At 66.5% G+C, this 56,998-nt stretch carries 52 protein-coding genes (2 of these 52 running past the window's edge); 22 read left to right on the plus strand and 30 right to left on the minus strand.

All coding sequences use genetic code 11. The annotated features are described in order from the left end of the window. The 10 genes from G481_RS0103320 to G481_RS0103365 form a co-directional block, all read left to right on the plus strand. A protein-coding gene (locus tag G481_RS0103320; RefSeq protein WP_028028747.1) for a peroxidase-related enzyme crosses the window boundary here: on the plus strand, positions 1–311 show its 3' portion. It extends 271 nt beyond the left edge of the window; 311 of the gene's 582 nt are visible here — the last part of the coding sequence; the start codon falls outside the window, past its left edge; it ends in the stop codon at positions 309–311. A gap of 20 nt (positions 312–331) precedes the next feature. Further along, positions 332–1,294: a LysR family transcriptional regulator gene (locus tag G481_RS22705; RefSeq protein WP_035025026.1), complete on the plus strand. Its 963-nt coding sequence runs from the start codon at positions 332–334 to the stop codon at positions 1,292–1,294. Continuing rightward, complete coding sequence (locus tag G481_RS0103330; RefSeq protein WP_028028748.1) at positions 1,291–2,736, plus strand: FAD-dependent oxidoreductase; 1,446 nt, start codon at positions 1,291–1,293, stop codon at positions 2,734–2,736. Before G481_RS22705 ends, G481_RS0103330 begins: the two co-directional genes overlap by 4 nt. Next, positions 2,733–3,716: an ABC transporter permease gene (locus tag G481_RS0103335; RefSeq protein WP_028028749.1), complete on the plus strand. Its 984-nt coding sequence runs from the start codon at positions 2,733–2,735 to the stop codon at positions 3,714–3,716. Before G481_RS0103330 ends, G481_RS0103335 begins: the two co-directional genes overlap by 4 nt. Then, positions 3,713–4,615, plus strand: coding sequence for an ABC transporter permease (locus G481_RS22710; RefSeq protein ID WP_035025028.1), 903 nt, complete (start codon positions 3,713–3,715; stop codon positions 4,613–4,615). The genes G481_RS0103335 and G481_RS22710 overlap by 4 nt, the downstream gene beginning before the upstream one ends. Then, positions 4,612–5,607, plus strand: coding sequence for an ABC transporter ATP-binding protein (locus tag G481_RS0103345; protein WP_028028750.1), 996 nt, complete (start codon positions 4,612–4,614; stop codon positions 5,605–5,607). The genes G481_RS22710 and G481_RS0103345 overlap by 4 nt, the downstream gene beginning before the upstream one ends. Beyond that, a complete protein-coding gene (locus G481_RS22715) occupies positions 5,604–6,617 on the plus strand; it encodes an ABC transporter ATP-binding protein (RefSeq protein ID WP_035025030.1) in 1,014 nt (337 codons plus the stop codon). The genes G481_RS0103345 and G481_RS22715 overlap by 4 nt, the downstream gene beginning before the upstream one ends. After that, positions 6,617–8,176 carry an ABC transporter substrate-binding protein gene (locus tag G481_RS0103355; protein ID WP_028028751.1) on the plus strand — a complete coding sequence of 520 codons (1,560 nt, stop codon included), beginning with the start codon at positions 6,617–6,619 and terminating at the stop codon, positions 8,174–8,176. Before G481_RS22715 ends, G481_RS0103355 begins: the two co-directional genes overlap by 1 nt. Positions 8,177–8,183: 7 nt before the next feature. Next, positions 8,184–9,476, plus strand: coding sequence for an acyl-CoA thioesterase/bile acid-CoA:amino acid N-acyltransferase family protein (locus G481_RS0103360; protein WP_028028752.1), 1,293 nt, complete (start codon positions 8,184–8,186; stop codon positions 9,474–9,476). A gap of 92 nt (positions 9,477–9,568) precedes the next feature. Next, positions 9,569–10,441: a DMT family transporter gene (locus G481_RS0103365; protein ID WP_028028753.1), complete on the plus strand. Its 873-nt coding sequence runs from the start codon at positions 9,569–9,571 to the stop codon at positions 10,439–10,441. A gap of 134 nt (positions 10,442–10,575) precedes the next feature. Here the strand turns inward: G481_RS0103365 and aptA are convergent, their stop codons facing one another. Continuing rightward, a complete protein-coding gene (gene aptA / locus G481_RS0103370; RefSeq protein WP_028028754.1) occupies positions 10,576–11,904 on the minus strand; it encodes an omega-aminotransferase AptA in 1,329 nt (442 codons plus the stop codon). A 325-nt stretch (positions 11,905–12,229) separates the two neighbouring features. Beyond that, positions 12,230–13,534 carry a histidinol dehydrogenase gene (gene hisD / locus G481_RS0103375; RefSeq protein ID WP_028028755.1) on the minus strand — a complete coding sequence of 435 codons (1,305 nt, stop codon included), beginning with the start codon at positions 13,532–13,534 and terminating at the stop codon, positions 12,230–12,232. Positions 13,535–13,706: 172 nt separating this feature from the next. Here hisD and G481_RS22720 point away from each other — a divergent pair, with 172 nt between their 5' ends. Beyond that, entirely contained in the window at positions 13,707–14,519 is an 813-nt protein-coding gene (locus G481_RS22720; RefSeq protein WP_051294277.1) for a GntR family transcriptional regulator, read from the plus strand. 51 nt (positions 14,520–14,570) lie between these two features. Here G481_RS22720 and G481_RS0103385 read toward each other — a convergent pair whose 3' ends face one another. From G481_RS0103385 to G481_RS0103400, 4 genes are read right to left on the minus strand one after another with little or no spacing between them, the layout of a single operon-like run. Beyond that, entirely contained in the window at positions 14,571–16,169 is a 1,599-nt protein-coding gene (locus G481_RS0103385) for a GMC family oxidoreductase (RefSeq protein ID WP_028028756.1), read from the minus strand. Further along, positions 16,166–16,534 (minus strand): hypothetical protein, encoded by a 369-nt coding sequence (locus tag G481_RS0103390; RefSeq protein WP_028028757.1) that lies wholly within the window; start codon positions 16,532–16,534, stop codon positions 16,166–16,168. Before G481_RS0103390 ends, G481_RS0103385 begins: the two co-directional genes overlap by 4 nt. Continuing rightward, a complete protein-coding gene (locus tag G481_RS0103395; protein WP_028028758.1) occupies positions 16,534–17,055 on the minus strand; it encodes a hypothetical protein in 522 nt (173 codons plus the stop codon). Before G481_RS0103395 ends, G481_RS0103390 begins: the two co-directional genes overlap by 1 nt. Positions 17,056–17,066: 11 nt before the next feature. Then, on the minus strand, positions 17,067–17,804 hold the full coding sequence (locus G481_RS0103400) for an SDR family NAD(P)-dependent oxidoreductase (protein ID WP_051294278.1): 738 nt from the start codon (positions 17,802–17,804) through the stop codon (positions 17,067–17,069). A 109-nt stretch (positions 17,805–17,913) separates the two neighbouring features. Between G481_RS0103400 and G481_RS0103405 the strand changes: the two genes are divergently transcribed. Together G481_RS0103405 and G481_RS0103410 are read left to right on the plus strand one after the other, a co-directional pair. Next, entirely contained in the window at positions 17,914–18,639 is a 726-nt protein-coding gene (locus G481_RS0103405) for a carboxymuconolactone decarboxylase family protein (protein ID WP_028028760.1), read from the plus strand. Next, positions 18,636–19,259: a carboxymuconolactone decarboxylase family protein gene (locus tag G481_RS0103410; RefSeq protein WP_028028761.1), complete on the plus strand. Its 624-nt coding sequence runs from the start codon at positions 18,636–18,638 to the stop codon at positions 19,257–19,259. Before G481_RS0103405 ends, G481_RS0103410 begins: the two co-directional genes overlap by 4 nt. A gap of 206 nt (positions 19,260–19,465) precedes the next feature. Here G481_RS0103410 and G481_RS24975 read toward each other — a convergent pair whose 3' ends face one another. The 11 genes from G481_RS24975 to G481_RS22730 form a co-directional block, all read right to left on the minus strand. Further along, positions 19,466–19,927, minus strand: coding sequence for a heme-binding protein (locus G481_RS24975; RefSeq protein ID WP_051294279.1), 462 nt, complete (start codon positions 19,925–19,927; stop codon positions 19,466–19,468). Positions 19,928–19,937: 10 nt separating this feature from the next. Then, complete coding sequence (locus tag G481_RS0103420; protein ID WP_028028762.1) at positions 19,938–20,660, minus strand: SDR family NAD(P)-dependent oxidoreductase; 723 nt, start codon at positions 20,658–20,660, stop codon at positions 19,938–19,940. A 63-nt stretch (positions 20,661–20,723) separates the two neighbouring features. Next, positions 20,724–21,794, minus strand: coding sequence for an LLM class flavin-dependent oxidoreductase (locus tag G481_RS0103425; protein ID WP_035025033.1), 1,071 nt, complete (start codon positions 21,792–21,794; stop codon positions 20,724–20,726). A gap of 27 nt (positions 21,795–21,821) precedes the next feature. After that, positions 21,822–22,445, minus strand: a complete 624-nt coding sequence (locus G481_RS0103430; protein ID WP_028028764.1) for a cysteine hydrolase family protein — start codon at positions 22,443–22,445, stop codon at positions 21,822–21,824. A 3-nt stretch (positions 22,446–22,448) separates the two neighbouring features. Continuing rightward, positions 22,449–24,488, minus strand: a complete 2,040-nt coding sequence (locus G481_RS0103435) for a hydantoinase/oxoprolinase family protein (protein WP_028028765.1) — start codon at positions 24,486–24,488, stop codon at positions 22,449–22,451. Continuing rightward, a complete protein-coding gene (locus G481_RS0103440; RefSeq protein WP_028028766.1) occupies positions 24,485–26,152 on the minus strand; it encodes a hydantoinase B/oxoprolinase family protein in 1,668 nt (555 codons plus the stop codon). Before G481_RS0103440 ends, G481_RS0103435 begins: the two co-directional genes overlap by 4 nt. Next, entirely contained in the window at positions 26,149–27,060 is a 912-nt protein-coding gene (locus G481_RS0103445) for an isocitrate lyase/PEP mutase family protein (protein ID WP_028028767.1), read from the minus strand. Before G481_RS0103445 ends, G481_RS0103440 begins: the two co-directional genes overlap by 4 nt. Further along, the gene (locus G481_RS0103450; protein WP_028028768.1) at positions 27,053–27,553 is read right to left on the minus strand and encodes a LeuD/DmdB family oxidoreductase small subunit; all 501 of its coding nucleotides are present in this window, start codon (positions 27,551–27,553) and stop codon (positions 27,053–27,055) included. Before G481_RS0103450 ends, G481_RS0103445 begins: the two co-directional genes overlap by 8 nt. Continuing rightward, positions 27,550–28,836: a 3-isopropylmalate dehydratase large subunit gene (locus tag G481_RS0103455; RefSeq protein ID WP_028028769.1), complete on the minus strand. Its 1,287-nt coding sequence runs from the start codon at positions 28,834–28,836 to the stop codon at positions 27,550–27,552. The genes G481_RS0103450 and G481_RS0103455 overlap by 4 nt, the downstream gene beginning before the upstream one ends. Further along, a complete protein-coding gene (locus G481_RS0103460) occupies positions 28,833–29,450 on the minus strand; it encodes a hypothetical protein (RefSeq protein WP_028028770.1) in 618 nt (205 codons plus the stop codon). The genes G481_RS0103455 and G481_RS0103460 overlap by 4 nt, the downstream gene beginning before the upstream one ends. Further along, entirely contained in the window at positions 29,450–30,322 is an 873-nt protein-coding gene (locus G481_RS22730) for an alpha/beta fold hydrolase (protein WP_051294280.1), read from the minus strand. Before G481_RS22730 ends, G481_RS0103460 begins: the two co-directional genes overlap by 1 nt. A 217-nt stretch (positions 30,323–30,539) precedes the next feature. On the opposite strand from G481_RS22730, the gene G481_RS0103470 reads away from it, so the two are divergent. Genes G481_RS0103470 through G481_RS0103480 form a run of 3 tightly spaced genes read left to right on the plus strand, consistent with a single transcriptional unit; the run spans position 30,540 to position 33,397 of the window. Continuing rightward, entirely contained in the window at positions 30,540–31,043 is a 504-nt protein-coding gene (locus tag G481_RS0103470; RefSeq protein ID WP_028028771.1) for a TRAP transporter small permease, read from the plus strand. A 45-nt stretch (positions 31,044–31,088) separates the two neighbouring features. Further along, positions 31,089–32,390, plus strand: a complete 1,302-nt coding sequence (locus G481_RS0103475; protein WP_028028772.1) for a TRAP transporter large permease — start codon at positions 31,089–31,091, stop codon at positions 32,388–32,390. Between the two features lie 11 nt (positions 32,391–32,401). Next, entirely contained in the window at positions 32,402–33,397 is a 996-nt protein-coding gene (locus G481_RS0103480; protein WP_028028773.1) for a TRAP transporter substrate-binding protein, read from the plus strand. Positions 33,398–33,437: 40 nt separating this feature from the next. On the opposite strand, the gene pepN is transcribed toward G481_RS0103480, so the two are convergent. Further along, positions 33,438–35,993 carry an aminopeptidase N gene (gene pepN / locus G481_RS0103485; protein WP_028028774.1) on the minus strand — a complete coding sequence of 852 codons (2,556 nt, stop codon included), beginning with the start codon at positions 35,991–35,993 and terminating at the stop codon, positions 33,438–33,440. A 63-nt stretch (positions 35,994–36,056) separates the two neighbouring features. Next, the gene (locus G481_RS0103490) at positions 36,057–36,344 is read right to left on the minus strand and encodes a hypothetical protein (RefSeq protein ID WP_028028775.1); all 288 of its coding nucleotides are present in this window, start codon (positions 36,342–36,344) and stop codon (positions 36,057–36,059) included. 70 nt (positions 36,345–36,414) lie between these two features. On the opposite strand from G481_RS0103490, the gene G481_RS0103495 reads away from it, so the two are divergent. Next, positions 36,415–36,786, plus strand: coding sequence for a hypothetical protein (locus G481_RS0103495; protein WP_028028776.1), 372 nt, complete (start codon positions 36,415–36,417; stop codon positions 36,784–36,786). 93 nt (positions 36,787–36,879) lie between these two features. Here G481_RS0103495 and G481_RS0103500 read toward each other — a convergent pair whose 3' ends face one another. Beyond that, a complete protein-coding gene (locus G481_RS0103500) occupies positions 36,880–37,572 on the minus strand; it encodes a class I SAM-dependent methyltransferase (protein WP_028028777.1) in 693 nt (230 codons plus the stop codon). A gap of 74 nt (positions 37,573–37,646) precedes the next feature. Next, complete coding sequence (gene glyA, locus G481_RS0103505) at positions 37,647–38,936, minus strand: serine hydroxymethyltransferase (RefSeq protein ID WP_028028778.1); 1,290 nt, start codon at positions 38,934–38,936, stop codon at positions 37,647–37,649. Between the two features lie 166 nt (positions 38,937–39,102). Here glyA and G481_RS0103510 point away from each other — a divergent pair, with 166 nt between their 5' ends. Next, positions 39,103–39,864 carry an NAD kinase gene (locus tag G481_RS0103510; RefSeq protein ID WP_028028779.1) on the plus strand — a complete coding sequence of 254 codons (762 nt, stop codon included), beginning with the start codon at positions 39,103–39,105 and terminating at the stop codon, positions 39,862–39,864. Here G481_RS0103510 and G481_RS0103515 read toward each other — a convergent pair. From G481_RS0103515 to cysQ, 6 genes are all read right to left on the minus strand, one after another. After that, on the minus strand, positions 39,857–41,284 hold the full coding sequence (locus G481_RS0103515; RefSeq protein WP_028028780.1) for a nodulation protein NodH: 1,428 nt from the start codon (positions 41,282–41,284) through the stop codon (positions 39,857–39,859). The two genes, G481_RS0103510 and G481_RS0103515, sit on opposite strands and share 8 nt — an antisense overlap. A 3-nt stretch (positions 41,285–41,287) precedes the next feature. Beyond that, the gene (locus G481_RS0103520) at positions 41,288–42,985 is read right to left on the minus strand and encodes a DUF5927 domain-containing protein (RefSeq protein WP_028028781.1); all 1,698 of its coding nucleotides are present in this window, start codon (positions 42,983–42,985) and stop codon (positions 41,288–41,290) included. Next, positions 42,982–43,992, minus strand: coding sequence for a glycosyltransferase family 2 protein (locus G481_RS0103525; protein WP_028028782.1), 1,011 nt, complete (start codon positions 43,990–43,992; stop codon positions 42,982–42,984). The genes G481_RS0103520 and G481_RS0103525 overlap by 4 nt, the downstream gene beginning before the upstream one ends. A 69-nt stretch (positions 43,993–44,061) precedes the next feature. Further along, on the minus strand, positions 44,062–45,090 hold the full coding sequence (locus G481_RS0103530; RefSeq protein WP_035025037.1) for a glycosyltransferase family 2 protein: 1,029 nt from the start codon (positions 45,088–45,090) through the stop codon (positions 44,062–44,064). Between the two features lie 46 nt (positions 45,091–45,136). Further along, on the minus strand, positions 45,137–46,027 hold the full coding sequence (gene galU / locus G481_RS0103535; protein ID WP_028028784.1) for a UTP--glucose-1-phosphate uridylyltransferase GalU: 891 nt from the start codon (positions 46,025–46,027) through the stop codon (positions 45,137–45,139). A 209-nt stretch (positions 46,028–46,236) separates the two neighbouring features. Continuing rightward, on the minus strand, positions 46,237–47,028 hold the full coding sequence (gene cysQ, locus G481_RS0103540; protein WP_028028785.1) for a 3'(2'),5'-bisphosphate nucleotidase CysQ: 792 nt from the start codon (positions 47,026–47,028) through the stop codon (positions 46,237–46,239). Positions 47,029–47,160: 132 nt separating this feature from the next. Here cysQ and G481_RS0103545 point away from each other — a divergent pair, with 132 nt between their 5' ends. The 4 genes from G481_RS0103545 to radC all read left to right on the plus strand — a co-directional run bounded on the left by G481_RS0103545 (position 47,161) and on the right by radC (position 52,178). Continuing rightward, a complete protein-coding gene (locus G481_RS0103545; RefSeq protein ID WP_028028786.1) occupies positions 47,161–47,982 on the plus strand; it encodes an ABC transporter permease in 822 nt (273 codons plus the stop codon). Between the two features lie 164 nt (positions 47,983–48,146). Beyond that, positions 48,147–50,054: a molecular chaperone DnaK gene (dnaK, locus tag G481_RS0103550; protein WP_028028787.1), complete on the plus strand. Its 1,908-nt coding sequence runs from the start codon at positions 48,147–48,149 to the stop codon at positions 50,052–50,054. Positions 50,055–50,124: 70 nt separating this feature from the next. After that, positions 50,125–51,270, plus strand: coding sequence for a molecular chaperone DnaJ (gene dnaJ / locus G481_RS0103555; protein WP_028028788.1), 1,146 nt, complete (start codon positions 50,125–50,127; stop codon positions 51,268–51,270). 137 nt (positions 51,271–51,407) lie between these two features. Beyond that, complete coding sequence (gene radC, locus G481_RS0103560; protein WP_028028789.1) at positions 51,408–52,178, plus strand: RadC family protein; 771 nt, start codon at positions 51,408–51,410, stop codon at positions 52,176–52,178. Positions 52,179–52,213: 35 nt separating this feature from the next. Here the strand turns inward: radC and G481_RS22735 are convergent, their stop codons facing one another. The 3 genes from G481_RS22735 to secA form a co-directional block, all read right to left on the minus strand. Next, positions 52,214–53,668, minus strand: a complete 1,455-nt coding sequence (locus tag G481_RS22735; protein ID WP_035025038.1) for an OmpA family protein — start codon at positions 53,666–53,668, stop codon at positions 52,214–52,216. A gap of 18 nt (positions 53,669–53,686) precedes the next feature. Then, positions 53,687–54,589, minus strand: coding sequence for a hypothetical protein (locus tag G481_RS0103570; RefSeq protein WP_028028790.1), 903 nt, complete (start codon positions 54,587–54,589; stop codon positions 53,687–53,689). Between the two features lie 89 nt (positions 54,590–54,678). Further along, a protein-coding gene (gene secA, locus G481_RS0103575; RefSeq protein ID WP_028028791.1) for a preprotein translocase subunit SecA crosses the window boundary here: on the minus strand, positions 54,679–56,998 show its 3' portion. It continues 374 nt past the right edge of the window; only the last 2,320 of its 2,694 coding nucleotides appear in the window; its start codon lies off the right edge, out of view; it ends in the stop codon at positions 54,679–54,681.

The following is a 56,998-nucleotide window of genomic DNA, read 5'->3' on the forward strand; positions in this document are numbered from 1 at the left end:
ACCGCTGCGTCTATTGCGCCGCCGTCCACGCACAGCGCCATGCCCAGCTGAGCAAGGCGCCCGAGGTCACTGACGAGATTTTCCGCGCAGGGCCCGCGGCCAGACTGGGCGCGCGCGATCAGGCGATGTTCGACTTTGCCGTCAAACTGTCGCAGACCCCGCCTGCGGTGGGGGCCGATGACATTGCCGCGCTGCGGGCGGCCGGGCTGGACGATCTGGAAATTGCCGATCTGGTGCTGGCCAGCGCGATGTTCGGCTGGGCCAACCGGCTGATGCATGTGCTGGGCGATCCGGTCCGGGTGGAGGACTGAATGGCAGCGGGGCAGGCGACATGCGCAATCTGAAGGCGCTCGAGGCCTATCTGGTGGTGGCCACCCTGGGCAGCGTGACGGCGGCGGCGCGGCATCTGAACACCTCGCAGCCCTCGGTCAGCCGGCTGATCCAGGAGGTCGAGCGCGAACTGGGCCAGCCTTTGTTCGAAAGGGTGGGCCAGCGGCTGGTGCTGACCCGCGTCGGCATGTTGCTGCGCGATGATGTGGAACGCGCGCTGGCCTCGGTCTCGGATGTGATGGTGCGGGCGCGGGCGCTGGCGGAATCGCCGCAAAAGCCGATCCGGGTGGCGGCAGTGTCCTCGCTGGCCTTTGGTCTGTTGCCCCATGCCTGGCAGCGGCTGGACGGCGCGACCCGGGGCGAGATGGTGATCGAGACGACCAGCCCCGAACGGGTGCGCAGCCAGGTGCGCGAGGGCGCCGTGGACATTGGCGCCAGCAGCCTGCCGCTGGAACATCGTGACCTGACGATCCGCTGGATGGGGTCGGCGCCGTGCATGCTGGCAGTGCGCGAGGATGATCCGCTGGCGCGGGGCACCGGCCCCGTGGCCCTTGCGGCGCTGCGCGAGCGGGTGATGGTCGGCCTTGGCAATCCCAGCGGCTTGCCGAACCGGGTGCGCCGCGCGCTGCGCGAGGCGGGGGTGGCCCCCGCGACGATCACCACCAATTCCACCATGAACGTGCTGGCCTTTGTGCGCGCCGGCTGCGGGATCAGCGTGATCGAGCCGGTGTCGACCTCGGGCACGCCGGTGCCCGATGTGCGGCTTCTGCCGCTGGAAACCGCCATTCCCTATTTCGTCGGGGTCGTGACCCCGAACCCCGGCCAACCCTGCGAGCGCAGCACCCGGCTGATCGAGGCGCTGCGCGACGAGGCGCTGGCCCGTGTGCCCGGCTTTGCCCTTAGCCCGCCCGAGACACATCAGGACATTGTCGCCCGCATGGCCCTATCGGAGGATCCCGCATGACCGCCTCTCCTGCAAACCTGGCCGAGCTGAACGCCTGTGTGGCGCGCGATCTGAGCTATCTGACGCTGCCCGCCAACCGCTGGCTGCCCGACATTGAAAAGGCGGGCGAGGTCTTGCTGGATACGGCTGTCATCGGGGGCGGCATGGCCGGGCTGACCGTCACGGCCGCACTGGGGCATATGGGGCTGCGCGTCACCGCCTTTGACGAACGCCCGCAGGGGTTCGAGGGGCCATGGGCCACCACCGCCCGGATGGAGACGCTGCGATCCCCCAAAACCCTGACCGGCCCGGCGCTGGGCATTCCCTCGCTGACCTTTCGCGCCTGGTTCGAGGCGCAGTTCGGCCCAGAGGACTGGGCCCGGCTGGACAAGATCCCGCGCCTGCAATGGATGGACTATCTGCGCTGGTACCGGCAGGTTCTGGGGCTGGATATCCGCAACGGCCAGCGCGTCAGCGACATCCGCCCGATGGGCGATCATGTGGAATTGCAGATCGAAGGGCCGGATGGCACGCAGGTTCGCCGCGCGCGCCGCGTCGTGCTGGCGACCGGGCGCGATGGGCTGGGCGGGCCGTCGCTGCCGCCGCTGGTGGACGGGTTGCCGCGCCATCTGTGGGCGCATTCGTCGGACCGCAACGACTATGCCGCGCTTGCCGGCAAGCGCGTCGCGGTGATCGGCGCCGGGGCCTCGGCAATGGACAGTGCCGGCACGGCGCTGGAAGCCGGGGCTGCGCGGGTCGATCTGCTGATCCGGCGCGCCGACATTCCGCGCGTCAATCGCGGCATGGCGATGGGCAATCCGGGCTCGGTCTACGGGATGCGCGATCTCTCCGATGACTGGAAATGGCGCATCCAGACCTCGCTGGCCGAGGCGCAGGTGCCCCCGCCCCGCGCCAGCGTGCTGCGTGTTTCGCGCCATGCCAATGCGCAGTTCCATCTGGGCTGTGCCCTCGTCTCGGCCCGCGCCGAAGGCGAAGAGGTGGTGCTCGAAACCTCCAAGGGCGCCTATCGCGTGGATTTCGTGATCTTTGCCACCGGCTTCAAGGTGGACTGGGCGGCGCGTCCCTTTCTGGCCCGCATCGCCCGCGATGCCCGCACCTGGGCCGAGCGGATCGAGCCCCGGAACGCCCGCGATCATGCCGGCCTTCTGGGGCTGCCCGACCTTGGCCCCGCCTTTGAATTCCTGCCGCGCGCGGGCGCCCCGGATGCAGGGATCAGCCGCGTCCATTGCTTCTGCTATCCGGCGGTCATGTCGCAAGGCAACATCTCGGGCGACATTCCGGCGATTTCCGATGGCGCGCGGCGGCTGGCCCGCGGCATTGCCGGCGCGCTGTGGCGCGAGGATATCGACCATCACTACCAGCGCATGATGACCCACAACATCCCCGAGGTCTTTGGCGACGAATGGACCGCGGCGCCCCATCCGCAAGGGGTGCTGGCATGACCACGGGTGTCTGGCTGCTGCGCCGGATCCTTCAGGCCGTTCTGGTCGTGCTGGCGATGTCGGTCATCGTCTTTGTCGGGATGCATTTCGTCGGCAGCCCGGTCGATGTGCTGCTCTCGCAGGAAAGCACGCTGGAAGACCGCGAGCGGCTGATCCGGGACCTTGGTCTCGATCAGCCGATCTGGATCCAGTATGTCAACTTCCTGGTCAGCGCCCTGCACGGCGAGATGGGGCGCAGCTTCGTCTACAACACCCCGGCAGTGACGCTGATCCTGCAACGCCTGCCGGCCACGCTGGAACTGGCCTTTGCCGCGCTGATCCTCGCGGTGGTGATCGGCGTGCCGCTGGGCCTGTTCGCGGGGCTGAAGCCGAACAACCCGCTGGCCCGGCTGATCACCACGGGATCCATCCTTGGCTTTTCGCTGCCGACCTTCTGGGTGGGGCTTTTGCTGATCATGGTGTTCAGCGTGCAGATGGGCCTGCTGCCGGCCAGCGGGCGGGGGGAAACCGTGCGCTTTCTGGGGGCGGAATGGTCGTTTCCCACGCTGGACGGGCTGCGGCACCTGATCTTGCCTGCGATCAACCTGTCGCTGTTCAAGGTGTCGATGGTCATCCGGCTGACCCGGTCAGGCGTGCGCGAGGTGGTGGCGCTGGATTATGTGAAATTCGCCCGCGCCAAGGGGCTGTCGCCCTTGCGCATCGTGCGCATGCACATCCTGCGCAACACGATGATCCCGCTGGTGACCGTGCTGGGGCTGGAGCTTGGATCCACCATCGCCTTTGCCGTCGTGACCGAAAGCATCTTTGCCTGGCCAGGGGCGGGCAAGCTGATCCTGGACAGCATCAACGCGCTCGACCGGCCGGTTGTCGTGGCCTATCTGCTTGTCGTTGTTACGCTTTTTGTGACCATCAACCTGATCGTCGATATCCTTTACCGGATCCTCGACCCACGGGTTCGCATCGGAGGGGGCGCGCGATGAGCGTGATCGCACCCGAGGCCCCGCCGCAATCCCCGCTGGTGGACAAGCTGCGCGCCTTCTTCCGCTCGCCGCTGGCCGTGCTGGGGCTGGTCATGGCGCTGGGCTTTGGGCTGGTGGCGGTGCTGGCGCCATGGATCGCGCCGCAAAACCCCTATGACCTGATGCAGATCGACGTGATGGACGCCCGCCTGCCGCCGGGGGCGGAAAATTTCGCGGGCGACATGGTCTATGCGATGGGCACCGACGGGCAGGGGCGCGATCTGCTGTCGGCGATCATGTATGGCCTGCGCACCAGCCTGACGGTGGGGATCGGATCGGCGCTGATCGCCGGGGCGGTCGGCACGCTTCTGGGGCTGATCGCCGCCTATGCCGGCGGGTCGGTCGATGCGCTGCTGATGCGGCTGGTCGATCTGATCATGGCGCTGCCCTCTATCCTGGTGGCGCTGCTGATGCTGGCGGCCTTTGGCCGCGGGGTGGGCAATGTGGTGCTGGTGCTGGTGCTGATGGAATGGGCCTATTACGCCCGATCCGCGCGCGGCCAGGCGCTGGTCGAAAGCCAGCGTGACTATGTCGAGGCCGCGCGCGGCCTTGGCCTTGGATCGGCGCGCATCCTGATCCGGCATATCCTGCCCAACTGCCTGCCGCCGCTGATCGTGATCGGCACGCTGCAGATCGCCCGCGCGATCACCCTTGAGGCGACGCTGAGCTTTCTGGGCCTGGGCGTGCCGGTCACGCAGCCCTCGCTGGGTCTGCTGGTGTCGAACGGGTTTCAATACATGCTGTCGGGCGATTACTGGATCAGCTTCTTTCCTGGCCTGACGCTGCTGTGCGCCATCGTTTCCATCAACCTCATCGCCGACCGTCTGCGCGAGGTGTTCGACCCGAGGGCCCTGACATGAGCGCGCCGCTGCTGGAAGTCCGCAACCTGTGCACCCGGTTCCGTCAGGGCGGGCGCGAATTGCGCGCGGTCGAGGATGTGTCCTTTACCCTGTCGGCCGGCAAGACGCTGGGGCTGGTCGGGGAATCGGGGTCGGGCAAGTCCGTCACGGGCTTTTCCATCATGGGCCTGATCGACCCGCCGGGGCGCATCCATGCCGGGCAGATCCTGTATCGGGGGCAGGATCTGGCGCGCATGTCGCGCCGCCAGATGCGCCAGTTGCAGGGCAACCGGATCGCCATGGTGTTCCAGGATCCGATGATGACGCTGAACCCGGTGCTGCGCATCGGTGTGCAGATGATCGAGGCGATCCAGGCGCATGAGCGGGTCGATACCGCGACCGCCCGCGCCCGCGCCCGCGATGCGCTGGCCGCGACCGGCATTCCCAGCCCCGAAAGCCGGCTGGACGCCTTTCCGCATCAGCTCTCGGGCGGGATGCGTCAGCGGGTGGCGATTGCCATCGCCATGCTGAACCGCCCCGACATCATCATTGCCGACGAACCGACAACCGCGCTGGATGTGTCGATCCAGGCGCAGATCCTTGTCGAGGTGCAAGAGCTGGTGCGCCAGACCGGCATGGCGCTGGTCTGGATCACCCACGATCTCTCGGTCGTCGCCGGCATCGCCGACGAGATCGCGGTGATGTATGCCGGGCGCATCGTCGAGCTGGGCCCGGTCGATCCGGTGCTGGATGCGCCGCGCCACCCCTATACTGCGGGTCTGATCGCCAGCCTGCCGGGGCAGGCGGCCCATGGCGCGCGGCTCCAGCAGATCCCCGGCACCGCACCCAACATGTATGCCCCGCCGCCCGGCTGCGCCTTTGCCCCGCGCTGTGCCCATGCCTCGCAGGCGTGCCTGCGCCAGCCCGCGCTTGGCCCCGGTGCGCCGCAGCGGGTGCGCTGCTTTCATCCGCTGTCCGGCCCCGTGTCAGCCATCGAGGAGGTCACGGCATGAGCGCCGCGGAACACCCGGTTCTGGACCTGCGCGGGATTTCCAAGCGGTTCGGGGAACAGAAACGCTCGGTCGCGGTGCGGCTGGGCCTCGTGCCGCAAAAGCCGGTGGTCCATGCGCTGGACGGGGTGGACCTGACCATCGCGCCGGGCGAATTCGTCGGGCTGGTGGGCGAGTCGGGATCGGGCAAATCCACCCTTGGCCGCATCGCCGCCGGTCTGATGCGCCCCAGCGATGGCAGCGCCCGCGTCTATGGCCGCGATGCCGCGCGCGACAAGGCAGTCCACCGCGACGTGCAGATGATCTTTCAGGATCCGCAAGCCAGCCTGAACCCGCGCCTGCGCGTCGATCAGGCGGTGGGCGAGGCGCCGCTGGTTCATGGCATGACCGACAAGGCGGGGTTTGACGCCTATGTCAGCGATCAGCTGGCGCGGGTGGGGCTGGATCCGGCGGTGCGGTCACGCTTTCCGCACCAGTTTTCCGGCGGGCAGCGCCAGCGCATCAACATTGCCCGCGCGCTGGCGCTTAGGCCGCGGTTTCTGGTGTGCGACGAATCCATCGCGGCGCTGGACGTGTCGATCCAGGCGCAGATCCTCAATCTGTTCATGGACCTGCGCGCCCAGCTGAACCTGACCTATCTGTTCATCAGCCACGATCTGCGGGCGGTGCAACATGTCTGCGACCGGGTGGTCATCATGTATCTGGGCCGCATCGTCGAGGATATTCCCGCGACCCGCTTCGCCACCGGCGCGAACCACCCCTATACCCGCGCCCTGCTGGCCGAGCTGCCCGATCTGAAACAGCGCCGCAAGACCTGGGTGGCGATGAAGGGCGAAATCCCCAGCCCGATCGACCCGCCCAAAGGGTGCCATTTCCACCCGCGCTGCCCGCTGGCCTTCGATCGCTGCCGCATCGAACGCCCGGCGCTGAGGCAGGTGGGCGCCGCGCATCGCAGCGCCTGCCATCTGAACGACACCAACGACCAACCAACCAGCCGACAAGGGAGCCTTTGATGAAACATCTTGCCATCTCGACGGCGCTGGCCGCCTCGCTGATCGCCACGGCGGTCGCGGCGCAGGATCTGCGCTTTGGCTATACGGATCCGATCTCGTCGCTTGATCCGCAGCTGAACAACCACGCAGGCGATCACAATGCCGGACAGATGTTCTGGGCCGCCCTGACGCCCAAGGACACCAAGGGCCCGGTTCCGTGGCTGGCCGAAAGCTGGACGCTGATCGACCCAACGACGTGGGAGTTCAAGATCCGCGACAATGCCAACTGGTCCGACGGCACCCCCGTCACGGCCGATGACATCGCTTTCAGCTATGCCCGTGTGCGCGATGTGCCCGGATCGGTCGCCAGCTTCCGCGGTTTCGTGCGCACCATTGCCTCGGTCGAGGCGAAGGACCCCAAGACGGTCATCATCAAGACCAATGTGCCGAACCCGCTGCTGCCGACCAACCTGTCCACCGTCTATGTCGTCAGCAAGCATGTCGGCGAGACGGCCACGACCGAGGATTACAACAGCGGCAAGGCCTTGATCACCCAGGGCCCCTACAAGCTGGAAAGCTATGTGCCGGGCGATCGCGTGGTGATGACCCGGAACGAGGAGTTCTGGGGCACCAGGCCCGAATGGAAGACCGTGACCTTCCGCTATATCGCCAACCCGGCCGCCCGCACCGCCGCGCTGCTGGCGGGCGATGTGGATGTGATCGACAAGGTGTCGCTGTCTGACCTGCAATCGCTGCGCGAGAATGACAAGGTGACGGTGCATGACTATCCGGGGCTGCGGGTGCTGCTGTTGCAACCCAGCTTCAACCCGGCGCCGAACCCGTTCATCACCGACAAGGCCGGCAAGCCGCTGGACAAGAACCCGCTGCTGGACCAGCGCGTGCGCGAGGCGCTGAACATCGCGATCAACCGCGATCTGATCGCCGACCGCGTGCTGCGCGGCGGTGCGACGGTGGCCAGCCAGTGGATGCCCGAAGGCACCTTCGGCTATGACCCGGAAACCGGCCCCATCGCCTTTGACGTCGACCGCGCCAAGGCGCTGCTGGCCGAGGCAGGCTATCCCGACGGCTTCAAGCTGACCATGCATGTCCCCGGCGAGCGTTATCCGATGGCGCCCGAGGCCGCGCAGGCCATCGCCCAGTTCTGGACCCGGATCGGCGTGGAAACCCAGGTCGAGGTCGTGCCCTTCTCGGTCTATTCGGGCAAGGCAAATGCCAACGAATATGCCATGGCCACCATCGCCTGGGGCAATGGCACGGGCGAAGGCACCTATGCCATGACCACGATCCTTGGCACGGTCAGCAAGGAAAAGGGTCTCGGCGCCTCGAACTGGGGCCGCTACAGCTCGGCCGAACATGACCGCCTGCTGGAAGCCGCGACCTCGGAATTCGACGATGCCAAACGCGAGGCGATCATCCGCGATGCGGTCAAGGTCGTGTCCAAGGATGTCGGCGTGATCCCGCTGTTCCACTACAAGAACATCTGGGCCTCGCGCAAAGGGCTGAAGGTGACGCCCTGGACCTCGGACCGGTCGGTCCCGATGCAGGTCACGTCGGAGTAAGCGGGCCATGACCGGGCTTTCGCTGACTGTCGAACCCGTCGATGCGCTGATCGACGTGCCGCGCCGGATCACCGTATCCGGCGCGCAGCCCGGGGCCTTGGTGACGATCGGGGCGGAAACGCCCCGCTCGGGCCACCCGTGGCTGAGCCGCGCGGTGTTTCGCGCCGATGCGGCGGGCTGCGTCGATCTGACCCGCGATGCGCCGGTCGGCGGGGATTATGCGGGCGTCTCGGCCATGGGGCCGATCTGGTCGCAGATCTGCCCCAGTGGCGGTGCCAAGGACCACGCGCAATTCAACGCCTCGACCGCCGAGCCGCTGGAGACGCGGCTGACCGCCAGTTGCGGCGCCGCACGCGCCGAGGCGCTTATGGTCCAGCGCCTGCTGGCCCCCGGCGTCACCCGGCACGAGATTGCCCGAGATGGCGTCGTCGGTGTGCTTTACAGCCCCGCAGGTGACGGCCCGTTCCCGGCGGTGATGTTCCTCAACGGCTCGAACGGCGGGGTCAATGAACCGCGCGCGGCGCTGATGGCGGCCAAGGGCTATCATGCGCTGACGCTGGCCTATTTCGGCTATCCGGGGGTGCAGAAACACATCTCCAACACCGCGCTGGAATATTTCGCCCATGCGCTGGACTGGCTGCGCGCGCGCGTCCGGCCCAAGGGGGATTTCGTCGCCGTCAGCGGTCAGTCGCGCGGCGGGGAACTGGCGCTGCTGCTGGGGGCGACCTTCCCCGACAAGGTGTCTGCGGTGGCCGGCTGGGTGCCAAGCGCCTTTGTCCATGGCGGGCAGGCGGCCGCGGACCCCGCGCTTGGCCGCGATGGCCCGTCCTGGCTGCTGGACGGCAAGCCGCTGGTGCATATCTGGGATGGCAACCGCGCGGCCAGCTGGACGCCCTATGACGAAGGCCTGCCGCCCCGGCGCAACAGCAAGGCCATGGTGACGGCGCTTGGCGATCCGGTCGCCTGCGCCCGGGCCCGTATCCCGGTCGAGCGGATCCGCGGCCCGGTCCTTCTGATCTCGGGCGGCGACGATGGCGCCTGGCCCTCGGATCTTTATGCGCTGATGGTGGCGAACAGCCTGGCAGCGGCCGGCCACAAGCCCCCGGTGGTCTGGGAGAACTGGCCCGAGGCCGGCCATTCCATCCTGTTCCCCTATGTGCCGACAACGCGCATTGCCTCGGTTCATCCGGTGTCAGGCGTGCTGACCACCAACGGCGGCACCGCGGCGGCCAATGCCGATGCCAATGTCGGCGCCTGGGTTGCCATGCAGGACTGGCTGGCCCAGGCCACAGGCGGCTGAGCGCCGGGTCTGGCCCCTGCCGCTTGAACAGGCTAACGGTGGCGCAGGCAGATGCTGCGCCACCGGCGCGCCAGACCGCGAAGGGGGCCAGCTTGGACATCCGCGCAATCCTGATGGGGCTGGTCTTTGCCCTGATGTGGTCCTCGGCCTTTACCTCGGCCCGGATGATCGTGGTCGATGCCCCGCCCCTGACGGCGCTGGCGCTGCGCTTCCTGCTGTCGGGGGCGCTGGGGGTCTGGCTGGCGCTGATGCTGGGCCAGACCTGGCGGCTGAGCCGCGGGCAGTGGCGATCCACCATCATCTTCGGGCTGATGCAGAACGCGGCTTATCTGGGGCTGAACTTCATGGCCATGCAGCGCGTCGGCGCCTCGGTCGCGGCGATCATCGCCTCGACCATGCCGCTGATGGTGGCGCTGGCCGGCTGGGCAGTGTTCCGCGACCGGCTGCGCCCGCTGGCGGTGCTGGGGCTGATCGCAGGTTTCGGCGGGGTGCTGCTGATCATGGGCGCGCGGCTTCAGGGCGGGGTGGACCCGGTGGGCCTTGCGCTGTGCATCGGCGGGGCCATCGCGCTGACCATCGCGACGCTGTCGGTGCGGGGGGCGTCCGGGGGGGCGGGCAACCTGCTGATGGTGGTGGGCCTGCAAATGCTGGTCGGCGCCGCCGCCACGGGCGTTGCCGCGCTGATGTTCGAGCCCTGGCACGTCACCTGGTCGCCGCGCCTTGTCGGGGCCTTTCTTTATACCACGCTGGTGCCGGGGCTGCTGGCCACCTGGGTCTGGTTCGCCCTGGTCGCCCGGATCGGCGCGATCAAGGCGGCAACCTTTCACTTCCTCAACCCGTTCTTCGGCGTCGTGATCGCCTGGGGGCTGCTGGGAGAACGGATCGGGCTTTACGATGTGCTGGGCGTTGCCATCATCGCCGCCGGCATCCTTGCCGTGCAACTATCCCGCCAGACACCGCGCTAGGCTTCATCTGCCCCGAAATATCCTCTGGAATTTTCAAGGGGGGCGAGCCCCCCTTGACGCCGGGGATGGCCGGGTCAGGAAACCGTCCGGTGGACAGCTTCCCTGGCGAACGGGGCGGCGGCCCCCGTTCCCCCTTAGTTCAGCGCCTTCAGCACCCCGGCCAGCGTGCCGATCAGCTCGTCGATCTGCGCCTTCGAGATGATCAGCGGCGGCGACATGGCGATGATGTCGCCCGTCGTGCGGATCAGGATCCCCTTGTCATAGGCATTGAGGAACGCCGAGAACGCCCGCTTGGTCGGCTCGCCCGCGATCGGCTCCAGCTCCACCGCGCCGATCAGGCCCGAGTTGCGGATGTCGATCACATGCGGCAGCCCCTTGAGCGAATGCAGCGCATCTTCCCAATAGGGCGCCAGCTCGGCCGCGCGCTCGAACAGGCCCTCTTCCTTGTAGGTCTCCAGCGTCGCGATCCCGGCAGCCGAGGCGATCGGATTGCCCGAATAGGTATAGCCGTGGAACAGCTCGATCATGTGCTCGGGGCCGGTCATGAAGGCGTCATGCACCTCGCCGGTGGTCAGCACCGCGCCCATCGGGATCACGCCATTGGTCAGGCCCTTGGCGGTGGTCATCATGTCGGGCAGCACGTCATAGTATTGCGCCGCAAAGGGCGCGCCCAGACGGCCGAACCCGGTGATCACCTCATCAAAGATCAGCAGGATGCCATGCTTTTTCGTGATCGCCCGCAGCTTTTCCAGATAGCCCTTGGGCGGCATCAGAACGCCGGTCGACCCGGCCATCGGCTCGACGATCACCGCCGCAATGGTCTCGGGGCCATGCAGCGCAACGATCCGCTCCAGATCGTCGGCAAGATTGGCGCCATGCTCGGGCTGGCCACGGGTAAAGGCGTTCTGCGCCGGCAGATGCGTGTGGGGCAGGTGGTCCACCCCGGCCAGCAGGGTGCCAAAGAACTTCCGGTTGTTGACGATCCCGCCCACCGAGATCCCGCCGAAGTTCACCCCGTGATAGCCGCGCTCGCGCCCGATCAGCCGGGTGCGGGTGCCTTCGCCGCGGGCACGGTGATAGGCAATGGCGATCTTCAGTGCGGTCTCCACCGACTCGGATCCCGAGTTGGTATAGAACACATGCTCGATCCCCTTGGGCGCGATCTCGATGATGCGGTTGGCCAGCTCAAAGGCCGCCGGATGGCCCATCTGGAACGCCGGGGCATAGTCCAGCTCGGCCGCCTGCTTCTGGATCGCCTCGGTGATCTTCGGGCGGCAATGGCCGGCGTTGCAGCACCAAAGGCCGGCCGTGCCGTCCAGCACCTGCCGCCCGTCGGCTGTGGTATAGTGCATGTCCTTGGCCGCCACGAACATGCGCGGCGATTTCTTGAACTGCCGGTTCGCGGTGAACGGCATCCAGAACGCATCAAGATCATTCGGGGTCTGCTTGCGGTCGAGCGCCATGGGGGTCCTCCGTCGGTCTCGCGGGACGCGCCCGGCCCGAGCCGTTGTGAAATCTGACCATACGGTCAACCCGAGCCTAGCAGAGCAATATTCACCTCTCAAGCGGGGTCAGTTGCGCCTGATGCAAACCGGCTATGGGTATTTGGGGCAAGATGATGCCACAGGATGCGCGCAGACCGGCGTCGGGGGCTCGTCAGCGCGCCCCTGGTCCTTTCACCTTGCTTCAAATACCCCCGCCGGAGGCACGCCGCGCGGAACGCGCGGCGCCCGGCCCAAAGCCTTGTTCCGGGCCTCTGGCCCGGTGCAAGGGTGCGGGAGCGCCGGGTCAGCTCCGGTTCAGCCGGTCCAGCCGCGCGCGCACCGACAGCCCGTGCGCGGACAGCGATTCCGAGATCGCCAGCCGCTCGGCTGCCGGTCCGATGGCTGCCAGCGCCTGCGGTGTCATCCGCGCCAGCGTGGTGCGTTTGAGGAAGTCCAGCACCGAAAGCCCGCTGGAAAACCGCGCCGACCGGGCGGTGGGCAGAACGTGGTTCGGCCCGCCGACGTAATCGCCGATCGCCTCGGGCGTCCAGGCGCCCAGGAAGATCGCCCCGGCATGGGCGATCTGCGGCACCAGCGCCTCGGGATCGGCCACGCACAGTTCCAGATGCTCGGGGGCGAAGCGGTTCGAGACCTCGGCGGCCTCGGCCAGATCGCGGGTGGTGATGACAATGCCGTAATCGCGCCAGCTGGTCCCGGCGATGGCGGCGCGGGGCAGGGTTTCCAGCCGCTTTTCGACCGCCGCGATCACCTTTTGCGCGAAGCCGGCATCGGGCGTGACCAGAATGGCCTGGGCGCTTTCATCGTGTTCGGCCTGGCTGAGCATATCAAGCGCGATCCAGTCCGGATCGTTGTCGCCGTCGGCAATCACCAGAATTTCCGATGGCCCCGCGATCATGTCGATCCCGACCTTGCCGAACACCCGCCGCTTGGCCGCCGCGACAAAGGCATTGCCCGGCCCGGTGATCTTGTCGACCGGGGCGATGGTCGCCGTGCCATGGGCCAGCGCGGCAATCGCCTGGGCGCCGCCGATCCGGTAGACGGCATCCACCCCGGCCAGCCGCGCCGCCAGCAGCACCAGCGGATTGACCGCGCCATCGGGGGTCGGGCAGGCAACGACCAGCCGCTTGACCCCTGCCACCTTTGCCGGGATGGCATTCATCAGCACCGAGGACGGATAGGACGCCAGCCCCCCCGGCACATAGAGGCCCGCGGCCGATACCGGGGTCCAGCGCCAGCCCAGCATGGCGCCGGCCTCGTCGGTCCATTGCGCGTCTTCAGGCAGCTGGCGGGCATGGTAGGCGCGGATGCGATCTGCCGCCAGTTCCAGGGCCGCGCGATCCTCGGGCGAGACGGCGGCGCAGGCGGCGTCGATCTCGGCTTCCGAAAAGGCCAGCGTCTCGGGCGTCAGCTCCAGCCGGTCAAAGCGCGCGGTCAGCTCGATCACCGCCGCATCGCCTCGCTTGCGCACATCGTCGATGATCGCGGCGACGGTGGCATCGACATCAGGCGAATCCTCGCGCTTCATCGACAGAAGCGCGGCAAGGCGGGTCTGGAAATCCGGGTCGGTGGTGGTCAGGACATGCGGCATCGACGATCTCCGTTTGCCATGGCGGGATAGCGGCGGGGGGGCTGTTTCGCAAGGGGCAGGGCGCGCGGCGGCCATCGGGGGGTCCGCGACGTTCGCCTGCCGGTCCGCCGTGCCCGGCTTGATCTGCATTTGTATTCATGCCATGACTTTATGAATATTCCGAGGTCATCCGATGGTCGCATTGAACCGAAGTGTCACCGACGCTGCCGTGACGCCGCTGCATCACACGATCTATCTTGTGCTGCGCCAGCAGATCCTGAGCGGCCAGTTCCCGACCGACCGGCCCATGCCGTCCGAGATCGAGCTGGGACAGCAGTTCGATGTCTCGCGCATCACCATCCGGCGCGCGCTGGAGCGGTTGCAGTCCGAGGGGCTGATCTTGCGCGGCCGGGGGCGGGGCACCTTTGCCCAGCCGCCGCAACAGCAGGCCCAGCCGGCCAAGCGCGACGTGCGCGGCATCTTCGACAATCTGATGGCGATGGGTTTTTCGACCCAGGTGCAGCTGATCGAATGCATCGCGGTGATCCCGCCGCCCGAGGCCGTGGCAGCGCTTGCCTTGCCGCCCGAGGCGATGGCGCAGCGCGCCGTGCGGGTACGCAGCCTGAAGGGGCGGCCGTTTTCCTATCTGACGACCCATGTGCCGATGGATATTGCCAGCGGGATTGAGCCCAAGGATCTGGAAACCACCCCGCTTCTGGCCCTGATCGAGGCGCAGGGGCGCCGTGTTGCCTCGGCGCGGCAAACGCTGTCGGCGCGGCTGGCCGATCCGATCGTTGCGGGGCATCTGCAAATGGAAACCGGCGCGCCGGTGATCGCCATGCAGCGCACGGTCTATGATACCGACGAGCGGCCTGTCGAATTCCTGCAGGCGCTCTATCACCCTGACATCTACGAATTCAGCTTTGACATGGCCCGTGTCGGGTCGGACGAGATTGTCCGCTGGCAGCCGATGCTGGCGACCGAAAGCGGGGCGCCTTCGGTCTGAGTGACGGGCCTGGCGCGGCGGAGTGACCCCGCGACGCCCGCTCGATGTCGTTTAGCCGTCCTGCCGGATGAAATCGGCGCAGCGGGCGGCGATCATCACGGTGGGCGCATTGGTGTTGTTCGAGGTGATGCGCGGCATCACCGAGGCATCGGCGACGCGCAGCCCCGCAACCCCCTTCACCCGCAGGCGCGCATCGGTCACCGTGCCCATGCAGCAGCCGCCCGTCGGGTGGAACACCGTATCGGCGGTCTGAGAGATCCAGGCGTCCAGCGCCTCGTCGCTGGTGCGCTCCTCGCCTGGCGACAGCTCGCGCCCGCGCCAGCCGTCGAACGGCTCTTGCGCGAAGATGCGGCGCACGACGCCCACGGCATCACGCAGAACCTTGCGATCACCGGGCGCCGACAGATAGCGCGGGTCGATGACCGGATGGGCGGCAGGATCGGGGCTGACGATGCGGATCTCGCCCCGGCTTTCGGGCCGCATCTGGAAGACGTTGATGAAGAAGCCGTCCTGTGCGGGCATGCCCTTTGGGGCATGGAACGGGTTCACCCGCAGCGTGGCGCTGGACAGGGCGGGCATGAAATGCGTCTGGATGTCGGGCGCGTTCAGCCCTGGTGCCGATCGCAGATACCCCCCCGTCAGCAGCGGAAAGCACGAGGCCGGGCCGGTGCCGAACAGCAGCGCCTGCGCCATGGCCAGCGCCGCACGGTCGATCCGCAGCAGCCGGTGCAGTGCGCCGGGCCGCAGGGCGGCATGTTCCACCCGCACCAGCAGGTGATCCTGAATGCCCTGTCCGACTTCCGGGCTGTTGACCAGTGGCGTGACCCCGGCCGCGCGCAGCACCACGCCGGCGCCGATACCCGAATGCATCAGGATATGCGGCGATCCGATGGTGCCGGCACACAGCACCACCTCTTTGCGGGCGCGGATCAGCATGTCCTGCCCGTTCTGGCGCACGACAACGCCGGTGGCGCGGCCCTCGGTGATCTCGACCCGCTGGGTCGAGCAGCCGGTAAAGGCGCGTAGGCGCCCGGCCCGCACCGCCTGGGCCAGCAGCGCGCCAGTATGCGCCCGCCGCCCGCCCCGGATGTTGAAGCGATAGCGCCCGACCCCTTCGGCCCCTGGCGCGTTGAAATCCTCGGCCAGCGCATGGCCGGCGGACTGGCCGGCGGCCAGGTAGCGGTCGTAAAGTTCGGTCCACCAGCTCGGGCGTTCGATCCCCAGCGCCTTGCCGCCATGGTCGGCAGGCAGGGCCTCGATCTTCTCGAACCAGGGGCGCACGTCGTCCCAGCCCCAGCCGGTCAGGCCCGCGCCTTCCCAGCCGGCGTAATCCATCGGCAGGCCGCGCACCCAGACCATGCCGTTGATCGCACCCGACCCGCCCAGCACCCGCCCGCGCGGCCAGTTCAGCTGTCGCCCGGCAAGGCCGGCCTGCGGCGCGGTGCGGAACGGCCAGGTGTAGCGGTCCGAGCGCAACAGAACGCCCGTCATCAGCGGCACGCGCAGCAGCGGGTTGCGCCCCGCGCCGCCCGCCTCGATCACGCAGACCGACAGCTTGCCATCCTGCGCCAGATCCTGCGCCAGCCACGACCCTGCGGACCCGGCGCCGACGATCACCACATCGGCCTCGTGAAGGACGGGCAGGGTCATGCTGGCGCGCCTTCGATCCGCTCGACCGTCTGGCCGCTGATCCGGTCGCGCAGCGACAGCGCGACATAGACCTTGCCGGTGCCGCCATGGTCGATGCCGGTGTCGAAACAGTCGAAATGCCGGAACGAGGGCGAGATGGGTGCCAGCCCCTCGGCCAGCCGGTCCTGCGCCATCAGGATCGCCGGATGCAGCTTGGAGATCATGCCGATGCAGAAATTCGCGGTGGACTGGTCGGGCAGCAGCCGCCCTTCAAGGTCAAAGACGAATTCCTCGCCCGCATTGATGTGGTTGGCGCAGAAGAAGGCACGCGTGACGCGGGCGACGATGGCATAGCGCGCGACCAGCGCAGGATCGAACCGGCCCATCAATTCGCCCCCTCGGGCTTCGGCAGGTGGCGTTGATAGACCACCTCCTTGGTCTTGCGATCACGCAGGAAGGCGCGGGTGCGGGTCTGGTGCGCGCCATCGTCCGGCCCGGTGATCGGGCATTCCTGGTAGCGCCACACGCAGGTAAAGGGGTTCAGCCCCTCGGCCGCGCGGTCAAAGGTCATGTAGAAGATCGGCAGCACCGGCGCCATCAGGTGAACGCACAGCGGCGCGGTGGATTCGGCCGGCAACACCTTGTGGCGCATGTCGAACACCAGCTGCTGCCCCTTCTGGATGCCGCAGCCGCATTGCGGCCCGACCTCGGTGCATTCGACCACGACCTCGTAATCGTCCAGCCAGGTGTGCCCCAGCTTGCGCCGGGCCGAGAACAGGTTGCGCGCCTCGAGCGACATCTTTTCCAGATCGGCCCGGGTCAGCCCCAACGCGCGTTCCAGATTGGGCTGCATGTCCTCCAGCGTATCCTCGGGCTGGACGTAATAGGGATCGACCTTGCTGGTCACGGGGGCTCTCCTCAGATGGCGGTGACGCCGCCATCGACCACCAGCACATGGCCGGTGATGTAACTGGCAGCAGGCGAGGCAAGGAACAGGGCAGCGGCGGCCGGCTCTTCGGCGCGGCCGAACCGGCCCAGCGGCACGGCGTCGACCAGCGCTTTGGCGCGCGGCGCATCCGATCGGGCGACGGCGGTCATCGGCGTTTCGATCGGGCCGGGGGCGACGGCGTTGACCCGCGCGCCAAAGGGCGCAAATTCGATCGCCAGCGTGCGCGCCAGCCCGTTGACGGCGGCCTTGGACGCAGCATAGCCGGTGGCGCGGCGGTGCCCGACAAGGCCGATCTGGCTGGAAAACAGCACCAGCGCGCCCGACCCTTGCGCGCGGAACACCGGCTCGAGCGCGCGGGCGACGTGGAACGGGCCGTTCAGGTTCAGCTGCATGATGCGCGCCCAGTCGGCATCGCTGGTTTCCGCAACGCCCCGGTGATCGAACATGCCCGCGGTCAGGATCACCCCGTCCAGCCGCCCCAGCGCCGCCACCGCCGCCGCGATGCAGGCATCGACCGAGGCAGGGTCGGTCACATCGCACTCCAGCCGCGTGCAGCCCTCGGGCAGATCCGCCGCGCTGCCCGGCAGCACCGCCGCCGCCACCTGCGCGCCATCCGCCACGGCCATCTCGGTGGCCGTCAGCCCGATCCCGCTATTGGCGCCGATCACCAACAGCCTGGTCCCGTCCAGATTGACGAAAGAGCCCATGCGCTTTTCCCTGTGGTCGTGCAGTCTGTCGTTGCGCAGACATTTCGACTCGGACTATGCATTTGTCATAAAGACATAGCAATAGACTTTATCCCAGGAGGGATCCCTGATGGCTGCCCCCGAAACTGTCGATGATCTGACCGCCCGCCTGGCCGCCATTCGGGCCGAACGCGGCTATCTGCTGCCGCATCACGGGCTGATGGCCGTGGCCGCGCCCGACATGCTGGACGCCTATGCCGAGGCCTACCGGGCGATGACGCTGACCGAGCGGGCGCTGACGGCGTTTGAAAAGGAATTCATCTGGCTGGCGATCCTGGTGGCCACCGACGAGAACGAGGCAACCCATCATATCGCCAAGTTCTATGCCGCTGGCGGCAGCGACGATGAGGCCCGCGCAGCGGTGCGGCTGGTGGCGCTGGTGCGCGGGGCGGCAGCCTATGGCTTTGTCTCGAAACACTGGATGGATCACCTGCCCTGGTGGGACGGGCGGGCCGAGCTGACCGGCGCGCGCGACGGCATCGCCCGCGATTATGGGCTGGAGCCCTGGCTGGTCACGCTGGCCGACATGACGGCGCGGGTCTGCCTTGACCAGCATCAGGCGCTTGGCTGGGCGATCGAGGATGCCTATCGTCAAGGCGCGGGCGAGGACCGCATCGCCAATGCGCTAATGTTGACGATGTTTCCCGGCTCGGTCCCCCGCTTTGTCCGCGCGGCCGAGGTCTGGCTGGGCCTGATCCGCGCGGGCCGGGTCGATGCCTCGGCCCCCTACCGCGCCTGGGCGAACCTGTCGGGGCAGGGCGGGTTCGACGAGGCGAAGAAAGGGGCGAAAGCATGAGCCTTCTGGACGAGCTGAAGGCCAAGCGCGGCTATCTGCTGCCCTATCACCGGATGCTGGCCGCGCATCAGCCGGACCTGCTGCGCCGCTATGATGCGTTCTATGAAAAGCTGACGCTGGATCAGAACATCCTGACGCCGTTCGAGAAGGAATTCGTCTGGATCGCGATCCTTGCCTGCGCGCGCGAAGGTGTGGGGTCGCTGCACCTCGACCGGGCCAAGGCGGCCGGCATGACGCAGGACGAGATGGAAATCGCGCTGGCGCTGTCGGCGCTGAGCGAGTCCTTCCCCGCCTTTGCCTTTGGGATCAAGGAATGGAACCGCTGGCTGGATGCAGACCGGATCGCGGCGCGCTATCTGGCGCTGGTGGATCAGACGCGGGCCCATGTCGCGCCCGATCTGGGGGAAATGGCGCTGCTGGTCTGCCACGGCGTGCGCCGTGATCGCCGCGCCTTTGCCCTGCATCTGCGGCGCTTTGCCGATTGGGGCGGCACGGCTGACCGGCTGAGCGAAGCGCTGTCCTACCTGTTCATCCCTATGGGCGCGAACCTGCTGATCGAGATCGTCGAGCTGTGGTCCGAGGTCGCGGCCGAAACCGGGCTTTTGCCGCCCTACATCTGAGCGGGCAGGCTTTCATCTGTCCGAAAATATCCTCGGGGGGAATGGCCCGGCACGGGCCATCGGGGGGCAGACAGCCCCCCGTTCCTCGCTGGACACATCGCGCAAGGCGGGTGGCTGCGCAGGGGGGCCTTCTGCCCCCCTCTTGGCCATTCGGCCAATTCACCCCCCGAGGATATTTGAGGACAGATGAAAAGGCGTGCGCGAGGTCAGCCAAGGTAGCGGCGCATGGTGGTGACGATGAGGTCATGGTCGGCCTCATGCGCAAGGCCCGAGAGAGCAACCGCGCCCACGACCGAGCCGCCTGCGAACAGCGGAACGCCGCCACCCATGTCGATCACCGCACGGGGGTCGGCCCAGCCGACATCGGCCAGCGTGCGGCCCGTCGCGCGCAGGTGGTAGTGCCACCAGAGCGAGCTGTGTCCGGTGTTGAACACCACATTGGTCTTGAGGCCAAGGAAATGCGCATTGTCGGCGGCGGTGCCGTCTTGCGACAGTTCGGCCACCACGCGCCGGCCCAGCGTGATGCGGACTGAAACCGGGGCGGGCGCTGCGGCCAGCAGATCGCCGGCCAGCGCGATCAGGCTGGCCGAGTCGAGTGGCATCGCGCTCAGCGTGGCCTCGTCCGCTGCCACCTTGTCGCGCAGGGCGATATAGTCGGGTTGGGTCATCGCGCGATCCTTAAGCCGACAGGATGATGCCGCCGGTCACGTTCAGCACCGTGCCGGTCATGTAGGCGCTGTCCTCGCCGCAGAGGAAGGCGATGGGGCCCGCGACTTCTTCGGCGGTGCCCTTGCGGCCAAGGGGGACGGTGGCAAGGTTCGGGGCCGGGAAATTCGCCGTCATGTCAGTGTCGATGATCCCGGGCGCAACCGCATTGACGCGGATGCCATGCGGGCCGCCGTTGCGGGCCAGGTGGCGGGTCATGCCGACGATGGCGCCCTTGGCCGCGCTGTATTCGGTGCCGACGGTCACGCCGCCCTGATAGAAGGCCATCGAGCTGACCAGCACGATCCGCCCGCCGCCCTGGGCCACCATGCCGTCCCAGACCGCCGCGACACAGTTCTGCGTGCCATCGACGTTGATCTTCAGCACCCGGTCCCACTGGTCCCAGTCGCCGTGCACGCGGCCTGCCGGGCAGATGCCTGCGTTGGCGACCAGGATGTCGAGCCGCCCTTCGGCCGTGCGGATACTCTCTGCCAGCGCGGCGCATCCGGCGCGGTCGGTCACGTCCAGCGTGGCGCCATGGGCGGTGCCGCCCGCGGCGCGGATCGCCGCAACGGTGGCGGTGCAGTCCAGCACGTCGCTGGCATGGACGGTGCAGCCCTGCGCGGCCAGTTTCAGCGCGGTGGCCGCGCCGATGCCGCGCGCCGCCCCGGTGACAAGCGCAACAGTTCGGGTCATGGGATGTCCTTTCACAAAAGTGCGCTGCCCGGCAGGCGCACCGGGCAGCGCGGGCCGGCCTGCTTAATGCACCGGCTGGTAGCTCTTGCAGTGCGGCAGCACCTTGGCGATGAAGCGCGGCAGATCGGCCATGTAGTCGGGGAACGACAGGCACACGCCCTTGACCCCGCGCTCGGCCAGCGCGTCCATATGGGCGGCGACGGTCTCATAGGATCCGCAGACAAGGTGCAGGCCCATGAACACCTTTTGCAGCGTGGGCGTGCTGTCATAGGTGATGCCCTGCTTGTGGGTATCGTTCACCTGAAAGCCCATCCAGCCGCGGATCGCCGCGTCGTCGGCATTGGCGATGAAGGCATCGCGCTTGGCGATGGCGGCTTCATCGGTGTCTTCGGCGATGACCGTCATCAGCACCAGCGAGCCGACTTCGCGCCCATGTTCGCCCGCCGCCTCCTTGATCTTGTCCGACAGGCTGGCCAGCGCGTCGACATCATCCTTCATGCGGCCGACAAAGGCGTAGTCGGCATATTTCGAGATGAACTCGATCGCCTCGTCCGACTGGCCGGCGCAGACGATGGGCAGGCGGCGCGAGGGCTTGGGCAGCATCTCGGCGTCCTTGACGTGGAAGAACTTGCCTTGATAGGTCGCGCTTTCCTCGGACCACAGGGCGTTCAGCACGCCCATGTATTCCTCGGCATATTTGTAGCGGTAGTTGTAATAGGCGTCCTCGTCCCACAGGCCGAACTGATCGTATTCGACCTTGTTCCAGCCCGAGACGATGTTGACACCGAAGCGCCCGCCGGAAATGTCGTCAATGGTGGTGGCCATCTTGGCGATCACCGCCGGATGCACGGTGCGGATCGCAACCGAGGCGTAAAGCTGCATCCGCGAGGTGCAGGCCGCCAGCGCCGAGACCAGCGAGAACGCTTCCAGCGAGTAGTTCCAGTGATGCGTCTCGCCGCCAAAGCCGCGCCATTTCACCTGGCTGAGCGCAAAGTCAAATCCGCCGGCCTCGGCCGTTTGCAGCACCGATTTGTTGTAGGCGAAGGTCGGCACGTTCTGCGGAAAGGGTTCGGCGCCAAAGACCGTGATCCCCGATGTGTTGGGCAGGAAAAGCCCGAAATCCAGCTTGTTCATTGGTCAAGTCCCTGTTGTTTCTATCGGTCAGGTCAGCGCGGCCAGTTCGGCCAGCACGCTGTTCAGCGGTGCCGTGGCGACGACATTCGCCAGATCGGCGATGGCGGCGTCATGGGTGGCGGTCGAAAAGGCGGCGCAGGCGTCGGACACCACGGTCACATGCAGATCGCGCACATGCGCCTCGCGCGCGGTCGAGGCGACGCCGCCATTGGTGACGATGCCGCAGACCAGCACATGCTGGACCCCCGCACGGCGCAGCACATATTCCAGCCGCGACTGGTAAAAGGCGGAAAACGCGATCTTTTCGACGCAGGAGTCGATCGGGCCCAGATCGTCGATCACCTGTTGGCCCCAGCTGCCGGGGGCAAAGTCGCCATCGCGCAGAAACGGGCGCAATTCGCGCAGGTGATCGGCGATCATCGCCTTGCCTCCACGCCCCGGAACCAGCGTGAACTGGGTGGCGACGGTGAACATGCCCTGCGCGCGGCAGGCATTGGCCAGGTCCGCCACGCGCGGGGGCAGGGCGGCGATCAGATCCGACTTGGCGCCGCCGCGGGCATAGGCGCCATCGGGGTGCAGAAAGTCGTTCTGCATGTCGACGATCAGCAGCGCGGTGTCCTGGCGGCTGATCGGGTGGGGCTTGCGTGCCATGGGTCAGATCCTCTCGATCACCAGATTGCCGCAGGCATCGACGACGCCGGTCAGGCCGGGATCGACGAAGATCGTGGTATCGGGCTGTTCCAGCAGGCAGGGGCCCGTCACGCGCGCGCCCACCGCCAGCGCCAGCCGGTCATAGACCGGGGCCTTGTGCAGCTGCCCGTCGGCGTAAAGGTCGCGCATCTCCAGCACGCAGTCTTCGGGCGCCTTGCCACCCGCCGGGGCCAGCGCGCGCAGGTCGAACTTGGGCCGCCGCCCGATCAGCGTGACGCGCAGGTTCATCACCCGTGCCGGCACACCCTCCAGCAGCCGGCCAAAGATCGCGCGGTAGCTGTCGTCAAAGCGGGCCTGGATCGCGGCGACCGACAGATCGTCCGCGTCGATGGCGACCGGGACGGTATGGGTCTGCCCGACATAGAGCATGTCGAGTTCGACCAGCCGCTCCACCGCCTCGAAAGCGACATTGGCGCGGGTCAGCGCCGCGCGCCCAAGTCCGTCCATCCGGGCGATTTCCGCGCCGATCAGCGCGGGGTCCAGCGTGGCCAGCGGCTGGTTGATGGTGCGCACGTTGTCGTGGCGCATGTCGGCCACCACGCAGCCAAGCGCCGAGACGACGCCCGGATAGCGCGGCACCAGCGATTTGGCGACGCCCACCTCCTGGATCAGCGCGCCGGTATGCAGCGCGCCGCCGCCGCCAAAGGGCATGGCGGCAAAATCGTTGGGATCAAGCCCGCGTTCGATGGACACCAGCCGGATCGCCCCGGCCATGCGGGCATTGGCCACGCGAATGATCGCCTCGGCCGCCGCCAGAACGTCCATGCCCAGGGGGCCGGCGACATGTTCCTGAATGGCCGCGCGCGCCGCTTCGACATCCAGCCGGTCCAGCTTGCCGCCGATGGGTTTGGCCGCGTTGATGCGGCCCAGCACAAGGTTCGCATCGGTCACGGTGGGGCGGGTGTTGCCAAGACCATAGCAGACCGGGCCGGGGTTCGACCCGGCCGATTCAGGGCCCACGCACAACATGCCGCCGCGGTCGATCCAGGCGATGGATCCGCCACCGGCGCCGATGGTCGTGATCTCGATCATCGGGGACCGGATCACCATGCCGAAGTCGATTGCCGTCTGCGCCGCGAGGGCGGACCGGCCATCGGCGATCATCGACACATCGAACGAGGTGCCGCCCATGTCGCAGGTGATGATGTTCTTGAACCCGGCGGTTTCCCCGATATGGCGCGCGGCCATCACCCCGGCGGCCGGGCCGGACAGCGCGGTTTTCACCGGCAGCGCCTTGGCCTGTTCGATGGCCATCACCCCGCCATTCGACTGCACGATCAGGATTTCGCCATCGAACCCCGAGGCACGCAGGCTTTTTTCCAGCCGGTCAAGGTAATGCGTGACCACCGGCTGAAGATAGGCGTTCAGCGAGGCCGTCGAGGCGCGTTCGAATTCGCGGATCTCGGGCAGGATTTCCACCGCCGAAGTGACATGTTCGCTGGGCCAGATCGAGCGCACGGCCTCGACCGCGATGCGCTCGTTCTCGCCGTTGGCATAGCCGTTCATGAAGAACACGCAGACCGCCTCGCAGCCCTGGTCCAGCAGCTGGCGGGCGGCGGATTTGACCGCCTCGGGGTCCACATGTTCGAGGATCTCGCCGCTGGCAAGGGTGCGCTCAGTCACCTCCAGCCGGTCGGCGCGGTCGATCACCGGGGTGAAGGTGCCGTCCAGCCCCCAGGTCTTGGGCCGGTCGCGGCGGCGCATTTCCAGCACGTCGCGGAACCCTTGGGTGGTGATGATGCCGGTATGCCCGCCCTTGCGTTCCAATAGCGCATTGGTGCCGACGGTGGTGCCATGCACCACGGTGCGGATGGTCGAGAAGTCGGGCACCAGACGGCCGATGCCTTCGACAAAGCCCTTGGACTGGTCGCCCCGGGTCGAGGGGATCTTGGTGATGGTGACGGAGCCCGCGGCCTCGTCCAGCGCGAAGATGTCTGTGAAGGTGCCGCCGACATCGACGCCGATGATGAAGGTCTTGGTCATTGCTTGTTCGCCATTCCGGTGGTCTGGGGCGCGGTGACATAGCCGCGGCGGATATCCTCGGCGCTCAGGGCGGGGTCGCGGTCCGAGGGCGCGCCCCAGCCGCCGCCGCCCGGTGTCATCAGGCGGATGCGGCGGCCCTTTTCCAGCTTCACGCCCATCACCTTGGACACCATGGGCGGGCTGTGGGTGCCGTCGGCATCGTCCCATTCGAACCTCGTGCAGGCGCCATCGCCGCCGCCCATCACCCCATGGGGCGCATGGCGGCCGCGTTCGCCGAACAGGGTCACTTCGGTATCGTCTTCCAGCGTCTCGATTTCATAGATCGCGCCAAGGCCGCCCCGGTGGGCGCCGTCGCCTGCCGAATCCGGGCGCAGCGCCCATTGCCGGAAGATCACCGGGTTCGCGGCCTCCAGCACCTCGACCGGCGGGATGGTCGAGGTCGAGATCGGCGCATTGCCGTGGCTGAGCCCATCGCCATGGGCGTGCCCGCCGTGCCCGCCGCCGAAGAACGAGAACATCACCCAGCGGCTGCCATCGCGGCGCCGGCCTGACAGGGTCAGCGCATTGATCGTGCCATAGGCATTGCCAAAGGCCCGTTCGGGCGAGATCTGGGCAAAGGCCTGAAAGATCACGTCGATCAGGCGCATGATGGTTTCGGTATAGCCGCCCGTCGGCATCGGGTGTTCGGCGGCCAGGATCGAGCCTTCGGGGATCATGAAGTCGATGGGCGCCAGCACCCCGCCATTGGCCGGGATTTCCGGGAACAGATGCTTGATCGCCACATAGCAGGCCGCAATCGTCGTCCCGCGCGAGATGTTCAGCGGCCCCCGGCAGGCCGGGGCCGAGCGCGAGAAGTCGAAGGTCAGCCCGCCTTCGCGCACCGTCATGTCAACGGCGATGCGCAGCGGCGTGTCGGTCACGCCGTCATTATCGAGGAAATCCTCGGCCGACACGGTGCCGGCGGGCAGTTCGGCAATGCGCGCCAGCATCAGCTTGCGGGCGCGTTCGCGCATATCGGCAAAGCCCTCAGTCACCACGGCATCGCCATACTGGTCCAGCAATTCCGACAGCCGCCGCTCGCCCAGATCAAGGGCGTTCACCATGCCGTTCAGATCGCCGAACATCGACCTGGGCTGGCGGGTGTTGGCCATCATCACGTCAAGGATGTCGCGCCGCATGGTGCCGGCGGCGAACAGCTTGACGGGCGGGATGACCACCGCCTCTTGAAAGGCTTCGGTGGCGCGGGGGTTGTAGTTGCCGGCAACATTGCCGCCCACGTCGTGGTAGTGCCCGGCCGAGGCCAGCCAGCAGAACAGCTTGCCATCCCGGAACACCGGGCGGACCAGCTTGAAATCCGACAGGTGGGTGCCGCCGCGATAGGGGTCGTTGAAGATATAGACATCGCCTGGCGCCAGATCGCCATCGGCCGCCGCCTTGTCGATCACCGCCTTGACGGCAAAGGCCATCACGCCGGTAAAGATCGGCAGGCCCTGCTTGCCCTGAATCAGCGTATCGCCGGTCAGGGCGTCATAGATCCCGTGCGAGGCATCATGCGCCTCGGCGATGATCGGGTTGAAGGCCGCGCGATAGAGCGTCGCGTCCATCTCGTCGGCGATCTGTTCAAGCCGCCCGCCCAGAATGGCCAGCGTGACGGGGTCCATCATTGTTTCGTCTCTCCGGTAAAGGCGGGCTGAATGTCGGGGTCATAGCGTTTGCCAAGCGCGAGCAGATCCTCGGTGCCGACAATGCCGTTGATCCCGCGCAGATCGTTCATGCGGGGCAGGAAGGGGGCGTTGGTGCCATGGGCCATCAGGCTGGAATAGTAATCGTCCAGCGCCCGGCTGACCGCGCGGACCGCGCCGCCCGGGAAGATGACGATGGAAAAGCCCAGCGATTCCAGCGTGCTGGCAGGCAGCAGCGGCGTGGCGCCGCCTTCGACGATATTGACCAGCAGCGGCACGCGGCCAGCATAGCGCGTGGTGACGGTGCGCATGTCGGCATCGCTGCCGATCGCCTCGATGAACAGCACATCGGCGCCTGCCTCGGCATAGGCATCGGCCCGGTCCAGCGCGCGGTCCAGCCCCTCGACCCCGACTGCATCGGTGCGCGCCACGATCAGCGTCTGGTCCGAGGCGCGGGCGTCCAGCGCGGCCTTGATCTTGCCGACCATCTCGGAGGTCGAGATCAGGCTTTTGCCGCCCAGATGGCCGCAGCGCTTGGGCAGGGTCTGGTCTTCCAGCTGGATTGCGGCGGCGCCCGCGCGTTCGAACAGGCGCACGGTGCGCTGCACGTTCAGCGCATTGCCATAGCCGTTGTCGGCATCGACCAGGATCGGGATGTCCACCCGGTCGGCGATCAGCGTCAGCAGCTGCGCCACCTCGGCCATCGACACAAGGCCGACATCGGGCCGGCCCAGCTGGGTATAGGCAATCGAGGCGCCAGACAGATACAGCGCCTCGGCCCCGGCCTTTTGCGCCAGAACGGCGGACAGCGAATCGTAGATGCCTGGCATGACGACGATCCGCCCCTGGGCCAGACGGTCGCGCAGTTTGGATGCGGAATTGTCAGTCACTCGTCGCTCCGTCGGGTTGGGACTGCGATTTCAGATGCGCCAGCAAGCCGCCTGCCTCGATCAGCGAGACAAGCAGCGGCGGCAGCGGCGGGGTGGCCAGCGTCTGGCTACGGGTCAGGTTGCGGATCTGGCCAGCGGCGAAATCGACATCGACGGCATCGCCTTCGGCAATGGTCAGCGCGTCGGCGCAGATCAATGCGGGCAGGCCAAGGTTGAAGGCGTTGCGATAGAAGATCCCGGCGAAGGACGGTGCGATCACCGCCTTGATCCCCAGCTCGCGCAGCGCCGCCGCCGCCTGTTCGCGCGACGATCCGATGCCGAAATTCTCGCCCCCCACCAGCACATCGCCGGGGCGCACGCCGGGGGCGAAATCGGGGCGCAGATCTTCCAGGCAATGCGCGGCGATGTCCGCCAGCGACAGGTGCATGTATTTCCCCGGCGCCAGCGCGTCGGTGTCGATATTGGCGCCCAGAACCCAGGCCTTGCCGGTCATGCGGCACCCCCTTTCAGCATCGGGCGCGGATCGGTGATCCGCCCTGCGATGGCCGAGGCCGCAACCGTATAGGGCGAGGCCAGCCAGACCTGCGCGCTGTCAGCGCCCATGCGGCCGCGAAAGTTCCGCGCGGTGGTGGAGATTGCTCGCACATTCTCGCCCAGCCGGGCCGAGCCATAGCCCGCGCAGATGCCGCAGGCGTTGGGCAGAAGTTCCGCCCCGGCCGCGATCAACGTATCCAGCGTGCCATCGGCGGCGGCCTCTTGCTGGTCGCGCAGGGTGGCGGGGGCCAGCAGCAGGCGCAGTCCATCGGCAATGCGGTGCCCGCGCATCACGCTGGCGGCCATGCGCATGTCGGCCAGCTTGGCCCCGGTGCAGGCGCCGATATAGGCCAGATCCAGAGGGGTTCCCGCATGGGTGTCGATGGGGGCGGAATTGGCCGGGCTATGGGGCGCGGCGACCTGCGGGGGCAGGGCAGAGGCGTCAAAGACATGATGTTCCGATACCTCGGCCCCCGGATCGGTGCGCCAGTTTGCCCAATCGTCCGGCACCTCGCCGCCATGGGCGCGGATATGGGCGACGGTGGTGTCATCGGCGGCGATCAGCCCGGCTTGCCCGCCCAGCTCGGCCGTCATGTTGGCCAGCGTCATGCGTTCCTGCATGGGCAGGGCGGCAATCGCGCTGCCGGTATATTCGACGGCCTGCGAGCGCCCGCCGCCCATGCCGAAGCGGCCGCACAGGAACAGCATGATGTCCTTGGCCGACACACCGGGGGCAAGGGTGCCGTCGAACTGCATCAGGATGGTTTCGGGCACCGTCAGCCAGGTCTGACCGGATGCCAGAACCCCCGCCATGTCGGTGGCCCCCACCCCGAACATATAGGCGCCAAAGGCCCCGCCGGTTGGCGAATGACTGTCACCACCGACGACGAACATGCCTGGTTTCAGCAGACCGCGTTCAGGGAGCACCGCGTGACAGATGCCGACGCTGTCAAAGACCTGGCCGATTCGCCGTTCCACCGCGAATGTGCGGGCGGTCTCGACGATGGCACGGGTCGCGTCAGTATCGGCGGGAATGAAATGGTCCAGCACCAGCGCGACGCGGGCCGGATCCCAGATCTCGCGCCCGATTTCCTTCAGCATCGGCGCCACGCGGCGGGGGCCGCCCGAATCGTGGATCATCGCCAGATCGACGTTGACGGTCACGATCTCGCCTGGCCGCACGCTTGGCTTGCGGGCAGCGCGGGCGACGAGTTTCTGGGCAAGGGTTGCAGGGGCACTCATGGCGCGGCGATCCTTGTGGCGGGGACCGCGACGGCGCCTTCGGGCAGCCGGGTGGGGGGCTGGCCGAAGCTGGCGATCCAGGTGAAGCCCAGCGGGTCGGGTGTGACATCGGGCAAAAGCCACGGCGCGGCAGGATCGCGCGCGGCGGCGGCGAAATGCTTGGGCAGGAACCCGGTGCGGCGCCACAGAATGTCGGCGCCTTCGGGCATGTCACCGCTGCCAAAGACGACGGTGGCCGTCTCGCCCGGCTCGGACCCGGCGCCGACCTGCTCGAACAGATAGGAATAGCGCAGATGCGGCGGCGGTTCGGCCCCCGGACGGCCATAGCCCCAAAGGCGCAGCCATTCCTTGCGGAACCCGTCGAGGCCCTTGTCGAACCACACGGATTCCAGATCGCCGACCGTGGAAATCGCCATGTAGTCGAAGTAATCCCACGGGAAGGGCGCAGGTCCGGTCAGCCGCCAGTTGGCATAATGACCCATTCCCTCAACCGCGTTGAAGAACGGGTTGTCGATGCGGCGCAGCCAGTCGCTGTAGCCGCGATCCTCGGCATCCGCGGGCACCGAATAGGCGATGAACACCATCTGCCGGCAGCTGGACAGGCGACGGTCCATCAGCGTGCCCCCGCCTGGTCAAGATAGGCTGAAAACACGGCGGTGGCCTGGACGGCATAATCGGGCAGGCCCCAGGCGGGCAGCTCGGCGGTTTCGGCCTGGGGGATCAGCGATTTCAGCTCGTCAAAATAGCCGGCCAGCATGTCGGACCCCGACCCGGCCAGCAGCACCGGCACCCCGATCAGCGGCAGGCGCTGACGTTTGGGGTGGCGAAATGCGGCGCGATAGGACAGGTGATAGCTGCGCATCGCCTTGAGCACCTCGACCACGAAGTCGTGGAATTCCTGCGTTTCCGGCACGCCATTGGGCAGCCGCCCGGCCGCCGTGCGGTTGTAATAGGGCCAGAACAGGAACTGGTCGCGGCAGAAGTGCCAGACCTTCATCAGATGCGTCGCCTCGTCGTCGGGGGCGATCTCGCGGGCATAACGTTGCAGAACCTCGGCCTGCAATTCGGGCGAATAAAGGCCCATGCCGTCGATGATCAGGCTGTTCACCCGGTCCGGGTGGGCGATGGCGATCTCCATCGCGATCGAGGCCCCGGTGTGCGAGCCGTAAAGGTCGAACCGCTGCCCCGGCAGCAGCGCGTCGATGGCCGCAAACTGGGCTGCGGCCAGATCGCCGATTTCCGGCTGGGTCAGCGCCAGCGGGTCGCTGTCGCCATTGCCGGGCGTATCGGGGGCCAGCGCGAATCGGCCCGAGCGGGCAAAGGCCAGCAAGAACCCCTCCAGCTGTTTGGCCGAGCCGGGCGACTGGTGCAGCATCACCACCGGCAGCGCATGGCCAGGTGTTCCGGCCTGCCGCACATGGACTTGCCCATGGGGCAGGTCGACAAAGCTGCGGCGAATGCGGGCTGTGCCCGGCTGTGCGTCCATGGCGATCTCCTGCCCGGAGGGGCGTGGCGAAGATTTCATCTTTCGCGGTGTTTTTTGTCTGCCCGCCGAGAAAGTGGTGGACAGTCGGCACATTGATCTAACAATATAACTTTTGAGACGTAAACAGGAATCTTGGGGCGGCCCAAAGACCCGGACAACCGGGCCAGCCGTACCCGGATCTGCGCCGCAAGGCGTGCCGCAACGACGGGGTGGTAGAATGATGGACGGACTTGTGGCCTGGATCGGCCGGCTGGTCAGTTATGTCTGCGCGATCATGCTGGTGATCTTCACCGGCTTCGTCCTCTATTCGGTGATGATGCGCTATGTGTTCAGCGCTCCGCCCCTGTGGGGCGAGGATGTGCCAAAGCTGCTGTTCGTCTGGATGACCTTTCTGGGCGGCGGGGCCTGCTATCTGCTGAACGAGAACATCCGCATGACCTCGGTCATCGAGAACGCCCCGCGCGGGTTGCGCCGGACGGTCGAGGTGCTGCTGCATCTTGGCACGCTGGTGCTGCTGGCGGTGATCTTGTGGAAATCCGGCCCCATCCTGCAGCTTGCCGCGCGCAACACCATGCTGTCGACCGGCTGGTCGACCATGTGGACCTATCTGGCGCTGCCCTGCGGGGCGGTGCTGTTCACGCTGAATTCGCTGGTGCGCCTTGTGCGCCTCCTGCGCGGCGGCGTCGACACCGGACCGCTGGAAGACATCCGCGACGTCTGACCCCCGCCTTGGCCGCCAACGGATGCCTGCCTTCAAGGAAGACCCATGCTGCTTATCGTGATGATCGTGCTGCTGTTCGTGTTCATCCTGCTCGGGATGGACATTGCCTGGTCCATCGGGCTGGCGGCACTGTCCTATATCGGGCTGACCTTCATCTTTGCCCCCCGCCCGGTGAACCCGGTGCTGCTGGTCCAGCAGATGACGGCGGGGGTCGACAGCTTTACCCTGCTGTCGATCCCGATGTTCATCTTTGCGGGCGAGCTGATGGCGCGCAGCTCCATCGTGCAGCGGCTGATCGACATGGCGGCGGCGATGATGGGGCACAAGCCGGGCGGCCTTGGCAACGTGGCGGTGATCGCGAACCTTGCGCTGGCGGGCACCTCGGGTTCGGCCACCGCCGATGCGGCGGCGGTCGGCACCGCGCTGATCCCGGAAATGAAGCGGCGCGGCTATACCACGCAATATGCGGCCGGCATCATCTCGGCCTCGGCCTGCATGGCGCCGATCATTCCGCCGTCGATCCTGCTGATCCTGCTGGGGGCGATTGCCAATATCTCGGTGGGCGATCTGTTCCTGGCGGGGATCGTGCCGGGGTTCCTGATGTGTGCGGCGCTTTTGATGATGAACCGCTACATGGCGATCCGGCTGAACCTTGAACGCAGCCCCAAGGCCAGCCCGGCCGAGCGCCGCCGGATGCTGCTGCGCGGCCTGCCGCCGCTGGGTGCGCCGCTTCTGGTGATCATCACCAAGGTCTTCGGCATCGCCACCCCGACCGAGGCGGCGGGCATGGTGGTGCTGTATGCGCTGCTGCTGGGCAGTCTGGTCTACCGCGAACTCAGCCCGCGGGTGATCTTTCACGCCGCCGTGGCCGCGACGCTGACCTCGGGGGCGATCATGATGACGGTGGCGACCAGCCAGGTGTTCGGCTCGCTGGTGATCATGGCGGGGGCAGGGCCGGTGATCAGCCAGGCGATGCTGGCGATCTCGAACGATCCGATCGTGCTGCTGCTGATCGTCAATATCGTGCTGCTGGTGCTGGGCACCTCGATGGATCCGCTGCCGGTGATGCTGATCCTGTCGCCGATCCTGTTCCCGCTGATGACGGGGCTGGGGGTCGATCCGGTGCATCTGGGCCTTGTGATGGTGTTCAACCTGGTGCTGGGGGGCGTCACGCCGCCGGTCGGGCTGAACCTGTTCGTCATGTCGCGCGTTGCGCGCATTCCGGTGATGCAGGTCTTTCGCGGCGGCCTGCCTTTCTATTCGATCCTCTTCGCCGTGTTGCTGCTGGTCACCTATGTCCCGCAGCTCAGCCTGTTCATCCCTCACTACCTCACGACCAACCACTGAAAGGACCAGCCATGACCCCGATGATGAAACGCCGGACGCTGCTTCAGCTGGCGGGTGCAGCAGGCGTGACAGCCGCGCTGCCGATGCCCGCGCTGGCGCAATCCACCGTGCTGCGCTACGGAAATGCCGGCAACGACACCAGCCTTTCCAACGTGTTCAACAAGAAGCTGTCGGACAGCCTGTCGCAGCAGACGAACGGCGCGCTGTCGTTCGAGATTTTCGCCGGCTCGCTGGGCGGGGAAAAGACGCTGCTTGAATCGATGTCGCTGGGCTCGCTGGATGTCTACAACGGCGCCTATACCGGCACGCGCGAATTCGACATCTTCTATTCGCCCGCCTTCTTCCGCAATGGCCGCCACGCCAAGGCGGTTCTGGGCACCGAGATCGGCACCAAGGCCTCGGCCGTGCTGGGCCAGCGCTATGGCGCGCGTCTGCTGGGGGTCGGCCGTCTGGGCGGCTACAACCTGATGCTGACCAAGCCGGTGAAGTCGCTGGAAGACATCAAGGGCATGAAGATCCGCGCCCCGCAGATCGAAGGCTGCATCGAAGGGCTGAAGCACTTCGGCGCCCTGCCGACGCCGATCCCGTTCAACGAGATCTACCTGTCGCTGCAACAGGGCATCGTCGATGGCGTGCTGACCGCGCTGAGCCCGGCCGTTGCCGGCAAGTTCTACGAAGTCGCGAAATATGTTGTCGAGGCCGATTTCGGTCTGGCGCTGGACAAGGAAGTGATCTCGGAAGCCTCGTGGGGGGCGCTGTCGGCGGATCAGCAGCAAATCCTGACCAAGACCTTCGCCGAGATGGAGGAAACCTCCTATTTCGAGGCTGGCCTGACCGGCAAGACCAAGGATCTGGCCGCCTGGGCTGCCGCGAATGGCGCCGACAGCGTGATCAAGCTGGATGCCTCGTCGCTGGCCGAACAGCTTGGCCCGCTGAACAAGCGTCTGGCGGACGAAGTCTATGGCGCTGGCAGCTGGGACATGATCCAGTCCATCGCCGACGCGTGATCTGCGCTTGCGCCCCGGCGATCAGCCGGGGCGCAGCCTTTCAGCCCTTGAGCATGCGCCCCGTCATCTCGGCCAGATCGCGGCTGAGGCCTGGGGTCGCTGCGATGCGCGACAGCTCGGCCCGCATCAGCTCTTGCCGGTCGGCATCATAGCGCGCCAGCGTCTCGAAGGCGGTTGACATGCGCGCGGCGGTCTGCGGATTGGCCGGATCCAGCCGGATCAGCCAGTCGGCCACCAGCCGATAGCCGCTGCCATCGGCCTGATGGAACCCGGCATGGTTCGCGCTGAGCGCCCCGATGACCGCGCGAAAGCGGTTGGGGTTTTTCCAGTCGAAATCCGCCCGCTCCGTCAGCCGGGCCGCCACCGCCACCGCCTCGGACGGCGCCGCATGGGCGATCTGCAACGCGAACCATTTGTCCATCACCAGACGGTCCCGCGCCCATTCGGCGGCAAAGGCGGCGATCTCTGGCCCGCCGTGACCAGCCTCGATCAGGCAGCCAAGCGCGGCCATCTTGTCGGTCATGTTGTCGGCCTGGGCCCAGGCCTCGGCGGCATGGCTGCCATTGTCGATCCGGCTCATCAGCGCCAGTGCCGCATTGCGCAGCGCCCGCGCCCCGGCCGAGGCTGCATCGGGCGAGAACGGGCCATGCTGGCGCAGCCGGTCCCACAGCGCGGGCAGATCATGCGCCAGATGCCGGGCCAGCGCCTCGGCCATCTGGCGGCGGGCGCGGTGGATGCGGTCGGGATCCGGCACGATCCCGGCGGCGTGCAGCGTCTGGGCCATGTCGTCTTCGGCCGGCAGGCGCAGCGCGAGCGCGCGGAACGCCGGATCAAGCGCGTCGTCCCGCACCAGCCGCGCCATGGCGTCCAGCCAGTCCGGCGCCGCCGCAGCCCCGTCGCGCACCATGCGCGACAACACCTGCTTGGCCAGCGCGCGGCCCGCCTCCCAGCGGTTGAACGGATCGGTGTCATGGGCCAGCAGGAAGGCGCGGGTGGCATCGTCTTGCGGGTGTTCCAGGATCACCGGCGCCGAAAAGCCCCGCAGCACCGAGGCGACCGGCCGCGCGGCCAGCCCCTCAAAGGTAAAGCTCTGGCTCGCCTCGGTCAGCTCCAGCACCCTGGTCGGCAGCACCTCGTCGCCATTCGGGTTCAAAAGACCCACCGCCACCGGGATATGCAGCGGCTGCTTGTCCGGCTGGCCGGGGGTGGGCGGCAGATGCTGCGCCAGCGTCAGGGTAAAGCGGCCGTCCTGCCAATCTTCCTGCACGGTGATGCGCGGGGTGCCGGCCTGGGAATACCAGCGCTTGAACTGCGCCAGATCGCGGCCCGTCGCATCCTCGAACACCTTCAGCCAATCCTCGATGGTGCAGGCCTGGCCATCGTGACGGTCGAAATACAGATCCAGCGCGCGGGCATAGCCATCGTCGCCCACCAGCGCGCGCAACATGCCGATCAGCTCGGCGCCCTTTTCATAGACGGTGGCGGTGTAGAAATTGTTGATCTCGACAAAGCTTTCGGGCCGCACCGGATGCGCCAGCGGCCCGCCATCTTCGCGGAACTGCCGGGCGCGCAGGACCAGCACATCCTCGATCCGCTTCACGGCATGGCTGCGCATGTCGCCGGTGAACTGCTGGTCACGGTAAACCGTCAGCCCCTCCTTGAGGCACAGCTGGAACCAGTCGCGGCAGGTGATCCGGTTGCCGGTCCAGTTGTGGAAATATTCATGCGCGATCACCGCCTCGATGCGTTCGTAATCCGTGTCGGTCGCGGTCTGGGGTGAGGCAAGAACCAGCTTGGAGTTGAAAATGTTCAACCCCTTGTTCTCCATCGCGCCCATGTTGAAGTCATCGACGGCCACGATGTTGAAAATGTCCAGGTCGTATTCGCGGCCATAGACATCTTCATCCCATTTCATCGACCGGATCAGCGATTGCAGCGCCCAGTCGCAGCGATCCTCGTCCCTTGGACGGACCCAGATGTTCAGCGCAACCTTGCGCCCCGAGCGGGTGGTGAAGCTGCCCGAATGGGCCCGCAGATCACCGGCGACCAAAGCGAACAGATAGGCCGGTTTCGGCCAGGGATCGTGCCATTCGGCCCATCCCACACCTTCGGCCACCAGATTGCCATTCGACAGCAACACCGGCATGTCGCTTTCTATCCGCACCCGGAACGGGGCCATCACATCCGGGCGGTCGGGGTAATAGGTGATCTTGCGAAAGCCCTCGGCCTCGCATTGCGTGCAATACATGCCGCCCGACATGTAAAGCCCCTCCAGTGCGGTATTGGCCGCAGGCGCGATCTCGACCTCGGCCTCCCACAGGAAGGGGCCGGCGGGCAGGGCGGCGGCCGGCACCGTCAGCCCGGTGGCATCGGGCACCGCCGCGACCGGCGCCCCGTCAATCCGCGCCGAGATCAGCCGCAGCCCTTCACCGTCCAGCCGCAGATCGGCGCCACTGGCCAGCGGCTCGACCCGGATGCGCGACAGAACGCGGGTTGCCCCCGGGGCCAGACGAAAGGTCAGATCGACCTCGGCCAGACGGAACGGATAGGGGCGGTAGTCGGCCAGATGGATGGTCTGGGGGGCGGCGTCCTGCATCAGTGTCTCCTTCGGATTGCACCAGATGTAGGGGGGCGGCGCGCCGGGGGCAATATCGGCCCCCTAGCGCCGCCGCCCCGGCACGCGCGAGATAAAGCCGGGCGGCCGCTTTGCCACCCATTCCGCGAATCGCGCCAGCCGGGGATGGGCGCGCAGGGCCTCGGGCGTCGCATAGGCGCGGGCAAGCTCGGCCTCGCTTAGGGTGGCATGGATTTCCTTGTGGCAGATGTGGTGCATCAGCACGACAGGCCCCCGCGCGCCGCCTTTCAGCTTCGGCACCAGATGGTGCAGCGATTGCGGCACCCCCTCGGGGATCGGGCGCAGACACAATGGGCAGATCGGATCGCTCATCCAAACCTCGGTGCGGCTTGAGCCATGCGCCGCGCCCCTGTAGGCTGCGCCAAAACCAAGGGGTCAGGCAATGGGTGTCACGACTGTCCAGCAGATGGCCGACCGGGTGGCCGAGCTGATGGAACAGCGGCTGAAGGTCGGCGGCACCGGCCTTGCCGCCAAGCTCAAGCGCGGAGGGCGCCGCCTGCCGCGCAAGGTGCGGCGCGAGGCGGAATATCTGGCCGGCGTCTCGGAACTTGCGCTGCACCCCAAGGTTCAGATGATGCTGGACGATGCCCGCATCGCGCAGGCCTATGATATCTGCATCCGCCACCTCAACCCGATCGGGGCAAGGGACCGTCTCATCGGCGGGCTGCTGGGCGTGACCGGCTCGATCGCCTTTGCGCTTCTGGTGGTCGGCGGCGGGCTGATCGCGGTGCTGGTCTGGCGCGGCTTCCTGTAATCTTTCGCCTTGATCCAAATATCCCGGGGGCAGGCACGCCCGCCCCACAGGCGCACCGGCGACAGGGGGCAGCGCCCCCACGCGGGTCGGCGATCACACGCGGCCCGTCAGCACCGCAAAGCGCCACAGCTTGAACGGGCAATCGACCTCGGCAAAGCCTGCCTCGTGCAGCCAGCCCAGTTGCGTGCCGACGGGCGCGCAGCGGTCGTGCCGCTGGCGGTCCAGCGAGGCGGCCAGCCCGGCATCATCCACCCCGCGCGCCTGCACATCGGCCTTCCAGAACCGCACATAGCGCGCCTCTTCGTCGGCACTGGGCGCGGCCACCTGCTCGGCATTGACGAACCGCCCGCCCGGCACCAGCGCCCTGGCGATCCGGGCATAGAGCGCGCGTTTGTCGGGGTCTTCCAGATGGTGGATCGCCAGCGCCGAAATCACCGCATCCCAGCCAGAGCCCAGATCCATCGTCACCAGATCGTCGACCGCAGTGCTGACCCGCGCATCCCCGGCAAAGCGCTTGCGCGCGCCGTCCAGCATTGCGGCCGAGGCATCGACCAGATGCAGCGCCGAGATGTTCAGCGTCTCCATCGCCATGCCGGAAAACAGGCCCGTCCCCGCCCCCAGATCCAGCACCCGCAGCGGACGGCCCTGTGCCTCGTCCGCGATCAGGCGCAGGCCGACGCCATAGAGCTCATCATAGCCGGGGATCAGCGGGCGGCGGTCCGCATCATAGACCTGGGCATATTTCGAAAATGTGCCGCTGGTTGCGGCCGTGGTGGTTTCGCTCATCAGACTCTCCAAAATGGAAACGGCGCGCGCAAGGTGCCCCCCGCGCGCGCCGCCTGTTCAGAATTCCGGTCGGCTTACAGCGTCGGGTAAAGCGGGAACCGCTTGCAAAGCGCCGAAACCTCGGCGCGGACCTTGGCCTCGACCTCGGCATTGCCGGCATCGCCATTGGCGGCCAGACCATCGACAACCTCGACGATCCAGCGGGCGATCTGGCGGAACTCGGCCTCGCCAAAGCCGCGGGTGGTGCCGGCCGGGCTGCCCAGACGGATCCCGCTGGTCACGAACGGCTTTTCCGGGTCGAACGGGATGCCGTTCTTGTTGCAGGTGATGTGGGCCCGCCCCAGCGCGGCCTCGGCCGCCTTGCCGGTCACCTTCTTGGGCCGCAGGTCGGCCAGGCACAGATGGTTGTCGGTGCCGCCCGACACGATGTCGATGCCGCCCTTCATCAGCTCGTCTGCCATGGCGGCGGCATTGGCCTTGACCTGGGCGGCATAGTCCTTGAACGCCGGGTCCAGCGCCTCGCCAAAGGCGACGGCCTTGGCGGCGATCACATGCATCAGCGGGCCGCCCTGCAGGCCGGGGAACACCGCCGAATTGATCTTTTTCGCGATGTCCTCGTCATTGGTCAGGATCATCCCGCCACGGGGCCCGCGCAGCGATTTGTGGGTGGTCGTGGTGCAGACATGGGCATGCGGAATGGGCGAGGGATGCACGCCGCCCGCGACCAGCCCCGCGATATGCGCCATGTCGACCATCAGATAGGCGCCCACCTCGTCCGCGATGGCGCGGAAGGCGGCCCAGTCCCACACGCGGCTATAGGCGGTGCCGCCGGCGACGATCAGCTTGGGCTTGTGCTCCAGCGCCTTGGCGCGGATGTCTTCCATGTCCAAGAGCTGGTCCTGCTGGCGCACGCCATAGCTGACCACGTTGAACCACTTGCCCGACATGTTCACCGGCGAGCCATGGGTCAGGTGCCCGCCCGAGTTCAGATCCAGCCCCATGAAGGTATCGCCCGGCTGCAGCAGCGCCAGGAAAACCGCCTGGTTCATCTGGCTGCCCGAATTCGGCTGGACGTTGGCAAACTTGCAGCCGAACAGCTGCTTCGCCCGCTCGATCGCCAGGGTTTCGGCGATGTCGACATACTGGCAGCCGCCGTAATAGCGCTTGCCCGGATAGCCTTCGGCGTATTTGTTCGTCAGCACCGACCCCTGGGCCTGCAACACCGCCAGCGAGACGATGTTTTCCGAGGCGATCAGCTCGATCTCCTCGCGCTGGCGACCGAGTTCCTTGGTGATCGCGTCGAACAGTGCGGCATCGCGGTCTGCGAGGGCCTGGGTGAAGAATCCGGTATCGCGGGCGGTCATGGCGTTCCCCTGATCTTGACGGCTGCGGGCTATCTATCCCGGTCCGGCGCAACAGGAAAGCAAGGAAAACGCACCACAGGGCGATTTGCGTGAATTCATGGTGCTGCGCCTTGCACCTGCGGCATGGCCCGCGCAGTATGCCCCTACCCAACGCCCGGAGGCCGCCTTGTCCCGCACCATCGCGTTCCGCGCCTCGCCTGCCGAACAGGCGCAGGCGGCCCTGGCTGCGCTGACGGCGCGGTATGGGCAGGTGCCGGACTATGCGGCCGATGTGATCGTGGCCTTGGGGGGCGACGGGTTCATGCTGGAAACGCTTCATGCGACGCAAAGCCTGAACCTGCCGGTCTATGGCATGAACTGCGGCACCATCGGCTTTCTGATGAACGCCTATGCCGAGGACGGGCTGGAATCGCGGCTGGATGCCGCGGTCGAAGAGGTGATCAACCCGCTGGCCATGAAGGCGACCACGACCGATGGCCGCACCGTTCAGGGGCTGGCGATCAACGAGGTGTCCTTGCTGCGGGCGGGGCCGCAGGCGGCCAAGCTGCGCATTCTGGTCGACGGGCGGGAACGCATGGCCGAACTGGTCTGCGATGGCGCCTTGCTGTGCACCCCGGCCGGATCCACCGCCTACAACTATTCGGCGCATGGGCCGATCCTGCCGATCGGGTCGGATGTGCTGGCGCTGACGGCGGTGGCGGCCTTTCGCCCGCGGCGCTGGCGGGGGGCGCTGCTGCCCAAGACCGCCGTGGTGCGGTTCGAAGTGCTGGAGGTCGCCAAGCGCCCCGTCATGGCCGATGCCGATGGCAAGTCGGTGCGCGATGTCGCCAGCGTCGAAATCCGCTCGGAACCCGCGATCCGTCACCGCATCCTGTTCGATCCCGGACATGGCCTGGAAGAGCGGCTGATTTCCGAGCAGTTCACCTGACGGGCGCAATCCAATCGTCAAACCCGAAGGCCAGATAGTCGCGGGCATAGGCCTCGCGCGCGGCGGCCTGATGGTCGGGGGTGACGATGGCGGACAGTGGATGGCCGGGCAAGGCTGGATCGTCGGGCAGGGCAGGGCAGGGCACCCCCACCTCGGCGGCCAGAAAGCCAAGACCCTCGGCCAGCCGATCCTCGCGCAGCAGGGCATCGGGCGGAAGCTGCGTCGAAAACCCCTGCACAACCGCCATCTGGCTGGCCCAGGATGCGTCGATCCGCACCGAGGTCTGCCCGGCCAGATTACCCCGCAGGAAGCCGAGGAACTTCAGGAACGCCTCGGCCTGCGCCTCGGGGGTCAGCTTGTGGAGCTTGTCGGGGGGCGGCAGGTCCAGCTTCCAGGCGCGTTTCAGCACGCCGCGCACCTCGCCGGCAGCGCCGGACAGGATGCGTTCGGCAAAGGCGGCATGGGCGCGGGCCAGCGGGTGGCGCAGCACGGTAAAGCTGCGCGCGCCGGGATTGGCCTTTTGCCACTGTTTCAGCGCCTTTTGGTTCATGCCTTCGGTCAGGCCGGGCGTGGTGCCCAGCCGGGACAGCCAAAGGCGCACCTGCGCCTCGGGCCCGCCCTTGATCGGCAGATACAGTAGCGGCGCCCCGCCGGCGGCGATGAAACTGGGCACGGCGGCCCCGCGGCGCGGTTCAAAATTCGGGGTGCGCGACAGGTTGAAACGGTCCAGCCGGGCCAGGCCCTGGGCCATTTCTGCCGGGTTCTCGACCAGATCTTCCAGCGGTTCGGGGTTCTGTTTCTTGACGCTGTCGTCCGGCGCCTCCAGCCGGCCCGCAACGCCCAGGAACGCCGCCAGCCCGTTCAGCACCGCCACATCGCCCACATCCTCATAGCCGATCCAGAAGGCCGATTGCCCGCTGGTCTGAAGGCTCCGCAGGATATGCAGCTGGAAATCCTGCAAGGCGGTCACATGGGCCTCGAACTCGATGGCGTCAAAGCGCGCGCGCCCTTCGCGCCGGCGGCGCGCATCGCCCAGCTTCCACTGGCCGGTGGCCTTGGCGATCTTCAGCGAGACATAGCTTTCCAGTGGATTGCGCGTCAGCACCACCTTGGCGCAGCGCGGATCGGCCAGCATCCGGGCCAGCACCCGCGGGTCATGGTCGTGGAAAAAGCGAAAGCCCGACAGCCCGTCGGTCGCCGCCTCCATCGCGCGCAGCAGCGCGAAGGGGTCATCCTCGCGCATCTCCAGGCTGATGCCCAGATAGTCGAGGCAATCCTTCTTGCCGATGAAATGCGGGTTGAACGCTTCGCCATGACAGGTCACGCCAGGCAGGGCGTTGAGGTTCGCTTCGAGAAAGTTCGATCCCGTGCGCATGTCGGCCAGCACGATGAAACGGTCGAAGGGCCGGGCAGGGGGCATGTCTTATTTCACCAGATAGGGGCGCGCGCGGCGGTTGGTGGCAGGTGCCGGATCCTCGCCAAGCGGGATGTCGCCGACCAGCGTGGGCTGCATCCCCTGATTGCGCAGATCCTGAATGAAGCGGCCAAAGCCGGTCAGATCGGCAAGCCGTGGCGCCTCGGCCAGACGGCGCAGGGCGTTGGGGCTGATTTCATCCACGATGGTCTGCAAGGGCTCCATCGGGTTTTCCAGAAATTCGGCCAGGTTCCAGATGCGCACCCGCGCCTTGGCGTGATGGCTGCGCAAGATGGCGATATGGTCGGATTCGATCTTCTGAAGCCGCGCCGCCTCGCGCCGCAGGTCCGAGAACTCGCCCTTGGCGCGGAACACCCGCACCGCCCAGGCCCCGGTGATGACCGAGATCTGCGCGTTCGGATCCATTGTCATGAACCAGCTGATGTCCTGGTTATCGCGCGGGCCGAACTGAAAGCACTGACGTTCCCCGCGCGTGTTCCAGATCAGCGAGGTCAGGAACAGCCGCGGATCATAGTCGCGCAAGGCGGCACTGTCCGACAGGCAGCCGTTATAGATCGTCTCGCCCCCGGCGAAATGCACGCGGTCGGGCGCAAACAGATGGCCATGCACCCGCCCGCCGATGGTTTTCGACAGCCAGCTGTCGAAATCCTCGAACAGGTCGGCAAAGCCTTCGAACACCGAATAGGGCTGCGCGGTGCGGCCGTTTTCCCAGCCATCGCGCGGAAAGCGGCTTTGCATGTAAAGCCCCGCCCGCCCGCGCACGCGCCGTTCCGTCGCCTTGGAAAACAGCCGGTCGATCTTGCCGGGGCTTGGCTCGGCTCGCGGCTGGTCGGCAAGGGCGCCGGACAGGAATTCGCGGTAAAGCCGGTTCGCCTGGGGCCAGATCTTGCGCGCGACAAAGCAGTCCGACCGGCGCAGCAGTTGCAGGTGATCGTCATAGAAGATGTGCGGCTTGCCCTGATGGTCGAATTTGGACAGCGTCAGCGAGCGGCTTTCCACCCGGGTGGAATGCACGCGCACAAGGGTCTGGAAATAGCTTTCATCTGGGATCCAAACGCGGCGGAAATAGCGATCGTTCCGCGCGCGGTTCGGATCGTTCACGATGGCCGACAGGGTGGCGCGGGTCAGGCACCACCACTGGCTGCCCAGATGCGGCACCAGCCCGGCCGGGATGCGCCGGCGAATCCCCAGCCGGCGTTGCAGATCGACGAAACGGTCGAACAGCCAGCGATGCTTGCGCCAGCTGAACGGAAAGCTCAGCGTGAACCTTTCGCGGTCCAGCCCGCCGACCGTCCAGCCGACATCGGCGGTGGTCACGCTTTCGATGAAGTCGGTGCGCGGGCGATCGGCCAGATAGGCCTGCAATTCGTCCACCGGGCGCAGCGGCAGGCACGAACCCGACGCAAGATAGACGTTCTGCACCTGGGGAAATTCGGCCAGCATGGTTTCCGAGGCATCCAGCGTGGCCGCCACCAGCCCCCAGCTGCCCCATTCGCACGGGTGACGGCGCGAGAACCGCACATCGGCCACATCGGCCAGATCGCGCACCAGCTTGTCATGGGCCCGCGCGCTGACCCGGCTGTCGACATGGATCACCACTGGGCAGCCTGCCTCGGCCCAATACCGCGCCACTTGCGCGGCACGGTGCAGCGCGGTGTGACAGAGCATGATGAAGCCAAGACTCATGCCCAGTTCCCCTTGGACATCAGCCCCAGGATTTCAAGCTGACGCCAGTTGATGTATTTCTCGGACCATTTGCACCACATGTCGGGTTGGGCCTGCAACCCGTTGCGATAGGCGGCATATTCGGCGCTGCCAGCATAGTGTTCGCGCCGCTGCATTTCCTCTTCGGCCTTGAGGGTCATGGTGTCGAGGAACTTGGCGTGCAGCAGGCAGCCGCTGGCCTTTTCGCCGCCCCAGTCATCATGCGTCAGGTTCAGCCCGCGCGGCAGCAGCATATGGGTCGAGCTGACATAGGTATAGCTGCGATGCCAGCGCACCAGCGGGATCTTGTTCAGCGCCGGGGCCTTTTCCGGGGTGGCGGCAAAGAAGGTCCGGGCGCGCGGGCCGCCCTGAATCCACAGGTTGCCCAGCCGGGGGTTGCGCTTGATCGTGTAATTGCCGCTGTCGAACCAGCAGGCGATCTCGAACGGATCCTGGCCTTCGTGATAGGGCTGTTCGTCGATCCGGCCCTTGGGATACATGTCCAGCATCATCGCCGCAAAGGCCCGGATCGACGAGGCATCCAGCCAGTCGGTCAGCGCGCGCAGGGGCCGCGTGTCGCAAAACGGATAGACCAGAAATTCATCGGGATCGACCGTCAGGCACCAGTGGCCATGCCCATACCGGCGCAACAGCCAGTTCTGCCAGTCCAGCCCGAAGCGGGCGCGCTTGTAGCTGGCGGTCGTCGTCCAGACCGACGCATCGGGCTGGTCGGCCAGCCATTCGCGTGACCCGTCGTCTGATCCATTGTCGATGACCAGAAAGTGGTTCACGCCCAGCTTGCGGTAGTACTCGAAGAAATAGGGCAGCCGCACCCGTTCGTTGCGCAGGCAGACACAGGCCAGGATGTCGGGGCGCCGGATTGCTGCGGTGCGGTCCTGCACGGGCGTCAGCTCGCGCCGGCGCCACAGCGCCCGAAGCCGCCATCGCCTGCGTTGCAGGCGCATCCGGTAGGAACCGATCAGGCCCAAGCCACACTCCCAAAGCTGCCCGCAACGGGCTGCGTTTCACATATTAACGCAGGCACTGGTGGCCTGTGTTCAGACCCAGCCCCCGCGCGACATCAGGCCAAGCGCCTCTAGATGCCGCCACCCTTGATAGCGCGCCGATCCCGGGCACCACAAGTCAGGCGCCTGCGCCAGCGCGTCGTAGTAGCCGTCATACAACGCACTATTGGCAAAATGTTGGCGGCGGGCCTTCTCTTCGACGGACTTTGCGACGATGGTATTAAGAAATTTCGTATGCAGCAGAACGCCGGACAGCCGCTCGCCCCCGTCGGTGGCATAGGTTTCATTCAGGCTGCGCGGCAACAGCGTGTGGGTCGAGCTGACATAGGCATACCGCCAGTGCCATTTCACCAACGGCACCTTGCCCAGCGTCGGGGCCCGGCGCGGATCGGCCGCGAAGAAGTGGCGCGCGCGGGGGCCGCCTTGCACCCACAGATTGCCCAGCAGCGGCTGGCGACGCATCACATAATTACCCGAATCGAACCATGGCATGACCGTGGCCGGATCGTCGCCCGGCTGGTGCGGCGCCGAATCGACCGGACCTTGCGGATACAGATCCAGCATCAGCGCGCCCATGGCCGGCAACCCGCGGTCTTCCATCCAGCCAGTCAGCGCGGGCAGGGGGCGGGTCTCCCAATGGGGATAGATCAGCAGCTCGTCGGCATCGACTGTCAGGGTCCAGTGATCATGGCCATAGCGCAGCAGCAGCCAGTTCATCCAGTCCATGCCAAAGCGCGACTGCTTGTAGCCATGGCGGGTGAACCACAGCGACACATCGGGCTGCCCGGCCAGCAAGGCCGCCGTGCCATCGGTGCTGTCGTTGTCGACGATCAGAAAATGCGCGACCCCCAGCCGGCGATAGTGGTCGAGGAAATGCGGCAGCCGCTGATCCTCGTTCCGCATCGTGGCAAACAGCAAGATGTCGCCCCGCCGGATCGCGGTGGTGCGGTTGGCCAGACAGCGCAACTGACGGCGCCTGCGGATGGCCCGCATAAGAAGATAGCGCCTGCGATGCCGCAGGCGCCAGGCATCCCACAGACGGGACAGACCCGACGCGGACATGTGCTGCGCGGGGGCAGCCGGTGTCCGCGGCGGGGACATGGCGCGTTTACTGCGCCGCTTTGGGCAGCGCGACCATGTGGGTCAGGAAATCGGACAGCTCGTCACGCAGTTCGGGCCGTGCCAGACCAAAGGCAACCGTCGCCTGCAGGAAGCCCGCCTTCGATCCGCAGTCATAGCGCTGGCCACGGAAGCGGAAGCCATTCACGTTGCCGGCCTCGGTTTCCTCGGCGATGGCGTCGGTCAACTGGATTTCCCCGCCCGCACCCTGCTTGAGCCGGTTGAGGTTCTGCAGGACCTTCGGCGTCAGGATATAGCGCCCGATCACCGCAAGGTTCGAAGGCGCCGTGCCCTGGGCGGGTTTTTCCACCATGCCCTTGACGCGAACCACCGAGCCCATGTCTTCGGCCACGTCCAGAACGCCGTAGGACGATGCCTTGTCGGGGGCGACTTCCATGGCGGCAACCATGTTGCCACCGATTTCCTCATACGCCTCGACCATCTGTTGCAGGCAGGGCTTTTCGGCGGCGATCACGTCATCGGGCAGCAGAACGGCAAAGGGTTCGGCACCGATCAGCCGGCGGGCACACCACACGGCATGGCCCAGACCCTGCGGGCGGTTCTGCCGGACATAGGCGATGGCGCCCGAATCCATGTTCGTGCTGCGCAGCTCTTCCAGCAGGTCAGTCTTGCCCTTTTTCTTCAGGGCGTTCTCCAGCTCGGGCGCATCGTCGAAGTAATCCTCGAGCGCGGATTTGCCGCGAGAGGTCACGAAAATGAATTCCTTGATGCCCGCTGCCCGGGCCTCGTCGATGGCGTATTGAATCAACGGTCGGTCCACCAAAGTCATGATCTCTTTCGGGATCGACTTGGTGGCGGGCAGGAAGCGGGTACCAAGCCCGGCTACCGGAAACACCGCCTTCGTGACCTTTTTCTTCATCTCAAATGGTCCTCGGTTTCTTGACCTATACCTTCGGGGCATGTCTCACCGGGCTCTGACGACCCGCACCCTCCAGACCATGAAATTCTGGCGGAAATGAGACTGTGCCCTGACAGGCCGTGAAAACAGATCTAGCCAGTCGGCCGCGATGCAGCAATAGCCCGTGTGATCCGGAAATTGCTGCAATGCGGCGACGGGCGGAATGATGCCTATTTCAGCACAACGCCCGGCGCGTAGGCAATGAAGAACGGGTTGTCCCAGCCCGTCTTGCCATAGGCCAGCGGGCTGTGGTCGTCGAATCGCACGACCGAACCGCCTGCGCCGCGCAGGACCGCATCGCCGGCGGCGGTGTCCCATTCCATGGTGCGGCCAAGTCGGGGGTAAAGATCGGCCTCGCCCGTGGCGACAAGGCAGAACTTCAGGCTGGACCCGGCGCTGGTCATGTCCTTCACGGAATATTTCGCGATGTAATCATCGGTCGCCTGGTCGCGGTGCGATTTCGAGGCCACCACCATCAGCGCGCCATTGTCGGGGCTCGAGACCCGCAGCGCCGACACCGGGCCGGGCGCGTCCTTGGCGAAGGCGCCGGTTTCCTCGACGGCGGTGCCATCGGCGATGGTGTAGAACAGCCGGTTCTTGGCCGGGGCATAGACCACCCCGCGCAGCGGCACACCGTCCTGCACATAGGCAATGTTCACGGTGAAATCGCCGCGGCGCTGCACGAATTCCTTGGTGCCGTCCAGCGGATCGACGATCAGGAAGGTGCTCGCGCTCAGGGCGTGGCTGGCGGCCTGTTCTTCGGTGATCAGCGTCACGTCCGGAAAGGCTGCGCGCAACCCGGCCGAGATCAGCGCATCGGCGGCCTCGTCGGCGGCGGTCACCGGGCTGGAATCGGACTTGGAGCGCACGTCGAAATCGGGCGAATCATAAATCTCCATGATGGCATCACCCGCCTCGAGCGCGAGGCGCCGCATGACCGAAACCAGCTTGTCGAAATCCATCCTGTCGCTTCCCTGCGTAAAAACTCTGCCTTCATCATGCCGCAAAGCGGCCCTAGGGTTATGACCCGTGATAAACGGATCGGCAAGTTGTCGCGGCAAGAATGCCGGGCAGGCGATGGATGCGGAGAAGCCATGTTCCAGATCGAAAAGCGCAGGACACGCGCAAGCGGTGCGTTCGAACTGCTGGAGCTGATCTTTCACGCCACGGTGCGCAACGTGCGCAAGGGGCATGGCAACGCCGTGCTGGGCCTGCTGATCAACATCTTCCAGACCGTGCTGATGGTCGCGGTGTTCTACATCATGTTCGATCTGCTGAACCTGCGGCGCATGTCGATCCGGGGCGATTTCCTGCTGTATGTCATGTCGGGGGTGTTCCTGTTCATGACGCATACCAAGACGGTCGGCGCCGTCTCGGGGGCCGAGGGGCCGACCTCGCCCATGATGAAGCACGCGCCGATGAACACGATCGTCGCGATCGCCTCGGCGGCGCTGTCGGCGCTGTATCTGCAAATCCTGTCGGCCTCGCTGGTGCTGTATTTCTACCATGCGGCCGTGACGCCGCTTTACATCTTCAACCCGGTCGGACTGCTTGGGGTGCTGATGCTGACCTGGCTGTCGGGGGTGGCGGTCGGCATGGTGTTCCTGGCCGCGCGGCCCTGGGCGCCGGATGTGGTCGGGGTGCTGACCATGATCTATCAGCGGATGAACATGGTGGCCTCGGGAAAGATGTTCGTCGTCAACATGTTGCCGGGCTGGATGATCGCGCTGTTCGACTGGAACCCGCTGTTCCACTGCATCGACCAGGCGCGGGGCGAGATGTTTTTGAACTACACCCCGCATTACACCACGCTGACCTATCCGCTTTATGTGTCGCTGGCCTGCCTGATGGTCGGGCTGATGGGCGAATTTTACACCCGCCGCCATGCCTCGGTCAGCTGGGGCGCGGGACGCTGAGGTCGTGAAAATCACACGGGCGTGACACTTGCAGGCCCCATGGCCCCCCCATATATACCCCTCGGAAAGGGAACGGGGGCTAGCCTCGGTTCCCGGAACACTGGGATCGGGGCTGGGCGCCGCAACGGGCTCTGCCCCAGCACATCGCCTGAAGAGGAATGAATATGGCCAAAGTCATCGGGATCGACCTCGGCACCACCAACAGCTGCGTCGCCATCATGGATGGGTCGCAGCCGCGTGTGATCGAGAACTCCGAAGGGGCGCGCACCACGCCCTCGATCGTCGCGTTCACGGAAAACGAACGCCTGGTCGGCCAGCCCGCCAAGCGGCAGGCCGTGACCAACCCCACCAACACCGTCTTTGCCGTCAAGCGCCTGATCGGCCGTCGGACCACCGACCCGGCCGTCGCCAAGGACAAGAAGCTGGTGCCCTATGCCATCGTTGATGGTGGCAATGGCGACGCCTGGGTCGAAGTGCGGGGCGACAAGTTCAGCCCGGCGCAGATCTCGGCCGTGATCCTTCAGAAGATGAAGGAAACCGCCGAAAGCTATCTGGGTGAAACGGTGACGCAAGCCGTCATCACCGTTCCCGCCTATTTCAACGACGCTCAGCGTCAGGCCACCAAGGACGCCGGCAAGATCGCCGGCCTTGAAGTGCTGCGCATCATCAACGAGCCGACGGCCGCCGCGCTGGCCTATGGGCTCGACAAGAAGGAATCGAAGACCATCGCCGTCTACGACCTTGGCGGCGGCACCTTCGACATCACCATCCTGGAAATCGACGACGGCCTGTTCGAGGTGAAATCGACCAACGGGGACACGTTCCTTGGCGGTGAAGATTTCGACATGCGCATCGTGCAGTATCTGGCCGACGAGTTCAAAAAGGAACACGGCGTCGATCTGTCGCTGGACAAGATGGCCCTGCAACGCCTGAAAGAGGCGGCGGAAAAGGCCAAGATCGAACTGTCGTCCAGCCAGCAGACCGAGATCAACCAGCCGTTCATCAGCATGGATCGCAACACCGGGCAGCCGCTGCACCTGGTGATGAAGCTGACCCGGTCGAAGCTGGAATCGCTGGTCGATGATCTGATCAAGGCCTCGATGAAGCCCTGCGCCGCCGCGCTGAAAGACGCCGGCCTGTCGAAAGGCGACATCGACGAGGTGGTTCTGGTCGGCGGCATGACCCGGATGCCGAAAGTGGTCGAGGAAGTGACCAAATTCTTCGGCAAGGAGCCGCACAAGGGCGTGAACCCCGATGAGGTGGTGGCGCTGGGTGCCGCGATCCAGGCCGGTGTTCTGCAAGGTGACGTCAAGGATGTGGTCCTGCTGGACGTGACCCCGCTCAGCCTGGGCATCGAGACGCTGGGCGGCGTGTTCACCCGCCTGATCGACCGCAACACCACGATCCCGACCAAGAAATCGCAGGTCTTCTCGACCGCCGAGGACAATCAGAACGCGGTGACCATCCGCGTGTTCCAGGGCGAGCGGGAAATGGCGGCCGACAACAAGCTGCTGGGCCAGTTCAATCTGGAAAACATCCCCCCGGCGCCGCGCGGCATGCCGCAGATCGAGGTGACCTTCGACATCGACGCCAACGGCATCGTGTCGGTTTCGGCCAAGGACAAGGGCACCAACAAGGAGCAGCGGATCACGATCCAGGCTTCGGGCGGTCTGACCGATGCCGAGATCGAACAGATGGTCCGCGACGCCGAGGCGAATGCCGAAGCCGACAAGGCCCGCAAGGATCTGGTCGAGGCGAAGAACCAGGGCGAAAGCCTGCTGCACTCGACCAAGAAGTCGCTGGCCGAGCATTCCGACAAGGTGGACCCCTCGACGGTCGAGGCGATCGAATTCGCCATGTCGCCGCTGGAAGACGCCCTTGCCGGGGAGGATGCCGGCAAGATCCGTGGCGCGATCCAGAACCTGACCGAAGCTGCGATGAAGCTGGGTGAGGCGATCTACAAGGCGCAGGCGGCCGAAGCCGATGAAGGTGCCGCGCCGCGCGAGGCCGGTGACGACGATATCGTCGATGCCGACTTCGAGGATCTGGGTGACGACCGCAAGCGCCGCTGAGGCAATCTGGGCAAGGCGGGGGCGGTCCTGAAAGGGACCGCCCTATTGCCTTGGCCCGAAGGGGTAGATCATGGCAAAACGTGACTTCTACGAGGTGCTTGGGGTTTCCAAGGGTGCCTCGGCCGAAGAAATCAAGAAGGCCTATCGGCAGAAGGCCAAAGAGCTTCACCCCGACCGCAACCAGGACAATCCCGACGCCGAGTCCCAGTTCAAGGAAGTGAACGAGGCCTACGACGTTCTGAAGGACGAACAGAAGAAATCGGCCTACGACCGCTTTGGCCATGGTGCCTTTGAAGGCGGCATGGGCGGGGGCGGCCCGCGTGGCGGCTTTGGCCAGCAGGGCGATTTCGCCAGCGCCTTTTCGGATGTGTTCGAGGATCTGTTCGGCGACTTCATGGGTGGCCGTGGCGGTCAAGGCGGTCGGGCGCGGGCGCAACGCGGGTCGGATCTGCGCTACAATCTGCGGGTGACACTGGAAGAGGCGTTCAAGGGCGTCCAGAAGACGATCTCGGTTCCGACCGCTGTCACCTGCGAGTCGTGCCATGGCACGGGCGCCGAAGGCGGGGCAGAGCCTGTCACCTGTCCGACCTGTTCGGGCATGGGCAAGGTGCGGGCGCAGCAGGGCTTTTTCACCATCGAACGGACTTGCCCGACCTGCGGCGGCGCGGGCCAGACGGTCAAGAACGCCTGCAAGGCCTGCGGCGGCGCGGGCCGGGTCGAGAAGGAACGCACGCTGTCGGTCAACATCCCGGCCGGGGTCGAGACGGGCACGCGGATTCGGCTGGCTGGCGAAGGCGAGGCCGGGGTGCGCGGTGGCCCGACCGGGGACTTGTACATCTTCATCGAGGTCAAGGAGCACCCGATCTTCCAGCGTGACGGCGTGCATCTGTATTGCCGTGTGCCTGTGTCGATCACCGCCGCCGCGCTTGGCGGCGAGGTCGAGGTGCCGACGATCGACGGTGGCCGGTCCAAGGTGAAGGTGCCTGCAGGCAGCCAGACCGGCAAGCAGATGCGCCTGCGCGGCAAGGGGATGCCTGCGCTGCGCGGTGGCGGCACTGGCGACATGCTGATCGAGCTGGCGGTGGAGACCCCAGTCAACTTGACCTCGCGCCAGCGCGAGCTGCTGCAAGAGTTCGAGCGGTTGTCGGAAGACAACAACCCGGAAGGGTCGAGCTTCTTTTCCAAGGTCAAGAGCTTCTGGGACGGCAAGCGGTGAAGGCGGGGGGCCAGCCCCCCGCCACCCCCCCGCAAGGGAGGGCTGTCTGCCCTCCCTTGACCCTCCCGAGGATATTTCCGGACAGATGAACGGGTGCGTTAACGCCTTGTTCACTGTCTTGCGGCACTCTGGGGCGCATGACACACGCCTTTGCCGAAGCCCCCTTGCCACTTTTCTCGACCGCCTCCGATGCGGAGGAAGCAGCTGGCGCCGCGCTGCAACGCGGGGCACGGTTGCCGTCCTATATCAAGGATCACCGTGCCCGGTTGCGGGCGCGGTTCATGACTGGCGGGGCCGCGGCGCTGCCGGACTATGAATTGCTGGAACTGGTGCTGTTTCGGGCCATCCCCCGGCAGGATGTCAAGCCGCTGGCCCATCGGCTGCTGGCAGAGTTCCATGATTTCAACGGTGTGATCACGGCGCCTGCCAGCCGGCTCGAGGCGCTTGAGGGTGTGGGCGAGGCGGTGATCTGCGAGCTGAAGGTGATCGAGGCGGCCGCCGCGCGGCTGGCGCGGGCGCGGGTGATGAACCGGCATGTGCTGTCGGGCTGGGACGCGCTGCTGGATTACTGTCACACGACCATGGCGCATCGCAGCACCGAACAGTTCCGGGTGCTGTATCTGGACCGCAAGAACGTGCTGATCGCGGATGAAGAACAGGCCCGCGGCACGGTCGATCATGTGCCGGTCTATCCGCGCGAGGTGGTCAAGCGCGCGCTGGAGCTGGATGCCAGCGCGCTGATTCTGGTGCACAATCACCCATCGGGGGATCCGACGCCGTCGGACGCCGATATCGTGATGACCCACCGCATCCGCGATGCTGCCGAGGCGCTGTCGCTGGTGCTGCACGATCACATCATCGTCGGACGCTCGCGCGAGACCAGCTTTCGCGCGCAAGGCTATCTTTAGGGCGGGACCGCGACAGCGGATCGCGGCCGGTCGCGTCAGGGCAGGGGGCGCAGCCAGACCTCGACCCGCCGGTTCAGCTGGCGCCCGGCAAGGCTGTCGTCGCAGGCCAGCGGGAAGGCCTCGCCCAAGGCTTCGGTGCGCAGGCGGGTTCCGGGCGGCAGGTCAGGGGTGATGGCCTCGAGCATGGTCGATACCGCCTCGGCGCGGGTTCGGGCGGCGGTCAGGTTGCGCTCGGCAGGGCCGGTGCTGTCGGTGAAGCCGATCAGCAGCACCTCATATCCTGCGGCGCTGCCCGTGGCGAGGGCGTCGGACAGGCTGTGGAGGGCCTTGTCAGAGCTGGCGTCCAGCGTGCCGGTGCGATCGTCAAACCGGAAGGTCAGGGCCAGCCGCTGGGCGCCGTCCAGCAGCGCAAGGGCAGATTGCAGATCGGCCCGGGTCAGCTCGGGGTTCGCGTCGCGCAGGGCATTGGCCAGGCGAATGCCCTGATCGGCCAGGGGTTTGCGCAGCAGGGCCGAGGGGGCGGGCAGCCCTTCGGCGGCCAGGGTCGCCTGAGCGGCCGGTGAGAACAGATGATCGGCAAAGGCGCGGGCGGCCGGGGGCAGCGGGCGGCCGGTTTCCAGCCAGCCGACAGGCAGCACCAGCGCGTGATCCCCGGCAGCGGCGGCAAGGGCGGACAGGTCAAGCACCAGGCCGCAATCCTGGCGCAGATCCCGCGCGATCAGCCCTGACGGCAGCGGCAGGGGCAGCAGCGCGGCGCCCCAGGGATCGCGGCCAAGGGCGGCGGCAAGCGCCGCCGGACTGGCCGCGCGGCGCATCTCTGCGGCCACCGGGCCAAGGGCCGCCTCGGCGCTGCGCTCAAGGGCGCTGCCGGCCGGTGTGGCGTGCCAGACCAGCGGGCGTGCCTCGCTGCCCAGGGTGTCCCAGCCGCCGCCTTGCGCGCGCTGTGCGCGCAGGGCGGTCAGGGGCACCGGACCGGGCGGGGCATCGGGGGAAGTGGCCAGCGCCAGGGGCAGGCGGGCGATGACGGCCCCCTCGGTGGAGAGGGCGGCATCCGCGGCCTCGGCGGCCAGCACCGGGGCTGCGGGGCCAGCAAGGGGCAACAGACGGAGGCGCAGCTGAGGCCGGCCTTCGCGCGACAGCTCCAGCTGCTGGGGCGTTTCGGTCAGGGTCAGCCCCTCGGCCCGGGCAAAGCTGCGGACCAGCGGCAAAAGGACGCGATCAGCCAGCCAGGGCTCTGCGGCAATCCGCAGCTGGGGGGCAAAGCGGGTAAGGTCGGGGCAGCCAGGCCCTTCGCAATCGACTGCGGCCGCATTGACGCTCAGACGGCCCCACTGGGTGTCGATCCGATAGACCAGACCGTCAAAGCTGATCAGCCGCCCGGACACCGCCAGCGCACCATCGCGGGCTGTCAGCGTCGCGTCCTGCGCTTGCGCAAGCGTTGAAAAGCAAAGCGCGGCGGTCGTGGCCGCCGCGCACAGGATGGCGCGCATGATCTGCCCGGGGTTGCCCTAGTTGGAGGCAAGTTTCTCTGCTGCGACCGGATTCGGCAAGACCACATACTCGCCGATGGCATCGCAGCCCGGCATCTCGATGGTCAGGTCGCGCAAGGTCAGACGGCCGCCGGTCAGTTGCAGCGTCTCGCCCAGAACTTCGCGCCCGCAGGTGGTGGCGGTGACGGCGGATTCGACATTCAGCGCCACATCGCCCGACAGGGCACGCAGACCGGCCGGGAAGGTATAGACCTCGGCCAGCAGCGGGCGGTCGGCGGTGGCATCGCCAAGGCGCGTCAGAAAGCCGCCTTCGGCCGAGGGCTTGGACGTGGTGTCGCCAAAAGCCTCGGTTCCGGTCCGGCGTTCGAAAGCATGTAGCTGGAAGGCATCTTCGGCCATCCATTGCACCCCGAAACGATCGAATTGTGCAAGATCGGGAACGGCGACGCTTTGGCTGACGCTGCTGCCATCGGCAAAGGCCAGCGTGACTTCGGCAGGATTGGTCAGCGCCGGGATAGACCCGATCAGCGTGCCGGCCGACGAGGTGCGCAGCGTCACGACCAGCCCGCCATGGCGCAGCATGACCCGCTGATCCGGGCGGCAGGCGGCCAGAAGACCAAGGTCCAGCATGGCGCCCGGCTGGGCGATCAGGGCCATGTCGTCGGAACAGGCGGGCGCCTCGGCGACAGCCGGCAGCGCAGCGGGCTCTGGCGCGGGCGAGCTGACCACGGGCGGGGTGACTTCAGCCACCGGCACCGGTTGCGGGGCCGGCTCTGCGACGGCCACGGGCGTGGCCTCGGGCGCGATCACGGCGGCGACAACGGGCTGCGGGCGCCCCTTGTCCTGGGATTGCATGACAAAGCCGGTTGCCCCGGCGACCGCCAGAACCGCTGCCACACGGATGATCCGTTGTTTTTTCATCTGACCGCTCCATCACCTTTCGGCACAGGGTGCAAACTGGCAATGGAAAGCGGCGACAGCATGGCAGCGGTGGGGAAACAATCGGCCGGTCAGGCCAGCCGACCGTGGCAATGCTTGAACTTCTCGCCCGATCCGCAGGGGCAGGGATCATTGCGGCCGGGGTTGCCCCAGGTATCCGGGTCGGCCTCGTCAAAGCCGGCCAGCGCGGGCTGGCGGGCCTCGATCTCGGCCGGGGCCGGGGCGGGGGCCATCATCTGCTGTTGCGCCATCATCTGGCGCATCATCTCGGCGCGTTCCTCTTCGGTCAGCGGACGGATGCGCGACAGGTGCTGCGTCACGTCGGCGCGCAGGCCATGCAGCAGGGATTCGAACAGCGCGAAAGCCTCGGTCTTGTATTCGTTCAGCGGGTCGCGCTGCGCATAGCCGCGGAAGCCCACGACAGACCGCAGATGTTCCAGCGTCAGCAGATGTTCGCGCCACTTGCCGTCAATGCCTTGCAGCAGGATCTGCTTTTCGATGTCGCGCATGGTCTCGGGGCCGAAAGCCTCGGCCTTTTCGGCCATCATGGCATCGGCGGCCTCGATCAGACGTTCGCGGATCACGGCCTGATCGACGCCTTCCTCGGCAGCCCAGGCGGCAATCGGCAGATCCATCGTCAGCTTATCGCGAACGGCGGCGATCAGACCTTCGGTGTTCCACTGGTCGGGATAGGCCTTGGGCGGCATGTATTGATCGACCAGATCCTCGATCACCTGATCGCGCATGTCCGCGACGGTTTCCGACAGATCTTCGGAGCGCATGATGTCGAGGCGCTGGCCAAAGATCGCCTTGCGCTGGTCGTTCATCACGTCATCGAACTTGAGCAACTGCTTGCGGATGTCGAAGTTGCGCGCCTCGACCTTGGCTTGCGCCTTTTCCAGCGACTTGTTCACCCACGGGTGAATGATCGCCTCGCCTTCCTTCATGCCCAGCGTGGTCAGCATCTTGTCCAGACGTTCCGACCCGAAGATCCGCATCAGATCGTCTTCCAGCGACAGGAAGAACGCCGAGCGGCCCGGATCCCCCTGACGGCCCGAGCGGCCGCGCAGCTGGTTGTCGATCCGGCGCGATTCGTGGCGTTCGGTGGCCAGAACGAACAGCCCGCCGGCGGCCTTGACCGCCTCTTCGTCGGCGGCATGGCCTGCCTCGACTTCGGCGCGGATTTCGTCGGGGTGGCGGTCCGGGGTGGCGGCAATCGCCTCCATGATCTTGAACTCGACGTTGCCGCCCAGTTTGATGTCGGTGCCGCGGCCGGCCATGTTGGTGGCGATGGTCACGGCGCCCAGCTTGCCGGCATCGGCGACGATCTTCGCCTCTTGCTCGTGCTGGCGTGCGTTCAGAACGTTGTGGGGAATGCCGGCCTTGGTCAGCAGCTCGGACAGCATTTCCGATTTCTCGATGCTGGTGGTGCCCACAAGGATCGGCTGGCCCTTTTCGTGGGCCTTCTGGATTTCCTTGACGATGGCATCGAATTTCTCGCGCGCGGTGCGGTAGACGGCATCATGGTCGTCCTTGCGCGCCACCGGGCGGTTGGTCGGCACCTCGACCACGCCCAGCTTGTAGATTTCCATGAATTCCTCGGCCTCGGTGGCCGCGGTGCCGGTCATGCCGGCCAGCTTTTCATAAAGCCGGAAATAGTTCTGGAAGGTCACGCTGGCCAGCGTGGTGTTTTCCGGCTGGATCTGCACGCCTTCCTTGGCCTCGATCGCCTGGTGCAGGCCGTCCGACAGCCGGCGCCCGCGCATCATGCGGCCGGTGAATTCGTCGATCAGCATCACCTCGCCATCGCGGACGATGTATTGCTGGTCCCGATGATACAGCTTGTGCGCGCGCAGGGCCTGCGTGACATGGTGCACGATGGTCGTCGATTCCGGGTCGTAAAGCGACTGGCCCTCGGGCAGGATCCCGGCGGCAAGCAGTGCCTGCTCGATGTATTCGTTGCCTTCCTCGGTGAAGGTCACGCTGCGCTGTTTTTCATCCAGCTTGAAATGGTCCTCGGTCACGCCGGGGATCAGCTTGTCGACGGCGATATACAGGTCCGAGCGGTCCTGCGACGGGCCCGAGATGATCAGCGGGGTGCGGGCTTCGTCGATCAGGATCGAGTCGACCTCGTCGACGATGGCGAAGTAATGGCCGCGCTGCGCCATTTCTTCCAGCCGACCCTTCATGTTGTCGCGCAGGTAGTCAAAGCCCAGCTCGTTGTTGGTCGCATAGGTGATGTCGCAGCGGTAGGCGGCGCGCTTTTCCTCTTCGGGCTGATAGGGATAGACCACCCCGGTCGTCAGCCCCAGCGCGCCATAGACCTTGCTCATCCAGTCGGCGTCGCGCTTGGCAAGATAGTCGTTCACCGTGACGACATGCACGCCCTTG

Source organism: Gemmobacter nectariphilus DSM 15620 (genome assembly GCF_000429765.1).
GTDB lineage: Bacteria > Pseudomonadota > Alphaproteobacteria > Rhodobacterales > Rhodobacteraceae > Wagnerdoeblera > Wagnerdoeblera nectariphila.

Coding starts and splice junctions, on each gene's coding strand:
- G481_RS22705 (WP_035025026.1), top strand. CDS start 332: ATGCGCAATCTGAAGGCGCTCGAGGCCTATCTGGTGGTGGCCACCCTG.
- G481_RS0103330 (WP_028028748.1), top strand. CDS start 1,291: ATGACCGCCTCTCCTGCAAACCTGGCCGAGCTGAACGCCTGTGTGGCG.
- G481_RS0103335 (WP_028028749.1), top strand. CDS start 2,733: ATGACCACGGGTGTCTGGCTGCTGCGCCGGATCCTTCAGGCCGTTCTG.
- G481_RS22710 (WP_035025028.1), top strand. CDS start 3,713: ATGAGCGTGATCGCACCCGAGGCCCCGCCGCAATCCCCGCTGGTGGAC.
- G481_RS0103345 (WP_028028750.1), top strand. CDS start 4,612: ATGAGCGCGCCGCTGCTGGAAGTCCGCAACCTGTGCACCCGGTTCCGT.
- G481_RS22715 (WP_035025030.1), top strand. CDS start 5,604: ATGAGCGCCGCGGAACACCCGGTTCTGGACCTGCGCGGGATTTCCAAG.
- G481_RS0103355 (WP_028028751.1), top strand. CDS start 6,617: ATGAAACATCTTGCCATCTCGACGGCGCTGGCCGCCTCGCTGATCGCC.
- G481_RS0103360 (WP_028028752.1), top strand. CDS start 8,184: ATGACCGGGCTTTCGCTGACTGTCGAACCCGTCGATGCGCTGATCGAC.
- aptA (WP_028028754.1), bottom strand. CDS start 11,904: ATGGCGCTCGACCGCAAGCAGACCCCGAATGATCTTGATGCGTTCTGG.
- hisD (WP_028028755.1), bottom strand. CDS start 13,534: ATGCCGCATGTCCTGACCACCACCGACCCGGATTTCCAGACCCGCCTT.
- G481_RS22720 (WP_051294277.1), top strand. CDS start 13,707: ATGGTCGCATTGAACCGAAGTGTCACCGACGCTGCCGTGACGCCGCTG.
- G481_RS0103385 (WP_028028756.1), bottom strand. CDS start 16,169: ATGACCCTGCCCGTCCTTCACGAGGCCGATGTGGTGATCGTCGGCGCC.
- G481_RS0103390 (WP_028028757.1), bottom strand. CDS start 16,534: ATGGGCCGGTTCGATCCTGCGCTGGTCGCGCGCTATGCCATCGTCGCC.
- G481_RS0103400 (WP_051294278.1), bottom strand. CDS start 17,804: ATGGGCTCTTTCGTCAATCTGGACGGGACCAGGCTGTTGGTGATCGGC.
- G481_RS0103405 (WP_028028760.1), top strand. CDS start 17,914: ATGGCTGCCCCCGAAACTGTCGATGATCTGACCGCCCGCCTGGCCGCC.
- G481_RS0103410 (WP_028028761.1), top strand. CDS start 18,636: ATGAGCCTTCTGGACGAGCTGAAGGCCAAGCGCGGCTATCTGCTGCCC.
- G481_RS24975 (WP_051294279.1), bottom strand. CDS start 19,927: ATGACCCAACCCGACTATATCGCCCTGCGCGACAAGGTGGCAGCGGAC.
- G481_RS0103420 (WP_028028762.1), bottom strand. CDS start 20,660: ATGACCCGAACTGTTGCGCTTGTCACCGGGGCGGCGCGCGGCATCGGC.
- G481_RS0103425 (WP_035025033.1), bottom strand. CDS start 21,794: ATGAACAAGCTGGATTTCGGGCTTTTCCTGCCCAACACATCGGGGATC.
- G481_RS0103430 (WP_028028764.1), bottom strand. CDS start 22,445: ATGGCACGCAAGCCCCACCCGATCAGCCGCCAGGACACCGCGCTGCTG.
- G481_RS0103435 (WP_028028765.1), bottom strand. CDS start 24,488: ATGACCAAGACCTTCATCATCGGCGTCGATGTCGGCGGCACCTTCACA.
- G481_RS0103440 (WP_028028766.1), bottom strand. CDS start 26,152: ATGATGGACCCCGTCACGCTGGCCATTCTGGGCGGGCGGCTTGAACAG.
- G481_RS0103450 (WP_028028768.1), bottom strand. CDS start 27,553: ATGACCGGCAAGGCCTGGGTTCTGGGCGCCAATATCGACACCGACGCG.
- G481_RS0103455 (WP_028028769.1), bottom strand. CDS start 28,836: ATGAGTGCCCCTGCAACCCTTGCCCAGAAACTCGTCGCCCGCGCTGCC.
- G481_RS0103460 (WP_028028770.1), bottom strand. CDS start 29,450: ATGGACCGTCGCCTGTCCAGCTGCCGGCAGATGGTGTTCATCGCCTAT.
- G481_RS22730 (WP_051294280.1), bottom strand. CDS start 30,322: ATGGACGCACAGCCGGGCACAGCCCGCATTCGCCGCAGCTTTGTCGAC.
- G481_RS0103470 (WP_028028771.1), top strand. CDS start 30,540: ATGATGGACGGACTTGTGGCCTGGATCGGCCGGCTGGTCAGTTATGTC.
- G481_RS0103475 (WP_028028772.1), top strand. CDS start 31,089: ATGCTGCTTATCGTGATGATCGTGCTGCTGTTCGTGTTCATCCTGCTC.
- G481_RS0103480 (WP_028028773.1), top strand. CDS start 32,402: ATGACCCCGATGATGAAACGCCGGACGCTGCTTCAGCTGGCGGGTGCA.
- pepN (WP_028028774.1), bottom strand. CDS start 35,993: ATGCAGGACGCCGCCCCCCAGACCATCCATCTGGCCGACTACCGCCCC.
- G481_RS0103490 (WP_028028775.1), bottom strand. CDS start 36,344: ATGAGCGATCCGATCTGCCCATTGTGTCTGCGCCCGATCCCCGAGGGG.
- G481_RS0103495 (WP_028028776.1), top strand. CDS start 36,415: ATGGGTGTCACGACTGTCCAGCAGATGGCCGACCGGGTGGCCGAGCTG.
- G481_RS0103500 (WP_028028777.1), bottom strand. CDS start 37,572: ATGAGCGAAACCACCACGGCCGCAACCAGCGGCACATTTTCGAAATAT.
- glyA (WP_028028778.1), bottom strand. CDS start 38,936: ATGACCGCCCGCGATACCGGATTCTTCACCCAGGCCCTCGCAGACCGC.
- G481_RS0103515 (WP_028028780.1), bottom strand. CDS start 41,284: ATGCCCCCTGCCCGGCCCTTCGACCGTTTCATCGTGCTGGCCGACATG.
- G481_RS0103520 (WP_028028781.1), bottom strand. CDS start 42,985: ATGAGTCTTGGCTTCATCATGCTCTGTCACACCGCGCTGCACCGTGCC.
- G481_RS0103530 (WP_035025037.1), bottom strand. CDS start 45,090: ATGTCCGCGTCGGGTCTGTCCCGTCTGTGGGATGCCTGGCGCCTGCGG.
- galU (WP_028028784.1), bottom strand. CDS start 46,027: ATGAAGAAAAAGGTCACGAAGGCGGTGTTTCCGGTAGCCGGGCTTGGT.
- cysQ (WP_028028785.1), bottom strand. CDS start 47,028: ATGGATTTCGACAAGCTGGTTTCGGTCATGCGGCGCCTCGCGCTCGAG.
- G481_RS0103545 (WP_028028786.1), top strand. CDS start 47,161: ATGTTCCAGATCGAAAAGCGCAGGACACGCGCAAGCGGTGCGTTCGAA.
- dnaK (WP_028028787.1), top strand. CDS start 48,147: ATGGCCAAAGTCATCGGGATCGACCTCGGCACCACCAACAGCTGCGTC.
- dnaJ (WP_028028788.1), top strand. CDS start 50,125: ATGGCAAAACGTGACTTCTACGAGGTGCTTGGGGTTTCCAAGGGTGCC.
- radC (WP_028028789.1), top strand. CDS start 51,408: ATGACACACGCCTTTGCCGAAGCCCCCTTGCCACTTTTCTCGACCGCC.
- G481_RS22735 (WP_035025038.1), bottom strand. CDS start 53,668: ATGCGCGCCATCCTGTGCGCGGCGGCCACGACCGCCGCGCTTTGCTTT.
- G481_RS0103570 (WP_028028790.1), bottom strand. CDS start 54,589: ATGAAAAAACAACGGATCATCCGTGTGGCAGCGGTTCTGGCGGTCGCC.